The organism is Micromonospora sp. WMMD754, assembly GCF_049315235.1.
Taxonomy (GTDB): domain Bacteria; phylum Actinomycetota; class Actinomycetes; order Mycobacteriales; family Micromonosporaceae; genus Micromonospora; species Micromonospora sediminicola.
In genome coordinates, this window is record NZ_CP186058.1 from 4,704,115 (window position 1) to 4,758,792 (window position 54,678).

Genomic DNA, 54,678 nt, shown 5'->3' on the forward strand with positions numbered 1-54,678 from the left:
CGTGCTCGCCGGCGACCTGCACCTCGGCGACTGGGTCGGCGTGTTCGGGCAGGGCGTGATCGGGCTGCTCGGCACCCGGCTCGCCATGCTGTCCGGCGCGCGGGTGGTCGCCGTCGACCGGGTGCCCGGACGGCTCGCCCACGCCACCCGGCTCGGCGCCCGCCGGGTCGTCGACGCCGGCGCCGACTCGGCCGCCGCCGCGCTGCGCGCGGAGACCGACGGCCGGGGCGCCGACGTCTGCCTGGAACTGTCCGGCTCCTACCCGGCGCTGCACGAGGCGATCCGGGCCACCGCGCACGCCGGCCGCGTCGTCGCCGCCGGCTTCTACCAGGGGTACGCCCACGGGCTGGAACTCGGCGAGGAGTTCCACCACAACCGGATCCAGCTGGTGGCCGCCCAGGTCTCCGGGCCGGACCCGGCACCCGGCACGGCCGGCCGGTGGTCCGGAACCCGGATCGCGCACACGTTCATGGACCTGGTGGCGGAGGGCAGCGTCGACCCGCTGCCGCTGGTGAGCCACGTCGTCGACGCGGGCGCGGTGGCCGACGCCCTGGCGTTGCTCGACCGCGGTGACGGTGACGTCCTCCAAGTGGTGCTGAGGTTCTGAATGGACATCCCCCTGGCCTGCCAGGAGCAGCTGCTCCCCGGCGCCGACCTGACCGAGAAGTACGCCCTCGCCGTGTCCCTCGGCTACCAGGGCATCGAACTGCGCGGGCGGGGTGACCTCGCCCTGGCCCGGCGGCTGCCGGAGCTGCGGCGGGCCCGCGCCGCCGGCGTCGTCACCCCGACCGTCTGCGTCGAGATGGACCACTTCATCGGCGACTTCGACCCGGCACGCTCCCGGGACGCGGTGCGCAACCTGCGCTCCCAGCTCTCCGTCATCGCCGAGCTGGGCGGTATCGGCGCGATGACCCCGGCCGCCTGGGGCATGTTCTCCCGCCGGCTGCCCCCGTTCGAGCCGCCCCGGTCGCCCGAGCGCGACCGGCAGGTCCTCGTCGACGCCCTGGGCGAGCTTGCCGAGCACGCCCGGGCCGAGGGCGTCACCCTGTTCCTCGAACCGCTCAACCGGTACGAGGACCACATGGTCAACCGCCTCGACCAGGCGGTCGAGCTGTGCCGCGCGGTCGGGTCGCCCGGCGTGCGGGTGGTGGCGGACACCTACCACATGAACATCGAGGAGGACGATCCCCTCGTGGCGCTGCGCGCCGCCGCGCCCTACCTGGGGCACGTGCAGGTCAGCGACTCCAACCGGCACCAGCCCGGCGCCGGGCACCTGGACTGGGACGCGCTGCTGGCCACGCTCGACGACCTCGGCTATCCCGGTTGGCTGGCGCTGGAGTGTCGGCTGCGCGGGGAGCCGGTCGCCGCGCTGCGCCAGGCCGCGACCGTGCTGCGTCCGGCCCGTCCCCGGCGGGCCGCCGCATGACCGGCAGCCTCGCGGCCGGGGTACGCGCCGGCGCGGAACGCGACGCCCGGCTGCGCCGCCTCGCGCTGGCCACCCTCGACGCCAACTGGGAACACGACCACACGGTGCCCTCGCGCACGCTCTACCCGCACCAGTGGAGCTGGGACTCGGCGTTCATCGCGATCGGGCTGGCCCACGTACGCCCGGACCGGGCCTGGCGGGAGCTGCGGACGCTGTTCGCCGCGCAGTGGGTCGACGGGCGGGTGCCGCACATCGTGTTCAACCCCGCGCTGCGCGTCGGCGCGTACTTCCCCGGGCCGGAGTTCTGGGACTCGGCCCGCGCCGACGGCGCCCCGGCGGCGGCCACCTCCGGCATCGTCCAGCCACCGGTGCACGCCCCGGCCGCCTGGCTGGTGCACCGCCGCGCCCCGTCCGAGGCGTCGGTGGCCGCGCTGCGCCGGCTCTATCCCCGACTGGTCGCGCAGCAGCGCTACCTGACCGGGCGGCGCGACGTCGGCGGCGGCGGGCTGGCCGCCATCGTGCACCCGTGGGAGTCCGGCCTGGACAACAGTCCCGCCTGGGACGCCCCGCTGGCCGCGGTGCCCGCCGACGAGGCGGTGATGCGCGCGTACCGCCGGCACGACACCGCGCACGCCGCCGCGACGCAACGCCCTACGGACCTGGACTACGCGCGCTACGTCGCGCTCGTCGACTCCTACCGGGCCGGCCGCTACCGCGACGAGGGACTGCTCGGCCGACACCCGTTCCTGGTGGAGTGCCCGCTGGTCAACGCCGCGCTCGGCGTCTCCGAGTACGCGCTGGCCCGGATCGCGACGGTCGTCGGCGCCGACCCCGGACCGCACCGGGACCGGGCCGCCCGGATCACCGAGGCCCTGGTCGCCCGGCTCTGGGACCCGCTCACCGGCACGTTCCGCCCGCGCGACGTGCGCACCGACCGGCTCGTGGCGGCCCGCACCGTGCTCGGGCTGATGCCGCTGGCCCTGCCCGACCTGCCGGAACCGCAGGTACGCGCGGTGCTCGCCGAGGCGTGCTCGCCCCGGTTCGGGCTGGCCGCCCGGATGGACCGGCCGCTGCCCACCTACGACCGCACCGCGCCCGACTTCGAACCGTTGCGCTACTGGCGCGGCCCGAGCTGGGTGAACACCGGCTGGCTGCTCTGGCAGGCGCTGCGCACGCACCGCCGGGCCGACCTGGCCGCCGGGCTGCGCGAGTCCCTGCTCGACCTGGTCGACACCGCCGGCTGTCACGAGTACTTCCACCCGGACACCGGCGCCGGTCTCGGCTCGCCCGCGTTCAGCTGGACCGCCGCGCTGGTGCTGGACGCCCTGGCCGACGGCTGAACGGCCGTTTTGCGGCGGCACCCCGGCCGGGTGCCGCCGCCGGTCGGGCCGGGCCCGGGGCGATGCCGGCCGGGGTGTCGACGGGCAGGCCGGGTCGGGCTCAGGCGATGCCGGCCGGGGTGCCGCCACCGAGCCGCAGCGCCGACATCGGCGCGTCGTCGATCGCGAAGTCGAGCGCGTCGACCACCTCGACCACGCCGCTGACCTGCCGGGCCAGTCGCAGCGCCAGGTGCACCGTGGACCAGCGCTCCAGCTGGCCGGTGAGCGTCACCACGCCGCCGTGCACGCTCACGTCCACCACGCCGTCGCGGACGCCGAGCGTGCGCCGCAGCACCTCCTCGACCACGTCCCGTCGGATGTCCGCGTCCGGGCGCAGGTGCACCTTGAGCAGGTCGCCGCGGGTCACGATGCCGACCAGCCGGCCCAGGTCGTCGACCACCGGCAGCCGCTTCACGTCACGGGCGTCCATCACCCGGGCCGCCTCGACCAGCGTGGCGTCCGGCGCCACGGTGACCGGGGGAGCGGTCATCAGGTCCGCCGCCAGCGTGGCCTCCGCCTTCGCCCGGGCCTCCCGGCGGTGCCGGTCGGGCAGGATGCGCCGCTCGCGCGGCTGCCCCAGCAGCTCCACCTTGTACATCAGGTCCGCCTCGGAGACCACCCCGAGCACCCGGCGGGCGCCGTCCACCACCGGGACCGCCGTCACGTGCCGCCCGGTCAGCACGTCGACGATCTCCCGGTAGGCCGTGCCCTCCCGTACCGACGCCACGTCGGTGGTCATCACGTCCTGCACCTGCCACGTACGCATGGCGACCTCCCTGTGTCCACCGCCGACGCTACGGGCGCGCGGGACGGGGGAGCAGGGGCGCACGGACCCCGACGACCGGGCCGGAAGTCCCGGCTCAACCGGCCGACGCCGGCTCGGCGGCCCGATCGACGGCTGCCTCGGCGGGCGGCTCGGTGGCCTGGTCGGCGGGTGACTCGGTGGTCAGCAGGTCGGCCGGCACCGGCTCGACCTCGACCCGGCAGTCGTGGAACGTCGGCGCCTCGCCCAGGTCGGTGTCGCGGACCGCGGTGACCGCGTTGACCGTGGCCCGGCCCGGGCTCAGCCGCGCCCAGTACGCCTTGTAGGTGAACGCCACCCCCGGCCGGGTCGCCTCGTCCACGGCGACCGCCGCGAGGAACGCGCCCCGGTCGTTGCGCACCCGCACCGCGTCGCCGTCGGTCAGCCCGCGCGCCGCCGCGTCGCTCGGGTGCAGGTGCACCTTCGGCGGCCCGGTCCGGCGCGCGTGCCAGGGCAGTGAGGCGAACGTCGAGTTCATCAGGTACCGGCCGGCGGGGGCGAGCAGCACCAGCGGGAACCTACGGGCCAGCTCGACGTCGGCGGCCTCGGCCGGCGGCGTGAAGCCGGGCAGCGGGTCCACGCCGAGCCGGGCCAGCGCCGGGTCGTGCAACCGGGCTCGCCCGTCCGGGGTGGGGAAACCGCCGTCGGCGAACGGCGCGGAGCCGACCGGCACGCCGGTGAGCCGGGCGTACGTGCGCTCGCGCAACTCCTCGAACCCGATCGGGGTGTCGGCCAGCAGCTGTCGGGCCAGGTCCTCGTCGGTGTCCCGGAACGCCGGGTGGTCGATGCCCAGCGCCGCGGCGATCCGCCGGAAGATCTCGGTGTTCGGCAGCGCCTCCCCGGGCGCGCGGGTGACCGGCAGGTTCAGCGTCGTGTAGTGGTGCCCGTAGGAGGTGTGCAGGTCCAGGTGCTCCGGCTGCATGGTGGCCGGCAGCACCACGTCGGCGTGGTCGCAGGTGTCGGTCCACCGCTGCTCCAGCACCACGGTGAACAGGTCGGCGCGGCGCAGGCCGGCGAGCAGCCGGGTCTGGTCCGGCGCGGTGGCCGCCGGGTTGGCGTCGAACACCACCAGCGAGGTCACCGGCGGGTCGGCCTCCCCGGTCAGCACGGCCGCCAGCCGGCTCATGTTCAGCGACCGGGCCGGTGGCGCCGGCATGCCGGCGGGCCGGATCACCCGCTCGTCGTCGATCGGGTGGTGCCCGCTGGTGGTCACCAGGGAACCGCCGCCGGGGTGGCGGAAGTCACCGGTGACCAGCGGCAGCGCGCAGATCGCCCGGATCGCCTGCCCGGCGCCGTGGTGCCGCTGCAGGCCGAGCCCGACGCGCACGGCGGTGGGGCGGCTGGTGGCGACGCGGTCACCGAGGCGGCGTACCACCTCGACCGGCAGGCCGCACTCGGCGGCGGCGCGGTCCACCGGCCACTCGTCGAGCCGGGCGGACAGCTCGGGCCAGCCGACGGTGTGCGCGGCCAGCCACGCCTCGTCGGCCGCGCCGACGTCCCGGACGTGCCGCATCAGCCCGAGCGCGAGCGCCGCGTCGGTGCCCGGCAGCGGCGCCACGTGCTCGTCGCTGCGCGCCGCCGTGTCGGTCCGCAGCGGGTCGATCGTCACCACGTACGCGCCGCGCTCGCGGGCCTGCTGCACGAACGGCCACTGGTGCAGGTTGGTGGCGAGCGGGTTGGCGCCCCAGAGCAGGATCAGCTTCGCCTCGACGATCGTCTCCGGCTCGAAACCCACCGAGCCGCCGTGCAGCGAGCGCAGCGCCGCCCGCGCCGCGGCAGTGCAGATGGTGGTGTCCAACCGGGACGCGCCCAGGTACGCGAACAGCCGCGGCCCCATGCTCCAGCCCTGCACCAGACCCATAGTGCCGGCGAAGTAGTAGGGCAGCACCGACTCCGGGCCGTGGCGTTCGATGCTCGCCCGCAGGCCGGCGGCCACCCGCTGGAGCGCCTCGTCCCAGCTCGCCGGCCGGTACGCCACCCGCCCGACCCCCTTCGGTCCGGTGCGGACCCACGGAGTGGTGAGCCGGTCCGGGCCGTTGACCGCGTCGAGGTAGCGGTTGACCTTGCCGCAGAGCGCGCCCCGGGTGAACGGGTGCTCGCGGTCGCCGCGCAGCGCGACCGCCCGGCCTTCGGACACCGTGAGCTGCCAGACGCAGGTGTCGGGACAGTCCAGGGGGCAGGCGCCGGGGTGGGTGACGGGAGCCATGGCGCGGATGCTACCCACCGGCGCGGGGCGGCACGACCGGGTTCCGGCGGGGCGGCGGTGTGGGCACGACTCGGGCAGGATGGGGCGGTGAACGGACCTGGGGAGGGCGCGATGACGGTCACGGCCGACGACCTCGACCGTGCCTCGGCCGCCGTGGCGGCGACGCTCGGGTCGGTGACCGGCGCGGACTGGTCCCGCCCGGCCGGCGGGCTGGAGTGGACCTGCCGGCAGGCCGTCGAGCACCTGGCCGACACGTTGCTGTCGTACGCGGCCCAGGTGGTCTCCCGCCCCGTCGACCGCTACGTGCGCCTCGCCGCCGTGGTGGAGGCCGACGCCGGGCCGGACGAGCTGGTCGAGTGCGTCACCTGCGCGGCCGGGCTGCTCGCGTTCGCCGTGCGGGGGACACCGGCCGGCGTGCGCGCGTTCCACCCCAGCGGGCAGGCCGATCCGGCCGGTTTCGCCGCGATGGGCGTGGCCGAGGTGCTCCTGCACGGCGAGGATGTGGCGGCCGGACTCGGCGTCGCGCTCGACCCGCCGCGCCCGGTCTGCGCGCGGGTGGTCGCGCGGCTCTTCCCGGAGGTGGCGCCCGGCCTGGCCGACACCGACCCGTGGACCGCGCTGCGCTGGTGCACGGGCCGCCAGGAGCTGCCCACCCGCCCCCGCCGCCACGCCTGGCAGTGGCGCGGCGCCCCCATCGGCGGCTGACCCCCGCCCCCGCTTCGGCGATCTTGCACTTGGTGCCCGCGAGACGCGGTATCGGTCCCGTTTGTCGGGGCACACAGTGCAAGATCGCGGGGCGGGGCGGGGTCGTTTGGTGGGGTGGGTGCCGGGTAGTCGGCGGGGCCGGCGGGGCGGCACGGGGTCGTGGCGGCGGCGCGAGGGGGGAGGGTGGCGTGCGGTTTCCCCTGTTCGTCGAAGCGGTGGCGCGTCGGGCCGAGTTGTCCACGGACCAGGCCGCGACGATCTCCCGGGCGGTGCTGCAGACCCTCGGCGAGCGGATCACCGCCGACGAGGCCGGTGACCTGGCCGCGCAGCTGCCGGACGACGTCGGCGGCTATCTCGCGGCGCCCGAGGGGACCGACGCGACCGGCGCGGCGGTGGAGTTCCTGTACCGGGTCGCCGAGCGGTCGGCGGTGGACCCGGCGGTTGCCGAGGTGGGCACGCGCGCGGTGCTCGCGACGCTGCGGGAGACGGTCACGGTGGGCGAGTTCCAGGACCTCGTCGCGCAGCTGCCCCGGGGCTTCGACGCGATGGTGGACCCCATTCCGCGCCCGCCGTACGATGTATGAGCAGGCTCCCCGCGACCCGGGTCGAGCCACTGCACGAAGGCCGTGAGGCGAAGATTCCACGGCCACAGAGTATTTTCACCGGAAAATTACTCGCGAGTAGGCGCTTACGCCGTCAATGGTCCGGTCGCTAGACGGACGATCGGACGAACTCCTCCGCCCCCGGTCCACCGGCCCTCGCCCCTTCGGCTCGACCCGGATCGATGCTCTTTCCGTCGAGAAATCGAGTCCTATTCTGCTTCCCAGGTGACGTCCCGGGCGCCGGTCCAACCCCGCGAGGTGTGGTCCGGCCCGGGTTCTCCGTCGCGGCCGGTTCGCCGACCACCCGCGCCGCCCGCGGGTCCGGACCCGGTGTGCGCCGCCGGTCGCGGGACCGTCGGCGGCGCGCACCGGCTCCACCCGACCAGCCCTCCGGCCCCGCCCCGGGTTGACCGGCCCCGCGCCGGTGATCAAGGAGTTCGCGTCGGTCCCGGACCGTCCCGGTGACGCGACCTCCTTGGTCACCGGGGGTCGGGCCGGGCGGGGTCGGGGAGGGTGAAGGCGGCGGCCAGTGCCGTCGCGATCAGGTCGGGTAGGTCGGCGCGGCCGTCCTCCTCCGCCCACCGCACCAGCGCGGTGTGCATGACGGCCAGGCAGGCGCTCGCCGCGGCGGCGGCGCGGAACGCCGAGTCCGGGTCGGCGGCCTCCTCGCCGAGCCCGTCCACGATGGCCTGTTGCAGCACGTAGTGGTTGTCCAGGTGCCGGGCGCGCAGAGCCGGCGTCGCGATCATCAGGCGTAGGCGGGCGAGGAGGAAGCGGTCGTCGCCGTCGGTCAGCGACCGGGCCGACTCCACCAGGGCGTTGCCGATGCGGCGGACGAGGGGCTGCCCGGCCGGCGTCGCGGCGATCCGCTCGGCGACCAGCGGGCCGTTGCGGTCGGCCAGGACGAGGTCCTCCTTGGTGGGGAAGTGCCGGTACACCGTCATCGCGGACACGCCGGCGGCCTCGGCGACGTCGTTCACGGTCGTGTCGTCGTACCCGCGCGCGGCGAACAGTCGCACCGCGTGTGCCTGGATCAGGCGCTGCGTCTCGGCCCGTCGCTGCTCCCGGAGGGTGGTCCGCCGCCCAGTCATGTGATAGACACTAACAGCCTGTTAGTCACTAACATTTAGGGAGCGACTCACGTCATGAGCGATCTGACCGGCAGGACAGCCCTGGTGACCGGCGCGTCGCGCGGGATCGGGCAGGCGATCGCCGTCCGACTGGCCGCGCGGGGAGCGGTGGTCGTCGCGCACTTCGGCACCGACGAGGCCGGCGCGGCCGCGACGGTCGAGCGGATCGTGCGGGCCGGTGGCACCGCGTACGCCGTCGGCGCGGAACTGGGCGTGGACGGAGACGTCGAGACGCTGTTCGCCGGCGTCGGCGCCCGCTTGGCCGGTCGACCGCTCGACATCCTCGTCAACAACGCGGCGGCGCCACCCGCCGGCCCGCTCGGCGCCACCACCCGGGCGGCCTTCGACCATCTCTTCGCGGTCAACGTCCGGGCGCCCTACTTCATCGTCGAACGGGCGTTGCCCCTCCTGAGCGACGGCGGCCGGATCATCACGATCTCGTCCGCGGCGACCCGGATGGCGAACGCCACCCAGACGTCGTTCGCCATGACCAAGGGCGCGATCGAGACGATGACCCTGACCCTGGCCAACCAGCTCGGCGCCCGGGGCATCACGGTGAACGCGGTCGCGCCCGGCGCCACCCGGACCGCGACCAACGGCCCGGTCTTCGAGACGCCGGGCCTCACCGAGCTGATCACCGGAATGACCGCGCTCGACCGGCTGGGCGAGCCCGACGACGTCGCCGACGTGGTCGCGTTCCTCGCCTCCGCCGCCGCGCGGTGGGTGACCGGTCAGGTCATCGACGCCACCGGCGGCCTGTTCCTGGGCCCGCGCACCTAGCACCCGGACCCGCTAGTCCGCCTCGTCGGCGGGCAGGTCGTCCGGGTCGGTGACCCAGGCGGAGTAGACCGGGAGGGCGTGCCACGGCCCGCCGGCCTCGTCGGTGGCGACCGCGACCACCGCGTACGGATGGGCGAAACGCAGGTCGGCCACCCGGGCGACACCCTCCGGCGGCAGCCCGGTCGCCATCCCGAACGCGGTCACCGCGGCCGCCTCGAAGCCGTAGCGGCCGAACCGGGCCACCGTCGACTGTGCCGCCTCGAACGGCGGCTCGGCCAACCCGAGCAGCCCACCCAGCGCCCGCGCCGCCGCGTCGAACCCGAAACCGGCCGGCGTGAGGTCGTGCCGGCTGCGCGCCGACCAGCAGGGCAGCACGGCGGTGGCGCGCTCCTCCCGGCCGTCCGGGGCGAACGTCCGGGTCGGCTCCTCGCGCAGGCGCCACAGCGGGGTCTCGCCCAGCGGCAGGTCGAACAGCGACCGGCGCCCCGGCACCGGACCGTCCGGCACGGTGGCGGCGGCCACGGCCAGCTCCCGGGCGGCGGCGAGCACGTCGGCGGCCGGCACCTGCGGCGCGGCGGCCACGGACACCACCAGCATCCCGGCGCCGTCGTCGCCGGCGCGTGCCGGGGCCACGTGCACCGCCACGTCGCCGGCCCGTGCGGTGGTCGAGACCCAGCAGCGGTGCCCGAACGGCGGCGTGCGCAGCACCTGCCGCAGCCGGCCCGCCCAGGCGCTGCCCGCGCCCAGCTCCGCCGCCGGCGCCACCTCGAACGGGTCGGCCCAGGACACCCGGGTGGCCAGCGCGTTGGCCAGGATCAGCACGGTCTCCGGGGTGACGTCGACCGGGAAGCGCTCGACCAGCCCGCCGGTGCGCTCCCGGGCCCAGGCGTCCAACGCGGCCTGGTCGGGCAGCGCGCCGCGCTCGGTGTGGTCGGGCAGGCCGGCGCGCCACTCGGCCAACTCGTCGACGGGCGTGCGTTCCCAGAGCGCGGTGGCCGCGGCGACCATCGGGTGCGGCGCGGCGAGCAGCGCCCGGGCCGACGCGGCGGCGTCGTCCGGGTCGACGCCGAGCGCGTCGGCCAGCACCGCCCGGGCCTCGCCGGTGGCGGCCGGGCCGGTCAGCGCCAGCAGCAGCCAGGCGCCCAGCGGGGAGGCGACGTGGTGGGTGTCACCGGCGGCGCCGTGCAGCCGCTCGGCGTAGCGGGCCAGGGGTGCGTCGAGAGGGTTCACCCGCCCCACTCTGCCCGCTGACCGGCCCACCGGCACGTCCGCTCAGGACCAGAGTTCGAACGGCTCGTCGATCTCCTCGCCGGCGAGGAACGGCGCCAGCAGCTCGGGCAGCCGGCCCGGATAACAGCGCGGCCGGTCGGCGAGCACCTCGGCCACCGGCCACCACCGGAACCCGAAGTAGTCCTCCACCTCGTAGTCCATCCGCTGCGCCCCGTCCACGTCCGGCCCGGGCCCGGGCAGCCGCACCGGCACCACCACCTCGTCCTGCAGGTGCCGCCGCTGCCGGTGCCGGAAACTGGCCCGCCGCCGCCAGGTGGGCGCGCCGATCTCGCCCGGCGCGACCACGATGCCGGTCTCCTCGCGCAGCTCGCGCACCGCCGCCTCCCGGTACGTCTCGCCCGGGTCCAGCCCGCCGCCGGGCAGCTCCCACCAGACCCCCAGATCGGGGTGCTCCGGGTCGCGGGTGTGGAACAGCAGCAGCCGGTCGGCGGCGTCGAGCACCACCAGCCGCACCGCCGTCCGCTCGAACAGTGGCAGATCGCGAGGCAACTCCACGCCCCCAGCCTAGGCAGGGTCCCGCCGCTCGCCTCAGCCGACGGTCGGCGCCAGCCGCTCCGTGCCGCAGCGGGGGCAGCGCACCCGGACGCCGGCCGGGGTGCCCGGCGCGCGCAGCCGCTGGCCGCACCGACAGGCGAACACCACCGACCGCACCATCCGCAGATACTCCGCCCGGTCCCGGCGGGGCCACCGCCCGTGACAGCGCCGGCACAGCCGGGGCGGGAAGCTGTGGTACCAGGCCATCCCGGCGGCGCCGGCGACCGTCACCGCGCCCGACCCCACCAGGCCCAGCGGCGCGAGCAGGCCGGGCAGCGCCGCCACCAGGTCCCCGTGCCACGCGGTACGCACCCCGACCGCCGCGACGAGGACGACCACCGGCAGGCCCAGCACCGTCGCGGTGAACCCCCACGCGAAGGTGAGCACGGAGAGCACGAACACCGTCGTCGCCCACCGGGGCGCCCACCGGGCCACGCCGTACCCGCCGCAGCGCGGGCAGTCCGGCGGGGCCAGGTGCGGCACCGATCGCAGCACCTTCGGGGCCAGCCACTCGACGAGCAGCTTCAGCAACTCCTCGGCCAGCTTCGTGAGCAGCATCTGCGCGAACACGACCGCCCTCCTTCCGCCGTCCCCATCGTCGCGGTCGGAGGAGGCGCGGAGCACGTACGCCGCGTGACGGTCATCCGACACGCCGGCCGACCGGTCAGCCGGCGTCGATCACCCCGGCGACCTCGGGCGGCAACGGGTACGGCAGTTCCACCGGCAACAGCGTCGCCGCCCCGGGCTCGTCACCCTCGGTGAGCCGCTCGTGGACGGACCGGGCCAGCGCGGTGACGTCGGTCAGCCCGACGAGCCACTCGTCGACGTACCGGTGCACCGCCTCGCCGGAGAGGCCCACCTGCACCGACCGGTACGGCAGCGGGGCCAGCCGCAGCGAGCGTTCCGGGTCCCACTGCACCCGCACCGGGCTGGTGCGCAGCTGCCGCCGCCAGGCGTCGGAGTCCGGATGCAGCCGTGGGTCGTGGGCGCTCAGGCAGGCGTGCCCGAGCGCCCACTCGAAGCCGGCCCGGCTGATCTCCACCGCGAGCACCCGCTCCTGCCCGGGCTTGAGCGCCCAGCCGCAGCGGTACATCATCCAGCGGAACGACGGCTTGATCCAGGTCATCCGCTCCCGCTTGAACGGCGGCACGAACCGCCCGGCGGCCAGCGCCGCGTCGGCGATCTCCGGCGGGTACGCCTGGTAGACGGTCACGGTGTCGGCGGTGAAGGCCGCCCGGATCTGGTGGCGGGGAACGGTCACCGGGGCATGGTGGCGAACCCGGTGGCCCGGCCGCCACCGGATTCCCTCCCGGCGGCGACGGGATAGGCTGCCCGCCGTGGCAGGTCTGTTGAGGAACGTGGCGTCCCGGCTCGGCCGGATCACCGGGGGCGCCGCCGCGCCCACCCGCCCGGGCGGGCACGTCCCGGCCCAGGTCGCGCGCCGCCGCCAGGTCAGCGCGTTGCAGCGCCGCGAGCTGTCGTACGCGCCGGAGCCGGACGGACAGGCGGACCCGGGGGAGATCGTCTGGACCTGGGTGCCCTACGAGGACGACCCGCGCCAGGGCAAGGACCGCCCGGTGCTGGTGGTGGGCCGGCACAGCCGCACGCTCTTCGGGCTGATGCTGTCCAGCCAGGGCGACCGGGACGGGCAGCGGCACTGGCTGTCGCTCGGCCCGGGGGAGTGGGACCGGGACCGGCGACCCAGCTGGGTCCGGCTGGACCGGGTGCTCACCATGCGCGAGGACAGCATCCGCCGGGAGGGCGCGGTGCTGGACCGGCCGCGGTTCGACCGGATCGGCCAGGCGCTGCGCGCGGGCTACGGCTGGCGCTGAGCGAACCCGCGCCGGGCCCGGCACGCGGTCAGCACTCGGCGACGAGCTGACGGGTGGGGCGGCCGGCGCCGAGCGTCTTCGCCTCGTACATGGCCGCGTCGGCGCGGCAGAGCGCGTCGGTGAGCTGGGCGGGGCCGTGCACCGGGGCGAGCCCGACCGAGGCGGTGACCCGGATGCTGCGCCCGCCCAGCGGGATCGGCGCGGCGAGCGCCTCGCAGAGCCGGCGGGTCGCGTGCTCGATCCAGCGCCGGTCGTGCGCCGGGCTGACCAGCAGGCCGGCGAACTCGTCGCCGCCGAGCCGGGCCACCAGGTTGTTGCCGGCGAACGCGGCCAGCCGCTGCGCCACGCTGACCAGGACCTGGTCGCCGGCGGCGTGCCCGTAGCGGTCGTTGACCTGCTTGAAGTCGTCGAGGTCGAGCACCACCGCGACCAGTGGCTGGCCGCTGGGGTCGGTGAGCAGGGTGGCGGCCAACCGGAAGAACGCGCGGCGGTTGGGCAGGCCGGTCAGCGGGTCATGGCTGGCGGCGTGCCGCTCGGCGGCCAGCTCGGCCTGGAGCAGCTGGATCTCGGCCTCGGCGCGGACCGCCCGGCGGCGTAGCTGCCACGCGGACACCAGCGCGCCCGCGGCGGAGATGCCGGAGGCGACGGTCATCGGATCCGGCACGCACCCTCCTCACCGCAGTCCCCGGCCGCGCGGGCGGCATCCGGGGGCCGGGTTCGGGTCACCGAACGTGAGCGACCCGGCACACCGTACGTTCGGCTATCATGCTCGCTGTCCATTGCAGATGCAATAGCAGATGCACGTGCATCTCACTCCTCAGTCGACAGACGCTCCTCCCCGCGGCCTCGGCTGGCGCTTCCCGAAGGACGCCCATGCAACAACCGCCGAACGGCGTGCCCGTGACCGAACTGCCCCCCGTGAGCTGGTTGAAGAGCCGCCGCAGCAACCCCAGCGGCAACTGCGTCGAGTTGGCCGAGCTGCCCGGCGGCACCGGCATCGCGGTGCGCAACTCCCGCCACCCGGAGGGGCCGGCGCTCATCTACACGGTGGACGAGATCGCGGCGTTCGTGCTGGGCGCTCGGGACGGCGACTTCGACCACCTGATCCGCCCGTCCCGTCCACGGGACTAACTCGTCCGTCCGGAGGAGTTCACCTCACTGTCGGTTCATGGCATGCTTACTCGTCGGCCGGGAGGGCGCCCGGTCGGGCAGTCGGGATGCGAGGGCGGTCAGGTGGCGACGGTGCCCGTCGAGGGTGGTCCGACCAGCGGTCCGACCGTGCTGCGCATGCTGCTCGGGGCGCAGTTGCGCCGGCTGCGGGAAGGCGCCGGGGTCAGCCGGGAGAGCGCCGGCTGGGAGATCCGCTCCTCCGAGTCGAAGATCAGCCGGATGGAGCTGGGCCGGGTCGGCTTCAAGGAGCGCGACGTCGCCGACCTGCTCACGCTCTACGGGGTCACCGCTCCCGACGAGCGCGCCGCGCTGCTCAAGCTGGCCCGCGACGCGAACAGTCCGGGCTGGTGGCACCGCTACGGCGACGTGCTGCCCGCCTGGTTCCAGTCCTATCTCGGGCTGGAGGCGGCGGCGGCGATGATCCGCACGTACGAGGTGCAGTTCGTGCCCGGCCTGTTGCAGACCGCCGCGTACGCCCGGGAGGTGATCCTGCTCGGGCACCGCGGCGCGTCGCCGGCGGAGCTGGACCGCCGCGTCGACCTGCGGATGGAGCGTCAGGAGCTGCTGCGGCGCAGCGACCCGCCGCAGCTGTGGGCGGTGCTCGACGAGGCCGCGCTGCGACGCCCGATCGGCGGCGCCGCGGTGATGCGCGAACAGCTGGACGCGTTGATCGCGGCCACCGCCTCGCCGCACGTGCGGCTGCAGATCGTCCCGTTCTCGGCCGGCGGCCACGCCGCGGCCAGCGGCGCGTTCAGCATCCTGCGCTTCGGCGACCAGGACCTGCCCGACATCGTCTACATCGAGCAGTTGACCAGCGCGATCTACCTGGACAAGCGCGACGACCTCGACTTCTACGCCGAGGCGATGGAGCGGCTGTGCGTCGAGGCCGCGCCGCCGGAGCGCACCGCCGAGCTGCTCACCCGCCTGCGCGACGAGCTGTACCGGGCCTGACCGTCGCGGCGCCGGGCGCTAGCATGACCCGGGTACCGACGATTGTGGACGGACGTCGTCCGGCGGCGGTGGCGCGCGAATCGTGGAGGCGGCCTTGACCAGCGAAGCATCCGGGACGGCGACCGAACCGGGCCACCCGGGCGACCGGATCGACACCTCCGTGGCGCACCCGGCCCGGCGCTACAACTACTGGCTGGGCGGCAAGGACAACTTCCAGGCCGACCGCGAGTCCGGTGACGCGATGGCCGCCCGCTTCCCGACCATCCGGCTCAGCGCGGTGGAGAACCGCCGGTTCCTGCGGCGTGCCGTGCGCCACCTGGCCGGCGAGGCGGGGATCCGCCAGTTCCTCGACATCGGCACCGGCATCCCCACCGCCGACAACACCCACGAGGTGGCGCAGTCGATCGACCCGCGCGCCCGGGTGGTCTACGTCGACAACGACCCGATCGTGCTGGCCCACGCCCGCGCGCTGCTCACCAGCTCGACCGAGGGCGCGACCGCCTACCTCGACGCGGACCTGCGCGACCCGGAGCGGATCCTCGCCCACCCCGACCTGCGCCGCACCCTCGACCTGTCCCAGCCGGTGGCGTTGATGCTGGTGGCGGTGCTGCACTTCGTGCCCGACGGGGACGACCCCTACACCACCGTCACCCGGCTGCTGGACGCGCTGCCGGCCGGCAGCTATCTGGCCGCCTCCCACGCCACCCACGACTACCTGCCGCCGGCGGTGGCCGAGGAGGCGAAGGCGGCGGCCCGTGGCGGCGGCCCGCACGGCGTGATCAACCTGCGCGCCCGGGACGAGGTCGTCCGGTTCTTCGACGGGCTGGAGCTGATCGAGCCGGGTGTCTGCTCGGTGGCCGAGTGGCGTGCCGACGACGAGCCCGAGCCGCGCCCCTCGGTGGCCGACGTGAGCATGTACGGCGGGGTGGCCCGCAAACCCTGACCACGGCCGGTTGGCGCACACGCGGGCCGGGCAGGCAGACTGGGACATCATGTCGCCGTTCACGCCCAGCCTGCGGCTGCACGACCGGTACGTCCTGCGCGAGCGCATCGGCCTCGGCGGGATGTCCGAGGTGTGGCGCGCCGACGACGAGGTCCTGCACCGCCCCGTCGCGGTCAAGGCCCTCGCCGGCCGGCTCGCCGCCGACCCGCAGTGGCGCGCCACCATCCAACGCGAGGCCCGCGCTGCGGCGCGGCTCACCCACCCGCACGTGACCCAGGTGTACGACTACGGCGAGGCGGCCCTGCCCGACGGCGCCGTGGTGCCGTACCTGGTCATGGAACTGGTGGACGGGCGGACCCTGGCCGACCGGCTGGCCGGCGGGCCGCTGGCCTGGCCGGACGCGGTCCGGATGGCCGGGCAGGTCGCCGCCGCGCTGGCCGCCGCCCACCGGATCGGCGTGGTGCACCGCGACATCAAGCCGGCGAACGTGATGCTCACCGAGACCGGCGCGAAGGTGCTCGACTTCGGCATCGCCGCGCCGGCCGGCCCGCAGGCGGTCGGGCAGACCGGTGAGCTGTTGATGGGCACCCCTGCCTACTTCGCCCCGGAACGGCTCGACCCGGGCCCGGCGAACCCGGCCGGTGACGTCTACGCGCTCGGCGCGTTGCTCTACCGCGCGCTCACCGGCCGGGCCCCGCTGCCGGTGCAGACCTGGGACGACGTCGTCGACCTGCGCGCCAACCGGCCGCCGGTGCCCCCGCTACGCGTGCCCGGCCTGCCCGCCGACCTCGCCGACCTGGTCCTGGCCTGCCTGTCCGTGGACCCGGCCCGGCGGCCCGGCGCGGCGCTGCTCGCCGACCGGCTCGGCGCGGGCCGCCCGGTCGACCCGCCGACCGCGATCCTGCCCACGCTGACCCCGGCGTCGCATCCGCCGACGCTCGTCGAGCGGCGCCCGACGCCGGCCCGCGCGGTCCCGCCGGTGCCCGCCGCCGCGCCGGGCCGGCCCGCGCTCTCGTCGAACCGGCTCCTCGCGGTGCTGGTCGCGGGCGCGGTGGTGCTGCTGCTCGCGCTGGTCGGCACGCTGCTGGCCGACGGCGGTGCCGGCACCCCGCCCGCCGCCGCGCCGGCCGCACCCACCACCGGCGCGGCCAGTTCCCCGCCGAGACCGACACCGTCGCGCGCCGCGCCGTCCACCGTGGCGCCCGAACCGGTCACGCTGCGTCAGGTCGCCGACCGGTTCGTCCAGTTGGTCGACCGGGCCGAGGCGGCCCGGCTGATCGCCCCCAAGACCGCCGACGAGCTGCGCAAGAAGGTCGCGGAGCTGGACCGGGGCAAGCCCAGGGACCGGGCCAGGCGGGTCGACGACCTGCGCGACAAGATCGAGGATGCGGCCGACGACGACAAGCTCGACGGCACCACCGCCGCCGCGTTACGCAAGCTGCTCGACGGCTACGAGCGGCTGCGCGGCGGCGGCGCCGTCGAGGGCTGAGGCGCCCGGAGCATCGTCGCTGCGACGACCTCGCCGACGTCGGCGCCGGCCCGGGCCACCGCGACGCCCGCCGGCGACCAGATGCCCGAACCGCCCGCCGCCCGCGGGTAGCCACCGCCGGTCGAGCCGGCGAAGCTGGCCGTCGCCACCCACACCCCGTGCGCGGCGGCGACGCCCACGGCGCGCTCCTCGGGGACCGCCGTGTCGTCGGCCGACTCCAGCACCCCGGCCAGGTAGGCGTCCGCGCCGGCGGCCACGGTCGCCGCCGCGTGCTCCGGCACCCCGGTGTCCTTGCAGACCGCCAGGCCCAGCCGCCAGCCGTCGACGTCGAGCAACGCCGGCCGGCGGCCCGGCCGGAACCGCTGCGGCTCCGCGCCACCCAGCCACATCTTCCGGTACGCCACCCGCACGCCGTCGCCGTCGACCGCGAGCACCCCGATGTGCGGCCCGGCCACCGGCGCGCCGGCCAGCGCCAGCGTCCCGGTCGCCGCGCAGGCCGCGCGCAGCGGAGCGAGACGGGGGTCGGCGGGGTCCACCGGCGCGGCCGCCAGTTCGTACCCGGTCAGGGACAGCTCGGGGAAGACCACCACCCGCGCCCCGGCGGACCGGACCACGGCGGCGTGCCGTTCGGCGTTGCCCGCGACGTCGTGCGACCGGGTGAGCGGTTGGGCGACGGCGACCCGCAGCGGCCTGGGCATGGGCACACCGTAACCGGCGCCGCTTTGCGTGGTCGACGGCCGCGTCGCCCCGTAACGTGGTCTGATGATCGGAAACGCACAGCTCCTCGCCGGCCCCCGGGTGAGTGCCGCGCGGGCCGCGGAGCCGGCCGGCGAAGGACCCGTCGGCTGGGTCACCGGCCTGGTGGAACGGCTCGGAGGCCCCGGGGCCGGGCTCGCGGTGGCCCTGGAGAACCTGTTCCCGCCCATCCCCAGCGAGGTCATCCTGCCGCTGGCCGGCTTCACCGCCAGCCAGGGCCGGATGAGCCTGCTCGGCGCGATCGCGTGGACCACGCTCGGGTCGGTGCTGGGCGCGCTGGCGCTCTACTACGTCGGTGCGGCGCTCGGGCGGGACCGGATGCGCGCGCTGGCCGCGCGGCTTCCGCTGATCAAACTCGACGACGTGGACCGCACCGAGGCGTGGTTCCTGCGCCACGGCGTCAAGGCCGTGTTCTTCGGCCGGATGATTCCGATCTTCCGCAGTCTGATCTCCGTACCGGCCGGTGTGGAACGGATGCCGGTGCCGGTCTTCCTCCTCTTCACCGCGCTGGGCAGCCTGATCTGGAACACTGCGTTCGTGCTCGCCGGCTACCTGCTCGGCGAGAACTGGCACGTGGTCGAGGCGTACGTCGGCACGTTGCAGAACGTGGTCATCCTCGCCGTGGTGGCCGGCGTCGGCTGGTTCGTGGTCAGCCGGGTGCGCCGGTCCCGTCGGGCCGCGGCCGAGGCGGACGCGCCGCCCCGGCCGGGCACCGTCTACCGGGGCGGCTGGTACGCGCCGGAGGAGGACTAGGGGCACGCCGGGTAGAGGCGGCGGGTGCCGGCGCCGGCGGCCCAGGCGGCCGGGTCGCTGAACCGGCAGCCGAAGTCCGGCGCCGCCACCGCCCGGGGGTCGGTGACCGCGTCGCCGGCCGGGCGCTTGCCGGTGCGTACCCAGCGGGTCAGGTCGTCCCAGGCGGCGCCGGCCTCGGCGGGGCTGAACTCGCAGTGCTGCGCGGCCCGGACCGCCCGCTGCACCAGCAGCCGGGACCGGCCGTGCCACGCCACGTCCCGGGCGTACGCCTGCTCCATGCTGAACGGCACGAACAGGTCACCCAGGTCGTGCAGGCTCAGCACCGGCACGGTGGGCCGGCCGGCGATCCGGGGCACCTCGGTCAGGCCGGGGGAGAGCCGCTGGCGCAGGTTCTCCGGGGCGACCCGCTGCACGGTGGCGTTGAGGTTCACCGGCTGGTTCGGCGTGTAGCGGGTGAACAGGTTCGTGGCGAGCTGTCCGGGCCGCTGCGCGGGGGAGTCGCCGCCGTCGGTGGTGGCGATGCCGAAGAGGAAGTCCTTCCACACCGCGAACGCGGCGTCGGCACCCGGCCTCGGCCCGCCGGAGCGGGCCACGGTGACCGCGCGCAGCTGCTTGCCGAGCGCGTTGGTGGTGTCCGGGCCGGTGGGGGTCAGGCCGGCCAGCCCGAGCGCCACCTGGATCCGGGGCACCGCGTTGGTCAGGTAGTCGGCCGGGGTCGGGTAGGCCCGCACCCCGGCCAGCGCCTGCGCGACCAGGTTGTAGTCGAGGAAGTAGTCGAACAGCTCCTGGTCGCCGAGCACCCCGCACATCGGCAGCGCGCCGGCGTAGTAGCCGGGGTACTGCTCCAGGGACCGGCCGATGATGTGCCCGCCCATGCTGACCCCGGCGATGAGCACCCGGTGCGGCCGGCGCACGGTGCGGGCGAACAGGTCCGCGAGGGCCCGGGTGCCGCGCACCCCGGAGCGGATGTCGTAGCCGTTGCGGTCGTAGGACGACGACGCCCACGCGTATCCCTGGGACAGCAGGCGCTGCCGCAGGTCGAACGCGGGCGGCTCGGGGGAGAGTTCGGTGCCCTGGCCGCGGTAGCCGTGCGCCCACATCACCAGGTCGCCGTTCCACCGCGCCGGGACCTCCACGATGTAGCCGGCGTGGGCGTGCACGCCCTGCCGGACGGTGGTGGCGGCCCCGTCGACGACCAGTGGCGGCAGCGGCGGGTTGACGATGGTGTAACCGGGCAGCGGGCCGGTGCCGTCGTCGCGGCCGGTGGCGGCGGCGGGAGCCGCGCCGGCCAGGCCGAGGGCGAGCACGACGGCGGCGCCGACGGCGAGCAGCCGGCGGCGCAGGCGGGTGGGTGAGGTCTGCATCGCTGCTCCCCGGGGGACGGGTGCCGCCCCGGTACGCGGGACGGCGGGCGGGACGGATGCCTACCGGCCGGTAGCGACCTGAACCTAGGCCGGGGGGTCGAGGACTGTCAATCGCTGACTGACCGGGCGGTCAGCACCCACCGCCCGGTCGGTCCACCGTGGCCGGTCAGACCACGCCGTGCGCCAGCATCGCCTCGGCCACCCGCCGGAACCCGTTGATGTTCGCGCCGGCCACGTAGTCGCCCGGCAGCCCGTACTCCTCCGCGGTCGCCCAGCACCGCTCGTGCACGTCCCGCATGATCTCTCGCAACCGCTGCTCCGACCGGTCGAACGTCCACGCGTCCCGGCTGGCGTTCTGCTGCATCTCCAACGCGCTCACCGCCACCCCGCCCGCGTTCGCCGCCTTCCCCGGGGCGAACCGCACCCCGGCCCGGCCGAGGATCCGCACCGCCTCCGGCGTGGTCGGCATGTTCGCGCCCTCCACCACGGCGACGCAACCGCCGGCCACCAGCGCCGCCGCCTCCGCGCCGCCGATCTCGTTCTGGGTGGCGCACGGCAACGCCAGGTCGCACGGCACCTCCCAGACGCTGCGGCCGGCGACCGCCACCGCGTGCGGCACCTGCCGCACGTAGTCGTCCAGCCGGGTCCGGCGCTCCTCCTTCACCTCGCGCAGCAGCGCCAGGTCGATGCCCTTCTCGTCCAACACGTAGCCGTCGGAGTCCGAACAGGCCACCACCGTGCCGCCCAGCTGGTGGACCTTCTCGATCGCGTAGATGGCCACGTTGCCGGACCCGGACACCACCACCCGCTTGCCGTCCAGGCTGTCCCCGGTCTGCCGGAGCATCTCCTCGGCGAAGAAGACCGCCCCGTAGCCGGTGGCCTCGCGCCGCACCTGCGCGCCCCCGTACGTCAGGCCCTTGCCGGTGAGCACGCCGGCCTCGTACCGGTTGGTGATCCGCTTGTACTGCCCGAACAGGTAGCCGATCTCCCGTCCGCCCACCCCGATGTCCCCGGCCGGCACGTCGGTCTGCGGGCCGATGTGCCGGTACAGCTCCGTCATGAAGCTCTGGCAGAACCGCATCACCTCCCGGTCGGAGCGGCCCTTCGGGTCGAAGTCGGCACCACCCTTGCCGCCACCGATCGGTAGGCCGGTCAGCGCGTTCTTGAAGATCTGCTCGAAGCCGAGGAACTTCACGATCCCCAGGTAGACCGACGGGTGGAAGCGCAGCCCGCCCTTGAACGGGCCCAGCGCGCTGTTGAACTCCACCCGGAAGCCACGGTTCACCCGGACCCGGCCGTGGTCGTCCTCCCACGGCACCCGGAAGATGACCTGCCGCTCCGGCTCGCAGATGCGCTCGACCAGCTCGGCGTACGCGGGGTGCCGGGCCAGGGCCGGTCCGATGCTCTCCAGTACCTCCCGCACCGCCTGGTGGAACTCGGGCTCGCCCGGGTTCCGCGCGACCACCTTGGCGAACACCGTCTCGACGGTCTCCGGCATCACGGACACGTCCTTCCGCCTCCCGGTGCCGGCACCGTTGCCCGCACCGCCCCCGGATACGGATCGTCACCGTCGTCCGGTTCACTGGGCCGGGTGGACGACATGATCTGGACCTCGGCGCGGGACGCCCGCGCCTGGCTGGACGCCGCCAACGGCACCGGCGACACGGAACTGACCTGCCGCATCCTGAAGATCGGCGAGGAGGCCGGCGAGGTGGCCGCGGCCTGGATCGGGGTCCTCGGCCAGAACCCGCGCAAGGGCGTGACGCACACCCGCGAGGAGGTCGCCGCGGAACTGGCCGACGTGGCGTTCACCGCCCTGGTGGCCATCGAGAGCCTGGGGTTGGACGCGCACGCGGCGCTGGCCGCGTGTGTCGCCAAGGTGCACGCCCGCCTCGGCGAGGCGGCTCCGGCGGCACCGGCGGGAATGAACCGGAGCGGAAACGGAGACGTATGAGCCAGTGGGGACCGGCGAGAGGGGACGACCATGACGGCATCCGGGGACGACCCTGACCTGAGCGGGCCCCGCTGGTCGCGCACCGCCCGGGCCCTGGTGGCCGCCGCCGTGCTGGTCGTGGTGCTCGGCGTGGCGGCGATCGCGGTCACCCTCGCCAACCCGGCCCGGCTCGGCACGGTCTTCTCCGGCGGGCCCACGTCGCCGGTCACGGACGCCGGTGGCTCCGGCGGGGTGGGCGGCGCCGAGGTCGCCGCCGCCGAGACGCTCACCGCGCCGCGCGGGGACCGCCGGCAGGCGGACTTCGAGCTGGTCGACGGCCTGACCAGCTTCACCCTGCGGGCCGCCGACCTCGGCGACGACCTCTACCGGATCGGCGCGCCGGACGACGCCGGGGTGACCCCGCGCCCGCAGCTGACCGGTGACCGGGTCCGGCTGCGGATCGAGGAGAACGGCCGGTCCGGTCCCTCCGCCGTCGAGGTGGTGCTCAACTCCCGGGTGACCTGGCGGCTGCGGCTCGTCGGTGGCGTCAGCGAGCAGCGGCTCGACCTGGGCGCGGCCCGGCTGGCCGGGATCGAGCTGATCGGCGGCGCCGCGCGTACCCGGCTGTCGTTGCCGCCGCTCGACGGCGCGCTCACCGTCCGGATGACCGGCGGCGTCAGCGAGCTGACCGTCGCCGTGCCCGGCGGGCCGCCGGCCCGGGTGCGGGTCGCCGCCGGCGCCGGTTCGCTGGCGCTGTACGACGAGCGTCGCGCCGGCATCGCCGCCGGTGAGCTGATCAGCTCGCCCGGCTGGGACCGGGCGGCCGACCGGCTCTACCTCGACCTGGTCGCCGGCGCGAACGCGGTGAGCGTGACCGCGGACCGAGCGTAGAGTCGGGCGGTGGACCGTACCGAATCCCTGCCGGCGCAGACGCTCCCCCCGGGCGTCGGCGCCACCGACCCGGGCAGCGTGCTGCTGCCCGGGCACGACGTCCCGCTCGGCCGCTACACCACCGTGCGCCGGCTGCTGCCGCAGCGGCAGCGGCGGATGGTCGGCGCGTGGTGCTTCGTCGACCACTTCGGCCCGGACGACGTGGCCGAGCGGCCCGGCATGGAGGTGCCGCCGCACCCGCACACCGGCCTGCAGACCGTCACCTGGCTGCTCGACGGGGAGATCCTGCATCGGGACAGCCTCGGCAACGTGCAGCCGATCCGCCCGGGGCAGCTCAACGTGATGACCTCCGGGCGCGGCATCGCCCACTCGGAACGCTCCCCGCTGGTCCACCCGCCGCTGATGCACGGCGTGCAGCTGTGGGTAGCGCTGCCCGACCCGGCCCGGGCCGGCGACCCGGACTTCGACCACCACGCCGAGCTGCCCCGGTGGCGCGACGGCGACCTCGACCTCACCCTGCTGATCGGGGAGTTCGGCGGGGAACGCTCGCCGGCGGTGACGTACACCCCGCTGGTCGGCACGCAGATCGAGGTCCGGGGCGCGGCGCCGGCCACGCTGCCGCTGCGCCCCGACTTCGAGTACGGGCTGCTGGCCATGTCCGGCTCCGCCGAGTCCGACGGCGTGACCGTCGCCCCCGGCGCGCTGCTCTACCTCGGCGCCGGCCGGACGTCGCTGTCGCTGACCGGGGTCCCGGGCAGCCGGCTGCTGCTGCTCGGCGGCGCCCCGTTCGACGAACCGCTGGTGATGTGGTGGAACTTCGTCGGCCGGTCGCACGAGGAGGTGGCCGCCGCCCGCGAGGACTGGATGGCCGGTCGCCGGTTCGGCACGGTCGCCGACGACCCCGCGCCGCCGCTGCCCGCCCCGGCGCTGCCCACCACTCGGCTCAAGGCCCGCGACCGCAGCGGCGGCCTGCACGGCTGAATGGCGCGTCCGCGCCGGGGTAGTCCGCGGCATGCCGACAACCACTGCCACCCGCAGCGTCGAGGAGAAGAAGCGACTGGCCCGCCGGCTCGCCAGGGACGGACGCGGCTTCGCCGAACGGTACGGGTTCCGGGTGACGAACAACCCGTCCCAGCTGTTCCAGGTGCTCTACCTGGCCGTGCTGCTCGCCCGCCGGGGCGACTTCCACCGGGCGGTCGACGCGGCGACGGCGTTGCGCGACGCCGGCTGGGACAGCGCCGCGCGGATGGCCCGCTCCCGGCACGCCGACCGGGTCCGCGTGCTGCGCGAGGCCGGGCTGCGCGGCGACCTGTCCGCGCTCGCCGACACCCTCGGCGACCTGGCCCGCACCCTGGTCGAGACGTACCGGGGCGACCTGCGCCGGCTGCGGACCACCGCCCACCAGGACCCGGCCGGGGAGCGACGCCTGCTGACCGCGCTGCCCGGCGTGGACGACGAGGTGGCCGACCTGTTCCTGCGCGAGGCGCAGGCGCTGTGGCGGGAGGCGGCCCCGGTCGCCGACCGTCGGGCCCTCGCCGCGGCCCGGCGGCTGGGGCTGGGCCGCTCCGCCGCCGACCTCGCCGGGCTGGCCGGCGGCGGCGAGTCGGAACGGCTGTCCTGGCTGGTCGGGGCGCTGGCCCGGGTGGATCTGGAACGGCGCTACGCGGAGGTCACCGGCTGAGCGCGCACGTGCGCCCGGACACACTTCCGCGATTCTCACCCGTTCGGCTGATGTCGCATCGTATGATGATCGTGGCAGCGATGCCCGCCCGGTTCGGGCGAACATCCACCGCCTGGTGGTCGCGACCCGGTTCGGGCGTGAACCGCCAGGGACAGGTGTTGCGAGGCGCCCCAGGTCGCGGTTCGTGGCCCGGGGCGCCCGCCTGTCGACGGGCGCCCTATCGGGCCAGAGTTGCCAACAGGTTCACCGTCGCGGCGACGATGACCGCGCCGAACAGGTACGACAGCAACGTCTGGCGCAGCACGGTCCGGCGGACGTCGCGGTCGCTCACGTCCGTGTCGGACACCTGGAACGTCGTCCCCACCGTGAACGCCACGTAGGCGAAGTCGGTGAAGTCGGGCGGCTCGTCCTGGTGGAAGTCGATCCCGCCCGGCTTGCCGCCGTAGTAGAGCCGCGCGTACCGGGTGGTGAAGACGGTGTGCACGACGAACCAGGAGAGCACCACACTGAGCACGCCGAGGCCGGCGTACACGGCCCGGGCCAGCCCGGGCGGCACCTGGCCGGCCGTGGTGAACACCATGCCCATCGCGAGCAGGCTGCCCAGGCACGCGGCCAGCAGCAGCGCGTCGCGCATCGCCCGGCCGGGGTCCTCCAGCTTGGCCAGCCGTGCGGTCCGGGCGGCGTCCAACCGGGACAGCCGGGTCCACTCCAACGCCAGCCAGGCCAGGGCGGCGGCGTCCCAGCCCACGAGTGGCGCCAGCACCGGCCGGACGAGCACCCCGGCGGCGGTGCCGGAGGCGACGCCGACCAGCCCCATCACGGCGAGCTGGAGCGCGGCCGGCACGTGCCCCCGGGCCCGGGCCGCCGGGTGGCGCGGCACCGCAGCGGTCAGATGCCGCGCAGGTGCTGCGAGACCCGCGGGTGGCGGTCCCGGGCCTGCGCCGCGCGCTGCGACGGGCTCACCTCGGGAGCGGCGTCGATGCCGGCCGAGCGGGCCACCTCGGTGCCGTTGGCGTAGTCCACCGGGGGCAGCGCGCGCAGCGCCCGCAACACGTCCGGCGGCGCGCCCTCCCGTTCCGCCTCGCGGATGACGTCGTCCTTCCCGGCCGGGTAGTCCAGCGCGGACAGGTACTCCAGGACATCCGTGTAACTCGCCATCAGTCGGGCTCCTCGCGCCAGTAGTTGGGGTCACGACCGGGCGGCGGATACCCGCCGCGCGCCGGGTCACGCCCCCGACGACGCCTGTTTCCGCCGGGCCGGGACGGGTAGCCGCGGGGGCGCACCGAAGGGGGTACCACCGATGCACTACCTGACCTTCGTGGGCCGGGTCGCCCGGCTCACCGGCACCGCCGAGGACCGGGCGGCGACGTTGACCCGGGCCACCCTGGAGACGTTGGCCGAGCGGTTGACCGGCGGCGAGGTGCTGGACCTGGCCGCGCAGCTGCCCAAGCCGCTGTGGGGGCTGCTCAGCCCGCACCCGCGTACCGAGGCGGCCGAGCGGTTCGGCGCGGCCGAGTTCGTCGCCCGGGTGGCCCGCCGGGCCGACTGCGACGAGAACACCGCGCGCACCGCGGTGGGGGCCGTGTTCGCCACGCTGCGCGAGGCGATCAGCAGCGGCGAGTTCCAGGACGTGGTGGTGCAGCTGCCCCGGGACTACCGGGACATGGTGGAGCCGGCCCTCGCGCCCGCCGCCACCCGTCGCCGCTGAGCCGGCGTCGGCCCCGGACGCGTCAGCCGACCGTGCCGGCGGCGCGCAGCGCCGCGATCCGGTCGGCGTCCAGGCCCGCCTCGGCGAGCACCTCGTCGGTGTGCTCGCCCGGCGCGGGCGGGGGCCGGCGGACCGACGTGGGCGTGCCCGAGAAACGCGGCGCGGGGGCCGGCTGGGTGACCCCGTCCGGCGCGACGAACACCTCGCGGGCCGCCAGGTGCGGGTGCCGCGGGGCCTCCGCCCAGTCGAGCACCGGCGCCACGCAGGCGTCCGTGCCGTCCAGCAGCGCCGCCCACTCGTCCCGGGTACGCGTGAGGAACAGCCGCGCCCACGCCGCGCGCAGCGCCGGCCAGGTCGCCGGGTCGTCGCGGTCGGGAGCGTCGTCGCCGTCGAGCGGGAACCCGGTGAGCCGCACCAGTTCGGCGTAGAACTGCGGTTCCAGCGCGCCCACCGCCACGTACCGGCCGTCGGCGCACTCGTAGGTGTCGTAGAAGGGCGCGCCGCCGTCGAGCAGGTTCACCCCGCGCCGGTCCTGCCAGAGGCCGAGCCCGCGCAGCGCGTGGATCTGGGTGGCGAGCACCGACACGCCGTCCACGATGGCCGCGTCGACCACCTGGCCGGGCGCGCCGCCGCGGACGGCGTACAGCGCCGCGACCATGCCGAGGGCCAGCATCATGCCGCCGCCGCCGAAGTCGCCGAGCAGGTTCATCGGCGGCACCGGCGGCTCCCCGGCCCGGCCCACGCCGTGCAGCGCGCCGGTCAACGCCAGGTAGTCGATGTCGTGGCCGGCGGTGGAGGCGAGCGGACCGTCCTGCCCCCAGCCGGTCATCCGTCCGTAGACCAGGCGCGGGTTGGCGGCGAGGCAGTCCGCCGGGCCGAGGCCGAGGCGTTCGGTCACCCCCGGCCGGAAACCCTCGACCAGCGCGTCCGCCCCGGCGACCAGGCCGCGCACCAGCTCCCGTCCGGCCGGCTGCTTCAGGTCCACCGCCACCGAGCGGCGGTTGCGGTTGAGCAGGTCACCGGGGAAGGCCCCGAAGCCGCCCCCACCGACCCGGTCGACGCGCACCACGTCCGCGCCGAGGTCGGCGAGCATCATGGCGGCGAACGGGCCCGGGCCGATCCCGGCCAGCTCGATCACCCGTACGCCGGTCAGCGGTCCCTGGTTGGTCACCCGCGTCACCCTAGGGGGCCGGGACCCGCGACGCCACGGCCCGGCCGCCCGCACAGCGGTTGACCAGGGCAATCATCCGTGGCGTGACTTGGCGTCCGGCCCCGGGTTGGCCTAGCCTTGTCCCCACGAGGGGAGTACTTCCCACGAACCATTCCGGTCAGTACGGCGAACCCCCCGAGGGCGAGCCTCGGGTGGTTGCCCACGAAACCGTGGGTGAAGGAGACCTCGAACATGCCACGGTGTTCGAGGAGGCCCCATGTCCGAACTGTCATACCTGTCCGCCGCCGAGCTGTCGTCGGTCGGCACGCCCACGCTGTGGGCGGTGACGATCGCCGGCGTGCTCGCCCTGCTGGTGCTGGACTTCCTCGTCACCCGCAAGCCGCACGAGGTCTCCATCCGCGAGGCGCTCGGCTGGTCGGCCTTCTACATCGCCCTGCCGCTGGCCTTCGGCGCGTGGATCTGGTCGCGCTACGGCGGCCAGCAGGGCATCGAGTACCTCACCGGTTACCTGGTCGAGAAGTCGCTCTCGGTCGACAACCTCTTCGTCTTCATGCTGCTGCTGGCCGCGTTCGCGGTGCCGGCCGTGCTCGCCCAGCGGGTGCTGCTCTACGGCATCGCCGGCGCGCTCGTGCTGCGCGCCGTCTTCATCGCGCTGGGCGCCGCCGCCCTGCAGACGCTCGACTTCGCCTTCCTGCTCTTCGCGCTCATCCTGATCGCCACCGCGGTCAAGCTGCTGCGCGACGCCCTCTCCGGGCACGAGCAGGAGGTCGACATCAACAAGATGCGGTCGGTGAAGCTGCTGCGCAAGGTGATGCCCGTCGTCGACGACTACCACGGCACCCGGATGACGATCCGGCAGGGCGGCCGGCGGGCGCTCACCCCGTTCGCGCTGGTCGTGGTCGCGGTGCTCGCCACCGACGTGGTCTTCGCGGTCGACTCGGTGCCCGCCGTCTACGGCATCACCGAGGACCCGTACCTGGTCTTCGCGACCAACGCCTTCGCGCTGCTGGGCCTGCGGGCGCTCTACTTCGTGCTGCACGCCGCGCTGAGCCGGCTGGTGCACCTCAGCTACGGCCTGGCGGTCATCCTCGCCTTCATCGGGCTCAAGCTCGGCCTGCACTGGGCCCACGGCATCTGGAAGGGCGTCCCGGAGATCCCGACGCTCGCCTCGCTCGGCGTCATCATCGGTGTCCTGGTGGTCGTCACCATCACCAGCCTGCGGGCCACCCGGGACAGCGGCGACGGCGACCGCACCGTCGTGCACGAGGTGCAGGGCGGCGGCCCCGGCGGGCACTCCCGCTGAAGCACTGCCCCGGCACGGTCGGGAGTGGTACGACTGACGGGTGGGAATCGTCTCGCCGGGCTTCCAGGGCCGGCCCCGTTCGTCCGCGCCCGACCTGCCGCCGGGGCAGTACCTCACCGAGGACTTCCCGGTGCTCTCCGCCGGCCCGACGCCCCGGGTGCCGCTGGACACCTGGGAGTTCGTGCTGACCACCGAGACCGGTGCGGAGTACCGCTGGTCGTGGGACGAGCTGATGGGCCTGCCGCAGGACACCCCGACGGTGGACCTGCACTGCGTGACCCGCTGGTCCAAGCTCGGCACCACCTGGCAGGGCGTCTCACTCGACACGCTGCTCGACGGCGTCGACACCGGCGCCCGGTACGCCCTGGTCCACTCCTACGGCGGCTACACCACGAACCTGCCGCTGGACGACCTGCGCGGCGGGCGGGCCTGGGTGGTGCACACGTACGACGGCGGTCCGCTGCCGGCCGAGCACGGCGGCCCGGCCCGGCTGCTCGTCCCGCACCTCTACCTGTGGAAGTCCGCCAAGTGGGTGCACGGGCTCCGGCTGCTCGTCGACGACCGGCCGGGTTTCTGGGAGACCGCCGGCTACCACGACTACGGCGACCCGTGGCGCGAGCAGCGCTACCAGGGCGACTGAGGTGGCGGCCCCGGCCACCGGCCGTCGGGTCGCGCCGCTGATGTGGCGGGTGGCCCGACTGGTCGAGCGGCGGATCGAGACGCCGACCGCGCAGACGCTGGTGCTGGACGTGCCCGGCTGGCCGGGGCACCTGCCCGGCCAGCACGTCGACCTGCGCCTGACCGCTCCCGACGGCTACCAGGCGGCCCGGTCCTACTCGCTGGCCGGTCCGGCCGAGGGGGAGCGGATCGAGGTGACCGTGCAGCGGGTGCCCGACGGCGAGGTGTCGCCGTACCTGGTCGACACCTACGCCGAGGGCGACCCGGTGGAGGTGCGCGGACCGGTCGGCGGCTGGTTCGTCTGGCGCACCGACGAGACCGCGCCGGTGCTGCTGGTGGGCGGTGGTTCCGGGGTGGTGCCGCTGATGGCCATGGTCCGCGCGCGCCGGGCCGCGGGCAGCCGGGTCCCGTTCCGGTTGATCTACTCGGTGCGCACCCCGGACGACGTGATCTACGCCGACGAGCTGCGCCGCCGGGCCCGCGACGACCAGGGCCTGGACGTCGCGTACGTCTACACCCGGCAGGCGCCCGACGGCTGGCGGGGCGAACCGCACCGGATCGGCCTGGCCGACGTGAACAGCCACGGCTGGCCGCCCGACCTGGAGCCGCTCTGCTACGTCTGCGGTCCCACCGGCTTCGTGGAGACCGTGGCCGACCTGCTGGTGGGGCTGGGCCACCCGACCCGGCGGGTCCGGACCGAGCGCTTCGGCCCGACCGGCTGACGATCCGAGGAGAGCGCATGACGGACATGTCCTACCTGGACGGCAACATGCTCGACGGGCCGCTGCGCGAACTCTTCGCGGTCGACCTGAGCAGCACCACCGGGCGGTGCGACACCTGTGGGACGACCGGCCCGATGGCCGGCCTGCACGTCTACTCGCACGCGCCGGGCCTGATCGGCCGGTGCCCGGCCTGCGCCGGCGTGATGGTGCGGCTGGTCCGCGCGCCGGAGCGGGCCTGGCTGGACCTGCGCGGCAGCACCTATCTCCAGGTCCCGATGCCGCTCGACCAGGGCTTCCGACCCGCCCACTGAGCCCGCCCGGCTCAGGAGGTGACGGTCACCCGGCCGACCTGCGCCGGCCCCGGCTCGGCGTGGTTGCCGCTGCGCTCGACCGCCGCGCCGGCGCGGGGCGCGGCCCGCACCGTCGTGCGGGCCGGCGTCGCCGGGCCGGTCGGGCGCCGCTGCCACCGCCGACGCAGCCGCCCGACCAGCTGACCCACGGTCACCGGCACCACCGACAGGACGAGCTGGCCGCTGCGCGGGTCGACGGTCGCGGCCACCCCGTACAGTCGGGCGCCGTGGCGCAGCACCCGGGGACGGCCGGCGGCGAGCCGGGGCGCGCGTACCGGCGCGGACCCGCGGCCGTGACCGCCGTCCACCTCGGTCCGCACCGGGTGGCGCTGGCCGCTGGCCGCGCCGACCGCGAGGAGCCGGTCGACCGGGAAGTCGGTGCGCACGGTCCGACCGCTCGGGTCGGTCGCGTCCAGCCGGGTGGCGCCGGCGACCGGCCCGGCGGCCAGGCGGACCGGCCCGGCCGCCGTCGCGAAACCGGGGTACGGGCTGCGCGCGGTCACCGTCAGGGTGTGCCCGTCGACCCAGCTCACCTCGACCGTGTCCAGCCGGGCCAGCCAGTCCGCGCGCACGTCGGTGACGTCGGTCCAGGCCGCCGGCGCGCCCGGGTAGCCGGCGTGCCAGCGGCCCCCGGCCACCACCGTCTCCGGTACGCCCCGGGTGGCGTCCTGCTCGATGACGGCCAGCAGGTCGTCCACCCCGCCGGCGGTGACCGCCCCCAGGCGCAGCCGCGCCTCGATGTCCAGCCGGGCCCGCACTCCGTCGGTGACGTGCTGCTCGACCAGCCGGCGGACGCTCGCGTGCACCCGCTCCTGGGCGGCCCGGTCCAGCCGGCGGAAGTCGTCGCCGACCAGGTTGGCCAGCTCCAGCCCGGCGTGGCGGCGCAGCACCGCGTCCCGGCGCGGGCCGGCGGGGATCAGGTCGGCGACGAACGCGAACAGCCGCTCGACGCTGACCAGGCGCTGCTCCACCCGGCTGTGGTAGGTGATGTTGCGGGCGTCCAGCCGGCGCACCGCGTGGTAGTAGTCGTAGTCGGCCAGCACCGAGATCCGTCGGGCGTGGTAGCAGGCGGCCAACGTGAACGGCTGGTCGCTGAGGACCGGCATGTCCTCCGGGAAGCGGAGCCCGAGCCGGTCGACGAGGTCGCGGCGGAACAGCTTGGTGTTCGCCAGCGACCACGGCAGCTCCGAGTCGAACAGGCTCACGTCGACCGCGTTGCCGTCGGCGAACACGTCGGAGAAGACGTGCCGCCCGTTGACCCCGACCACCTTGCCGAGCACCACGTCGGAGCCGTACCGGTCGGCGGCGGCGACCAGCCGTTCCAGCGCCTCCGGTCCGAGCCGGTCGTCGGAGCCGAGAAAGAAGACGTACCGGCCGGTGGCCAGGTCCAGGCCGCGGTTGCAGGGGGCGGCCGGACCACCGGAGTTGGCCTGGTGGACCACCCGCACGACGCCGGGGTGCCGCGCGGCGAACCGGTCCAGCAGCCGCCGGCTGCCGTCGGTGGACCCGTCGTCCACCGCCACGATCTCCATCCGCTCCGGCCCGATGGTCTGCCGCAGCAGCGAGTCGAGGCAGGCACGCAGGTAGCGCAGGGTGTTGTAGACCGGCACGACGACGCTCACGTCGGGGCGGGTCGTCGGTGTGCGGTCGGTCGCCGACTCGGCTGCCACTGCTGCTCCTTCGCGGGGTCGGCCGGGTGGTGCGGCGCGACCCAGCGTGGTGGAGCGACCCGTCCGGGTGACGACACCGACATGACGGCGAGGTGACCGACAGGCAGCCGTTGGATACGCGAAAGGGCCCGGCCCCGTGGTGGGGTCGGGCCCTTTGCTGTGTTGGTGGGTCAGCTGGTGCTGTAGCCGCGGGTGGCGATCCAGTCGGCGAGGTTGTCGATGCTCATCCGGTAGGTGGCGGTGTTGGGGTTGGCGCTGTCGGCGATGGTGACGGTGGTGCCGTTGTCGCGGTAGCCGATGACGCTGATGTAGTGGCCGCCTTCGAAGGAGTGGGTGGTGCCGTCGGTGTCGGTGGCGGTGCCGGCGATGTTGGCGACGATGGCGCGGCCGTCGTCGATGGTGCGCACGATGTCGGTGCGCAGGGTGTCGGTCTGCTTGTCGTCGGCCTTACGGTCCTTGATTTCGACGGAGCGGTAGGGCTTGCCGGTTTCCTTGTTCAGGACGGGGGTGATGTCGTTGATGCTGTTGGTGCCGGCTTCGGTGGTGCCCATTTCGCGGGCCATGGCGTCGACGTCGATGTTCTTGCCCAGGACGCTGATGGCGTTGCGGGCGGCGGCGGGGCCGCAGTAGTAGAAGTTGGGCTGGGCTTCGTAGCGCACGTCGAGTTCCCGCTCACCGTGTCCGCTCTTGGCGGCCATGGTGGTGGTCTTCTCGGCCGGGCTGGCGTGGGCGGCGATCGCGGGGCCGGCGATGCCACCGGCGGTCGCGGCGATACCGGCAGCGGTCAGGACGGTCTTGCGCAGCAGGGTGGTAGCCATGATGGTGCCTCCCAAGGGGGGGTTGGGGGGACACGGCACGGGGGTGCCGTGCGAAGAGGGGAAAGTCTGAAGGGGGGCCTGCGCGGCGGCCGGGGGCGGCCTGCACGGGCGGCTCAGGGGTATGTAACCACCGGCCGGGGGCCGGTCATTCCGACCGGGCCTGGCCTGCCGACGCGATGGTCGGGGGCGGCACGCGGTCTACCCGGTACAACGCCCGGCCCCCGGCACCGATTCCACGCTGACGGTGGCGCCGACCACCACCGAACCGGACAACCAGGCCGAGCCTTCGCGGCCCGCCCCCGCAGCGCCGCTGGGTAACCGGACATCACGCACCGAACCTCCGCCCCCTTTGTCAAACCGGGTGACCGCGGAGGCTGCGGCGTGTCGAGGGTTCTCGAGATCTTGGTAGGAAACGGCCCCTATGGGGGCGCTTTCGTACCAAGATCTCAACCGCGTCCCGGAGGGCGGAACGGTGATCCTGGGTTGCGGGAGGGGGTGGCATCGGGGGGGGGGGGGGGGGGCGGCCGGTGACCCCGGGCGACCGGTGGGGGAGGCGGTGGCCGAGAGTGGGCACCGTGAGATACCTGCGCAGCGACGGGCGCGTCGCGATCCGCCGTCCCCGCCCCGGTGACGAGACGGAGTTCGTCGCCGCCGCCCGGCGCAGCCGGGACCTGCACCACCCGTGGTTGTCGGCGCCGGACGACGCCGAGCGGTACGCGGCGTACCTGCGCAAGATCAGGGGGCGGGGCAGCGACGGGTTCCTGTTCTGCGACCGGGCCACCGGGGAGATCGCCGGGTACGCGACCATCAGCGGCATCGTGCTCGGCGCGCTGCGCGGGGGCTACCTCGGCTACGCCGCCTTCCGCCCGTACGCGGGCACCGGCCACGCCACGGCCGGGGTGCGGCTGGTGATCGCCCACGCGTTCGGCCCGCTCGGACTGCACCGGCTGGAGGCCAACATCCAGCCCGGCAACGAGCCGTCGAAGCGGCTGGCCCGCCGGCTGGGCTTCCGGCTGGAGGGCTTCTCCCCGGACTACCTGTTCATCGACGGCGCCTGGCGGGACCACGAACGCTGGGCGATCACCGCCCCGGCGCCGGGCTGAGCCACCCGGCGCCGGCGGCGGCGCGGGGTCAGCTGCCCGGCTTCGGGAACGCCACCGGGCTGCGGTGGCCGGCCCGGTCGACCGCCCGCACACCGAAGAACACGTTGTCCTTGGACAGGTCCACCGTCATCTCGGTGACGTCGCCGACCGGCAGCACCCTCTGCCACTCGGCGGCGGTGGTCTCCCGCCACACCACCTCGTAGCCGGCCAGGTCCGGCTCCGGTCCGCGCTGCCAGCGCAGCGTGGTGTCGTTGGTCAGGTTCGTGGTCACCACGACCACGCCCTTCGGTGTGCCCGGCGCCTGGGCCAGCGACCACAGCGTCGCGGCGTTCACCCGGGCCACCCGGGTGATGTAGTCGAAGTCGCAGAACTCGGGCAGGTCGCCGTACTGCACCCCGTCGACCACCCGGACGTCCTGGTGCTGGTGGGCGAAGTCCTCGGCGGGCTCGGTGAACCGGCCGGCGGGCCAACCCTCGCGCAGGAACGAGATGTGGTCGCTGCCGCGTAGGTAGCGGTCCCGCCGGTAGACCACCCGGATCCCCATCCCGGTGGCGGCGTTGTCCGCCACGTCGCTGACGAACCGGGCCAACTGCCGCGACGGGGAGTCGTTCTCGCCGCCGACGGACTGCCGCACACTCGCCTCGGCCGGGGTCTCGGCGGTCGGCACACCCTCGGCGAAGAGCCGCACGGTACGCGGGTCGCGGGTGCCGTCGTCGGCGGTGCTGCTGCCCACGATGTCGTTGCTGAACATGCCCTGCACGTCCACGCCCGCCGCCTTCAGCCGGCCGGCCAGGTACGCCGAGCCGTACAGCCCCTGCTCCTCGCCGGCCACGGCGGCGAGCACGACGGTGGCCTCGCTGCGCCGGGTGGCCAGCACCCGGGCCAGCTCCATGACCACGGCGACGCCGGACGCGTCGTCGTCGGCGCCCGGCGCGTCGCTGACCGCGTCCATCACGTCCGTGGCCCGGGAGTCGTAGTGACCCGTGATCACGTACACCCGCTCCGGCGTGACGTCGCCGCGCAGCGTCGCCACCACGTTGGTGATCGTGGTCGCGGTCGGGATCCGGGACGCCGGTTCCTGCACGTAGGACTGGAGTTCGACGGTCATCCGGCCGCCGGAGGCGGCGGCGTACCCGGACAGTTGGGCGTGGATCCAGTCGCGGGCGGCGCCGATGCCGCGTACCGGATCGGTCTGGCTGGAGAGGGTGTGCCGGGTGCCGAACGCGGCGAGCCGGCGGACGGTGGCCTCGATCCGGTGCCTGTCGATCTCGCGCAGCAGCGCGGTCAGCTCGCGGTCCGGGCGCTGCGGCCGGGTCGGACGGCCCGGGCCGGGCGGCGCTCCGGCGGCGGCCGCCGGAGCGGCGGTGAGCGGGGTGGCGACGGCGGCGGCGGTGGCCGCGGCGGAGGCGGTGAGGAAGGTACGCCGGCTCGACCTCGTGGGTCGACCCCCGGCGGTCTGGTGGTTTCCCATCAGGGCATCCTCGCGCCGATCACGACAATTGTCCATATCGTTGTTCGTGGATGGATCGTCGCCACGTTTGTCGCAGGTCTGCCCGGGAACGGCAGCAGACATGACGAAACCACGTGTGGTGATCGTGGGGGCCGGGTTCGCCGGGTACCACGCGGCCAAGACGTTGCGCCGACTGGCCCGCGACCGGGCCGAGATCGTCCTGCTGAACACGACCGACTACTTCCTCTACCTGCCGCTGCTGCCCGAGGTCGCGGCCGGCGTGGTCGAGCCGACCCGGATCTCCGTGCCGCTGGCCGGCACGCTCGACGGCGTCCGGGTGGTGGTCGGCGAGGCCGACCGGGTGGACCTGCAGAACCGCTGGGTCGGCTACCGCTCCGCCGAGGGCGACCACGGCCAGCTCGCGTACGACCGGCTGATCCTCTCCGTGGGCAGCGTCAACAAGCTGCTGCCCATCCCCGGGGTCACCGAGTACGCGCACGGCTTCCGCGGCCTGCCCGAGGCGCTCTACCTGCACGACCACGTGGTCCGGCAGGTCGAGCTGGCCGAGCTGACCGACGACCCGGCCGAGCAGCGCGCCCGCACCACGTTCGTCGTGGTCGGCGCCGGCTACACCGGCACCGAGGTCGCCGCGCACGGACAGCTGTTCACCGACCGGCTGCTGGCCCAGCGCCCGCACCTGAAGGTCCGCCCGCGCTGGATGCTGCTGGACGTCGCACCTCGCGTGCTGCCCGAGCTGGACCGGCGGATGTCCGTCACCGCCGACCGGGTGCTGCGCAAGCGCGGCGTGGACGTGCGGATGGGCACCTCGGTCGCCGAGGCCACCCCGGACGGGGTGATGCTCACCGACGGCGAGTACGTCCCGACCTGCAGCCTCATCTGGTGCGTCGGCGTACGCCCCGACCCGTTCGTGGCCGAGCTGGGCCTGCGTACCGAGAAGGGCCGGTTGGTGGTGGACGAGTACCTCAACGTCCCCGGCTACCCGGAGGTGTTCGCCTGCGGCGACGCCGCCGCCGTACCCGACCCGACCCGGCCCGGGCAGGTGTGCGCGATGACCGCGCAGCACGCCCAGCGGCAGGGCAAGCTGGCCGCGCACAACATCGCCGCCTCGTACGGGCAGGGCGCCCGCAAGTCCTACAAGCACCACGACCTGGGCTGGGTGGTGGACCTGGGCGGCAGGGACGCGGCCGCGAACCCGCTGCACGTGCCGCTGTCCGGGCTGCCGGCCAAGGCGGTCACCCGCGGGTACCACCTGCTGGCGATGCCGGGCAACCGTCCCCGGGTCGCCGCGGACTGGGCGCTCGACGCGACGCTGCCCCGGCCCGCCGTGCAGCTCGGCCTGGTGCCGGCCAACGCGGTGCCGCTGGAGAGCGAGTCGCCCGAACTGGTCCGGCGGCGCTGACCGCCCCGCCTCACCCACCGGCCGGCGGCCGGTCCCGCGTACCGGGACCCGGTGCGCCGGCCGGTCCGCCCCCGGCGGCCGGCACGGGCAGGGCCTGCCGTCCGGCCGGGACGAACTCCCGCAGCAGCACCTGGACGACACCGGCCGCCGGGATCGCCAGCAGCGCCCCGACCAGACCGGCCAGCTCGGCGGCGAGCAGGAGGCTGACCAGCACGGTCAACGGGTTCAGCCGGACCGCGCGGGCCATGATGACCGGTTGCAGCAGGTGGTTCTCCACCTGCTGGTAGACCACGAAGAACACCAGCACGACCACGCCGGCGGTGGGGGAGTGCAGGAACCCCGCGCCGGCCGCGACGATCGCGCCCAGCGTCGCCCCGACCAGCGGGATCAGGTCGACCACGGCGACCACCAGGGCGATCACCGCGGCGAACGGCACGCCGAGGAGGAAGAGCACGACGAAGGTCAGACCCCCGCAGATCACGCTGATCAGCAGGTTGCCGCTCAGGTAGCCGGTGACGATCCGGGACGAGTCGCGGCCGATGCGCCGCAACCGCTCCGCCGCTCCGTCGCCGACCAGGCGCAGCGTCGCCGCCACGATCTTCGGGGCCTCCAGCACCATCAGGTACGCCAGCACCACGACCGTGACCACGGCGGCGACGGCCTGGGCCACGCCCCGGACCAGGCCGACCGTCGGCTCGCCGAGCCGGTCGCCGTAGCGGCGCAGCTGCTCCGGTTCGGCGTACCGGAGCAGGTGGAGACGCTCCAGCAGCCGGCCGACCGGCCCCCGCCCGGCCTGGGCCTCGCGCACCAGGTCCGGCGCCCGGTCGGCGAACCGGCCCACCTCGTCCACCAGCGGCACCACGATCAGCGTGCCCAGCGCGGCGAGCAGCACGAACGTGGCCAGGAACACGAGCAGCGTGGCCACGGCCCGGCGGCGTACCCGGCGCTGGAGTCGATCCACCAGCGGCTTGAGCGCGACCGCGAGGAACGCCGCGACCAGACCCCAGACGAGCACCCGACGGGTGGCCCAGACCAGTCCCAGCCCGACCACGGTGGCGAGCACCAGGCCGATCACGATCAGCGTCCGGCGGGCGGTGGAGCGGTCGTCGGCGGCGCTCATCCGGCGCGGCTACCCGCCGTGCCGGTGGGAAAACCCCCGCTCAGCGCGGGTGGGCGTCGGTGACCGGCAGCGCGCCGTCGGCGAACGCGTCCAGCGTCGCCCCGTGCAGCATCGTGCCCGGCACCGGGTCGCCGGCGACCCGGGCGGCGAGGCGGCGCACCGGCAGCCGGTCCGGGCGCAGCGCGCCGGCCAGCACCACGTTGCCGTAGCGGCGGCCCCGCAGCATCCGCCGGTCGGTGAGCAGGCACACGTCGGCGAAGACCGCGCGCAGCGTGGCCACCTGCGCCCGGGTGTGCGCCAGCGGCGGCAGGTCGGTCAGGTTCACCAGATAGAGGCCGTCCGGGCGGAGCACCCGGGCCACCTCGGCGACGAACTCGACGGCCGCCACGTGCGGCGGCATGACCGCGGCCCGGTAGACGTCGGCCACCACCACGTCGTACGCCCCGGCGGGCGCGTCACCGACCGCGTCCCGGGCGTCGCCGAGCGCGACGACCACTTCCGGCGGCACCCGGGGCAGCTTCCGGCGGACCAGGTCGACCACGCCGGGATCGCGCTCGACCACCCGCTGCGGCGAGCCCGGGCGGGTGGCGGCCAGCCAGCGCGGCAGCGTGAGCGCGCCGCCGCCCAGGTGCAGGACTCGAAGCGGCCGACCGGACGGTGCGGCCAGGTCGATCACGGCGGCGATCCGCCGCACGTACTCGAAATGCAGGTGCCGCGCGTCCGCCACGTCCACGTAGGACTGCTCGACCCCGTCGGCGAGCAGCGTACGGCCGGTGGGCCGGGCCGGGTCCACGACGATCTCCAGGGTCTCGGCGTCGCGTTCCACGGCGGGACACGGTACCGGGCGGCGGCCCGGCCCGGGCGGACGGGTGCCCAGCGGGGCCCCCGCCGCCACCGCTGGTGGCGGGGGCCCCTCCTCGCACCTCAGCCGGCGGCCATCCCGGCGCCGGCCTCGTCGACCGCGTCGTCGACCCGGTGGGCCAGGTCCACGTCCGCGGCCGTCACGCCGTCGACCTGCTGGGTCCGGACCGTGAGCACGGCGCTGTCCGGGTCGGGCCGGCCGATCTGCGGACCACGCCCGACCTCGACCTTGAGCTGGTCCAGCCGGTCGAGGACCCGGTCCAGGTTGCCACCGGGCAACTCGATCGTGCGGACCAGGGACCGCTGGTCGCTGGACCAGTAGGGCAGCGAGGCGAGCGCGTCCCGCAGCTCCGGCTCGGTCAGCGGGGCGGTGGCGGACGACGCCCCCACCAGACCGCCGCCGTAGTCAGCCGGCGCGAGCAGGTCACGCAACCCGTCCGGTACGCGCAGCGACTCGACCAGCTCGGCATCGGCGTCGGAGATCGCCGCCAGGGTCGCCTCCGCCTGGTACCGCGCCTGCTCCGGGGTGAGCCGGCTGCGCCGTCCCACCTCGGCCAGGAAGCCCGGCAGGTCCTGGCGCCGCTCGATGCCGTCCACCGGCACCACGTCGTGCAGCTTCACCGGCACCGCCGCGAGCAACCGCTCCCGTTCGGCCTCGCCGAGCGCCCACGCCAGCGCGAGCACGGTGGCCTCGGCGGCGATCTTCGCCTCGGCGAAGTCCACCCCGGCCCGGCGGCTCACGTCGTCGACGAGATCCCGGTACCCGAGCGACGGCGCTCGTGGCGGCTGCGGGTCCGGCAGCGGGCGGGGACGTTCCGCCACCCCGACCGGCGGGGGCGCGGGTCCGCCGCGCGTGCTGTCCGGCTTGTGCCGGCCGGCCGGCGGTGGGCCGGACCGGTCGTGCTGGTCCAGCGAGGTGACCTGCTTGGACGCGCTCAGGCTGGCGCCGGTCTGGCTCGCGCTGCGGCCCTGTTCCCGGGCCTGCCGGGCCAGGGCCCGACGGCGCTGGTTGTCGCCCTCCATCTGCTTGCGCATCGTCGCACCTCGTTCCTGGTCGGTTGCGCTTGCGCCGGTGGCCTTCCCGGCGCTGCCGGGAAGCTAACGGGCGCCGACCGCCGGGCCGCTTCACTCGCTGCGGGTGAGGAGCACTCACCCGGTGCTGCCGCACGATCGCTGTGGACCGGACAACTTCCGACGCACGCGGAAGGGCAGGTCGTCATGAAGCGGATCGTGGAGATCGTCCCCGCTCGTCCCGGCTGGTACGCCCGCTGGCGGATCGGCCCGGACCTGACCCGGTGCTACCCGGTGACCCTCTGGGCCCTGCTGGAGAGCAACGACGGCAGCGGCCGCGAGGTGGTCGGCGTCGACTGCGTCGGGCAGTGGCCCGGCGCGGACGACGACGAGGCCGGGGACTTCGTCCGTTACCTGTTCCAGACGCCCGATTCCGGTGCGCCGGAGGACGTCGAGCCTCCGGTCATGGGGGAGTCACGCGAGAGCGGGCCGCGCCTGCAGGCCACGCCCGCCGCCTGAGCCATCCTCCCGGCCCCCGGCCCCTGGTCCCAGGGTCGGGGGCCACCCCTCCCCGCCGGACCGGTCGCGCTCAGCCCGCCTCGCGGGCGTCGCGGACCGACGCGCGGGGCGGAGCGGCCAGCAGCTCGGCCAGGCCGGTGCGGTCCAGCAGCTGCCGGACCTGCGGGTTCACGTGGAGCAGGCGAACCGCGCCGGTGCCGGCTCGGTGGATCACCACCAGCGCGCTCAGGCCGGAGGAGTCGCACAGCACCACGCCGGCGAAGTCGAGCTCCAGCTCCTGGTGGCCGTCGCGGCGCAGCTCGGCGGCGGCCTCGACGAGCTCGGGCGCGGTGTCGAAGTCCAGCTCGCCGGCGAGCCGCAGCCGGGCGGTCCCGGCGTCGAGCCGGTCCACCTCGATGGTCAACAGCTGAGCGGGCACGGCTCCATGTTCCCAGTTCGGGGTGGGCGGGAAACCCGCGGGGTCACGCCGAGGCGGTCGAGCCGGACGCCGGCTGCCCCGGACGGCCGTCGGCCGGCGGGCGTTGCAGCAGGCCGGTGACCCCGGTCATGTCGAGGATCGTCGCCAGGAAGCGGGGGACCGCGCGCAGTTCGATGGCGGTGCCCGCGTGCTGCCCCTCGCGCCAGGCGTGCACGATCACGGAGAGGCCGGTGCTGTCCAGGAAGAGCAGGTCGCCGAAGTCCAGCACGAGGGCCCGGGGACGCTCGGCGAGCAGCCGGTCGACCTCGGCCCGCAGCGGCGCCGCAGTGGCGTACGCCAGGTCACCGCCGACGCGGACGACCGGGACGGACGGGTCGGAACGGTCCACGGAGATGCTCAGCGGTGTCGCCTCGGGCTTTCTCCGGTGAGGAACCACATCACGCCTTTCCGCAGGCTGCCGGTCGGGCAGAAACATTCGGATCGTAACAACCCCGCAACCGGCCCGCTCGGCGCCGCGTCCGCCCGGCCGGGCCACGGCGTCAGGTGGCGGTTCCGGCATGCCGGCGTAGGGTGGGGCGAGGAGATTTGACCACAGGGACCCGTTTCCGTGTCCCGCGGGTGTCGACGAGGAGAGTGGGGCTCAGCTGGTGACTGCTGCCGACGTCAGGGGTTCCGACCCGGGCGACGGACGGATCTCCACGTCGAGTGCCGCACGGCCCCCGGCGTGGTCCGCCGCCGCTCCGGACACGGCCGCCCTGCCGCCGCTGTCGCCCGACCGTGGCCTCACCGTCCCGGACTGGTCCGAGGTGGTGGAACACTTCCGCGAGGGCCTCGTCGTCTGTGCCGCCGACGGGGTGGTCCGGCACGTCAGCCCGGTCGCGGAGCGCCTCGTCCCCGAGGCCGTGCCCGGCGAGGTGCTGGCCGCCACCGGCGTGGCGGCGCTGGGCGGCGACGTCCCCGCCGAGATCACCCACCACGGGCGTCGGCTGCGACTGCGTCCCGTCGCGCTCTCCCACGCCCGGCGCTGCTGGTACGTCGAGGACGTCACCGAGAGTGTCAGCCGGGCCGACGCGTTGCTCGCCGAGCGGGCCCGTTCGTCGTTCCTCGCCGTGGTCGGCGAGAAGCTCGGCAACCCGCTGCACCCCGACCGCGCCGCGGCCGCCGTGGTGCGGCTGGCCGTGCCGACGCTGGCCGACGCGGCGGTGCTGGTGCTGGCGCCTCGGTCCGGTCGGGCCCGCTGGTGGCGAGCGGTGCGCGTCGACGAGGAAGCCACCCCCGCGGTGGACAGCGGCGTGCTGCCGGCGCCGGCCCTGCCCGCGGCGATCGAGGCCGGTCTCGCCGGCACCGAGCCGCACGCGCTGGACTGGCTGGTCGAGCAGGCCGCCGAGGCGGGTTGGCTGCCCGGCCTCGACGTGCCCGGCGCCAGTGCGCGGGTGGTGCCCCTGCCGGGTCGGGAGGCTCCGGCCGGTGTCCTGCTGGTGGCCCGCCGGGCCAGCCGCTGGTACGACGACGCCGACGTCGACCTGGTGCGCGCGTTCGCGGCCCGGGCCGGCGCGGCGCTGACCACGGCCATGCTCTACCGCGACCAGGCCGAGGTCGCCGACACGTTGCAGGCCAGCCTGCTGCCGGTCGAGCCGGCGGCGGCCGCCGGCGTGCAGTGGGGCACCGCCTACCGGCCGGCGCAGGCCGGTCTGCGCATCGGCGGGGACTTCTACGGCTCGCACCGGCTGGCCGACGGCGGCTCGGTCTTCTTCCTCGGCGACGTGTCCGGCAAGGGCGTGGAGGCGGCGGTGTTCACCGGCCAGCTCCGCCAGTGCCTGCAGGCGTTGCACCGGGTCGAGACGCAGCCGGGTCGGTTGCTGAAGCTGCTCAACGACGCGTTGTTGGAGACCACCCAGGCGCACGGGCAGGGCCGTTTCGCCACCATGGTGCTCGGTGTGGCCCGCCCGCACCGCGACGGCGGCCTGACCCTGACGTTGGCCGGCGGCGGGCACCTGCCGCCGCTGGTGCTGCGGGAGTCCGGCGAGGTCGAGGTGGTGCCGTTGAGCGGCATGCTGATCGGCGTGGTGCCGGACCCGCGGATCGGCGAGGTCACCGTGCACCTGGCGCCCGGCGAGACCTGCCTGCTCTACAGCGACGGGGTGACCGAGGCGCGGGGCGGGCGACGCGGCGACGACCAGTTCGGCGCCGAGCGGCTGGTCCACGCGGTGACCGGATGCCACCGGATGCCCGCGCCGGCGCTGGCCGAGCGGGTCGAGCAGGTGACCTGCGACTGGCTGGCCCACGGCGACCACGACGACATCGCGGTGCTCGCGCTGCGGGCGACCGGTCCGACCGGCCGCGCGTCCCGCCACCTGCACTCGGTGCCGGGTCCGACCGAAGCCGACCGAGCGAGGGAGCCCTCCGCGTGACCGCGACGACCGCCGCCGACCCGGCACAGGCCTTTCCCGGCTATCTGGAGTGCCTGGCCGAGGCCGAGGAGCAGGCCGCCGTGGCGGTGGCCCGGGGCCTGCTCGAGGCGGGTGTGCCGGCCGAGCGGGTGCTGCTCGATCTGGTGGCCCCGGCCCAGGCCGAGGTGGGGGAGCGCTGGGCGCGCAACGAGTGGAGCGTCGCCCAGGAGCACGCCGCCACCCACATCAGCGAGCGGGTGGTGGCCGCGGTGGCCACGTACGCCGATCCCCGCCCGACCCGCGGCCGGATCGTGATGGCCTGCATGGACGGTGAGTGGCACGCGCTGCCGGCCCGGTTGGTGGCCGAGGTGCTGCGGTTGCGCGGCTGGCAGGTGGTGTTCCTCGGGGCCAGCGTGCCGGCCGCACATCTGGTCTCCTACCTGCACCGCTACGACGCCGAGGCGGTGGCTCTGGCCTGCGCGCTGCCGATGCGGCTGCCGCACGCCCACCGGATGATCGAGGCGTGCCGTCGCGCCGACGTGCCGGTGGTGGTGGGCGGTCGCGGCTTCGGCGCGGACGGTCGCTGGGCCCGGTCGCTCGGCGTGGCCTGGGCGCCGGACGCCCCGGCCGCCGCCGACCTGGTCGCCGACGACCGGGCGCTGCGGGCGGTGCCGGCCGCACGGCTGGACCACCTCGCCGACGACGAGTACGCCAGCCTGGTCAAGCGGCGCGGTGAGCTGATCGACAGCGCCCTGGCCGACCTGCGGGAGCGGGTGCCGGCGGTGGCCGACTACACGCCGGCGCAGCTCGACTCCACCGTCGGGGACCTCGGTTACATCGTCGACTTCCTGGCCGCCGCGCTCTACGTCGACGACGGCACCCTGTTCGGCGAGTTCGTCGAGTGGCTGGTGACGATCCTGGTCAGCCGGGGTGTGCCCGCCGCCGCCGTGGGTCTCACCCTGGACCACTATGGACACGAGCTGCGCGACTTCCCCCGGGCGGCCGGCTTCCTGGAGCGGGGGCGTGCCCTGGTCGGCGGGCTCTCGACCACGGGCGCGGGGCGCTGATCGGCGCGCGGCCGCATCACCCGTATACTTGCTGCACTGCAAGGGTTCGCCTGCGGTAGGAGCGAGAGGGGCCACGGTGACGTTCACCGTCACGTACGCCCAGCGGGACGAGGGCGGCGCTCGCCTCCGGCTCGCCGGTGAGCTCGACCTGAGCACGGCCCCGGAGCTGAACACCGCGATCGACCGGCTGGTCGCCGAGGGCCGTCGTGAACTGCTGGTGGACCTCAGCGAGCTGACGTTCTGCGACTCGACCGGCATCGCGGCCTTCGTCCGGGGGGACAACCTCGTCGCCGCCGACGGCGGCTGGCTGCGCCTCACCGGGGCCTCCGGCCGGGTGGCCCGGGTGCTCCAGGTGACCGGCGTGGCCGAGGTGCTGCGCCACGACCTCGAGCCCGCCGACCCGACGGCGTCGGCCGGCTCCTGATCGGATAGATTTCCCCGCCAGCGGCCGGCCCCGCGGTCGGCCCCCTCCCCGAGACGAAGCAGGTAGCGCCATGGGTCAGCCCCGCCCGAATCCCGTCCGCATCCTGGTGGTCGACGACGACCCGGGCGACGTCCTGATGATTGAGGAGGCGCTGGAGGAGTCCGACGTCGAGAAGGTCATCGACGTGGTCGCGGACGGTCAGGAGGCGATGGAGTTCCTCCGGTGCGAGGGCCGCCACGTCGAGGCGCAGCGGCCGGACGTCATCCTGCTCGACCTGAACATGCCCCGGATGGACGGGCGGCAGGTGCTCGGCGAGGTCAAGCGGGACGAGAACCTGCGCACCATCCCGATCGTGGTGCTGACCACCTCCAACGCCGACACCGACGTGGTCAGCAGCTACACCCTCCAGGCCAACGCGTACGTGACGAAGCCGATCGACCTGGACGACTTCAACGACGTGGTGCGCCGGATCGACGAGTTCTTCGGCCGGGTGGTCGTGCTCCCCAAGCACCAGTAGCGGCCGCGAAGTCCGGGCGTCCGGATGCTGAACATTTTCCGCGAACCGCCTCCGGGCTCGCCCGCGGCGCAGGATCGTGCAGGTGGGACGCACGGCGGCTGCCCGGGGGGCGACAGATGAGGTTCTCGGTGGTGGAGAGCGGCTACGACCGACGCCAGGTGGACGCCTGCCTGGACGAGCTGGCCCTGCGGCTGGGGCGACTGGCGGCCCGCACGGAGGGTGTCGCCGGGGTCGGCCGGGAGTGGGACCAGATCCGGCTGGACGCGCTGCACCTCGGTGAGTTCCTCCGGCGGCGGACCGTGCCCGACGGCGCGGCGACGCCCGGCCCGACCGCCGTCGAGCGGGAGGCCGCCGATCTGCTGGCCCGCGCCCGCGCCGAGCTGGAGGACGCTCGCCAGGAGGCCCGCCGGGTGCGGGAGGAGGCGTACGCCGAGGCCGTGCGGGCGCGCCGCGAGTTCGAGGCCGCGTTGCTGGCCCGCCGCCGCCGTGCGGCGCGGATCGAGGAGATCCTCACCGGTGACCGGGTCCCCGCCGACACCCCCACCGCCGCCGCCGGCGTGCCCGGGCGGTCCCCCGCCTGACGCCGGGTGTCGACGCTCAGACCAGCGCCGCCACCACCGTGGCGGCCCGCTGCTCGTGCTTGGCGTACGCGTCGGGGAAGGCGGAGACCTGCACGGCCTGGGCCGCGGCGGTCACGCTCATCTCCTCCCAGCCGGGGACCTCGGCCAGGGCGGTGAAGAAGGCCCGGGCGGCGTACGCGGGTCGCATGATCTCGGCGACGGTGCCCCAGCCACTGCTCGGCCGCTGCTGGAACAGCCCGATCGAGTCGTGGTCGGAGCCGCTGCCCTGGTGGGGGTGGTCGAAGGATTCGGGCAGCACGTCGCTGGCCAGGTTGTAGAGGTCGCTCTCCTGCATCGCGGTGGCCACCGCCACCACCAGCGCGCGGCGGGGCAGCCTCATCTCCCGCCCGACGTCCACGATCGCCTTCGCGTTGTCCATCTGTCGCTGGTCCAGCCCGGCGACCGGGCGGGGGTGCTTGGGGCGGACCACCTTCTTCGGGGCCTTCTTCCGCGTCGGCGTCGGGCTGGGCGAGGCGGAGGGCGCCGGCGGCACGGGTGCGGCGACCGGCGGTACGGCGCGGGTGAAGTCACGGGAGGCCCGCTGCTCGGTGGCGGCCCGGTCGGCGAGCGCCTCGCGTACCTCCACGTGGGGCCGGCCGGTCTCGCCGACTCCGGCCACGCCGATCAGCCCGAGGCAGCAGGTCACGCCGGTGGCCACCGCGATCCGGCCGGGCACGGACCGGGTCGGGGCGCGCCGGGCCGGCTCGGGGGCGCGGTGCCGCCCCACCCGCCGTTCGGCTGATGCCGGGTCGATCGTTCGGCGAACCGGGCGCGGCGCGGGCAGCTGCTGATGATCGGGGTGGTCGGGGTGCACCCGCCGAGGCTAGAAAGCTTCTGGTCCCTTGCCATCGGGCCGGTTGGTGGCATGCGCCACAATTTGCCATGATCCGCCCCGGCATTGCCGTCGAGCGATTATGAAAGGTCCAGACCTCGTGTCTCCGAAAGATCGCTCATGTCGGTTTCGCGGGGAAGAATCGGGCGCACGGCCCTCCGCCCCACCCCAGCCGCGGCCGTCCACCGTTCGGCCCACGGCGGGCCGGTCGCCCGGCGCCGGCCGGACGCCGATCCACCGAGGCCGGACCGCGCCGACGAGTACCGCGATCGGCCGCCCCGCCCACGCGGGCGCTCGATACGATCCGGACGGTGACGGAGCAGATGGTCGACGCGCGGGCCGCGGGCGAGCCCGCCGGCAGTCGGGGCCGGCGAGGGCTCGTCCTCGTGGCCTGCGCCGTGCTGCTCGCGCTGCTCCTCGTGGGGCACCGCGCCGTGCCCAACGTCAACGGGCTGGGCAGCCTGGTCGACAGCGCCACCCCGCTGCTCGGACTCGGCGTACCCCTGCTCGCGCTCGCGGCGCTGCTGCGCCGCTCCCGCCGGGCGCTGATCGCGGTCCTGCTGCCGGCGGTGGTCTGGGCCGGGCTCTACGGGCGGGCGTGGCTGCCCCCGACGGCCGAGGCCGACGGTGCGGCGGTGCGGGTGGCCAGCCAGAACCTGCGCGCCGGCAACCCCGACCCGGCGGCCACCGCCGGCGCGCTGGCCGGTGCGGCGCCGGACCTGATCGGCCTGCAGGAGGTCGCCGACGGCGAGCGGGTGGCCTCGGCCCTGGCCGAGCGGTACCCGCACCGGGCGGCTGTGTCCACGGTCGCGTTGTGGAGCCGCTGGCCGATCCGGGAGGCCCACGGCGTGGACACCGGGCTGGGCTGGGACCGGGCGTTGCGCGCCGTGGTGGCCGCCCCGCAGGGGGACCTCGTGGTGTACGTCGTGCACCTGGGCTCGGCCCGGGCCGGGCACACCGCCACCCGCGACGAGACGGTGGCCGCGCTGGCCGCCACCGTCCGCGCCGACCCGGCCGACCGGCTGGTCGTGCTCGGCGACCTGAATACCGCCACCACCGACCGGGTCTTCGACCCGCTGACCCGGTTGCTCGGCGACGCGCAGGCCGAGGCCGGGCAGGGTTTCGGTTTCACCTGGCCGGCGGAGCTGCCGGTGACCCGCCCGGACCACGTCCTCTACCGCGGGCTCACCCCGACCACGGCCGGGGTGGTACGCACCCCGGACAGCGACCACCGCGCGGTGACCGCCGGCTTCCGCTGGTGACCGGTCAGTGCCGGCCGTTCTCCGCCGGCGTGACCGTGAGCCGGTGCCGGCTCGGGTCGCCACTGGAGAACGGCCAGAGCCGATCGGCGTGCGCGACCAGGTCGGCCAGCTGCTCCCGGGTCAGCCCCGCCGAGGAGATCTCGGCGTGCACGTCGGCCCGGTAGCGCCCGTCGTCGTCCCGGCCCAGCTTCGCCTCGGCGGTCACCTGCACGGTGTGCGCCTCGTCGGTGATCTCACCGGCCGCCTCCACCGCGGCGTGGTGCAGGCAGGAGGCGAACGCGGCGGCCAGGAGCTGCTCCGGCGTCAGGCCGGTGCAGTGCGGCGCCAGCGGGGACGCCAGGGCGGAGGAGAGACCGCCGTCGTCGGTGCGTACGTGACCGCCCGCCGCGGTCGCCGTGGCCGTCTCGGCCAGCCAGGAACTCGGATCCGGCATCGCGTTCCTCCCGTCACTCATCGGCCCGGGTTCCCGGCCCCCGACCGGCGAAACCGGGCCCGCGCCGGCAGTACGCTCAGCCCACCCGACCACTCGTGGCCGCGTCGACGGCCATCGCCTCGGTCGCCTCGGCGGCCGCCCGGCTGTTCCACGGCGACACCTGCGCGGCACGCTGCCTCGGCAGCGTCACGGTCATCGGCACGTAGACCCGGGCGTCCACCGCCTCGGCCAGCAACAGCGCGGCCATCGCGCTGGTCGGCCGGGCGGCCGGGTCCGCGTCGAGGCAGCTGCGGCACAGCTCCGCCACCTCCGGCGGCAGGCCCGGGATCTCCGGCAGCGGCTGCGGTGGCCGCCGTCGCCGCCGCGAGCCGAGCAGCTGCGTGGTGCTTCCGGCGTCGTAGGGCAGCCGACCGGTCAGGCAGTAGTAGAGCAGCACGCCGAGCGCGTACATGTCGGCGGCCGGGGTGGCCGGCTGCCGGTCGAGCTGCTCCGGGGCCAGGTACGCCGGGGTGCCCACGACGACCCCCTCCGGGGTGTGGTCGGGCGCTCCGGCCGGGGTGGCGATGCCGAAGTCGAGCACCTTCACCCCGTACGGGGTGAGGATCACGTTCGCCGGCTTCACGTCGCGGTGCACGATGCCGTGCCCGTGCGCGGCGGCGAGCGCTGCGCTCACCTCGGCGCAGACCCGCACCGCGATCCGCCAGTCCAACGGGCCGTTGCGCAGGTGGGCGGCGAGCGTCTCGCCCTCGGCCAGCTCCATCACGATGTACGGCACCGGCCGCCCGTCCGGCAGCTCGGCGGTGCCGAAGTCGTGCACGCTGGCGACGTTCGGGTGCACCAGCCGCGCCGCCGAGCGGGCCTCGGACCGGATCCGCTGCACCGCGCCGACGTCCCCGTCCAGGCTGGGCGAGATCAGCTTCACCGCGACGGTCCGGTCGAGCACACGGTCGTGGGCCCGCCAGACCTCCGACATGCCTCCCAGGCCGGCCCGCTGTTCGAGCTCGTACCGCCCGCCCAGCGTCCTCATCGACCACTCCCTGTCTCGTCCGGTCCCCTCCGGTCCCGCTACCCGGGCCCCGACCTGTGCAAACCGCCGGGGGTTCCGGTCCGGCCGGGGTAGCTTCGCGGCGAGGGTGTCGACAGCGGAACGGAGAGTGACGGTGGCTTCGGTGCGCGTACGGTTCGTCGGCGGCCCGGCCGACGACCTGGTCCGGGACCTGCCCGCGGAGCCGGACGGCACGCCGCCGCCCCGGTGGATCCTGCGCCACCCGGACCGACCGGCCGACGGCGTGGCCGACCATCTCTACGAGCGCGGCAACCGGGCCGGCCCGGAGGGCTGGACGATGCGCTACGTGCGCACCGACCCGTTCGGCGCGACCGAGTGACGCTCAGACCGGGCGGACGCCGGTCGTGTCGAGGATGACCGAGGTGACCAGGTCCGGGTCGTCGTGCATCGGCACGTGCCCGCAGCCGGGCAGGTCCAGGTGCCGGGCGGCGGGCAGCCGGGTGCGGGCCAGCGCCGCCTGGCGGTAGGGCAGGATCCGGTCCCGGGTGCCCCAGGCCACCGTCACCGGCACGGTGGGGGCGCCGGCGAACGCGTACCCCCGGCCCGCGCGGGCCACCGCGCGGAACGCCCGCGCCTGCCGCAGCGCGCGGGCGTCGGCCAGCGCCACGTCCAATGCCATCCGGTTCGGCCGGGCCAGGATCATGCCCATCGCCAGCGCGCGCAGCGCCGGCGCGGCGAACAGGTGGCGCAGCACCGGTTCGGGCAGCCGCGCCGCGTTGCGGTGCAGGGTGAGCACGGTGAGGGCCCACCGCAGCTCGCGCGGGGTGCAGAAGCCGGCCGGCGACAGCGCGGTGGCCGACGAGACCGCGCCGGCGGCGGCCAGTTCCAGGGCGAGCGCCCCGCCGAGGCTGTTGCCGGCCACGTGCGGTCGCTCCAGGCCGAGCGCGGCGAACAGCTCGACCATCCCGGCGACCAGCCCGGGCATGTCGGCGGGCAGGCCGGTGGTCGGCACCGGGGAGCGACCGAAGCCGGGCAGGTCGACGGCGATCACGTCGTGCGTCTCGGCGAGACGGTCCAGCACCGGCAGCCAGGCGCCCCAGTGGTGACCGATGCCGTGCAGCAGCACCAGCGCCGGCCCGGCGCCGCGCCGCTCGAACACCACCTCCACCGGCGCGCTCACCGGCCGGCCTCCGGCGTGCTCGCGCCGAAACCCCGGCCCAGAGCCCGGGTCTGCTCCTCGATCAGCGGGACGGTGACCCGTGCGGTCCGCCCGACCAGTCGGTCGGCCAGCGGGCTGACCAGCAGCGACCGCACCGCCTGCACGGCGCCCACGGCGCGTGGCACGTACACCCGGCGGCGGCGTCGTTCGATCGCCCGGACGAACGCCTCGGCGCACTCGGCGACCGTGGTGGTCCGCCGCATCGGCCAGGGCAGTTTCGCCAGCGCGCTCTCGAACGCCGGCAGGTCCGCCCGTGCCTCCCGGACCAGGTCGGTGTCCACCCAGGACGGGTGTGCCGTGCCGACCGCCACGCCGCGGTGCGCCAGCTCCAGCCGGATCGCGGTGCCGAAGTGCTCGACGCCGGCCTTGGAGGCGCAGTAGGCGGCCATGCCGGGAAGCGCGGCGAACGCCGCGGCCGAGGAGACGATCAGCAGGTAGCCGCCGCGGTCGATCAGCGCCGGCACGGTCGCCGCCGCCGTCCGCATGACACCGACCAGGTTCACCTCGACGGTACGCACCAGCGCCTCGACGTCGCCGACCGCGATCGTGCCCCGGTTGGCGACGCCCGCGTTGGCCACCACCGCGTCGATCCCGCCGAGCGCGGCCACCGTGCCGTCGACCGCCTCGGTGAGCGCCGCCTGGTCGGTGACGTCGGCGGCGAACCAGACGTGTCCGGGCCCCAGCTCGGCGGCGAGCGCGGCCAGCCGCTCTGGCTCCAGCCCGACCAGGGACAGTCGGGCGCCCCGGGCGGCGGCGAGCCGGGCGGTGTGCTCGCCGATGCCCCGGGCCGCGCCGGTCACCAGCACCACCTTGCCGGCCAGCGGGCCGGCGGGACGACCGTCGATGGACATGCCGGCAAGTTACCACCGGGTAGCCTGCCGGGGAAGGCCGACCGTTCCGCCCGGTTCCCCCCGCGCGCCCCGCACAGCTGGTACACAGGATCGGGACAGCCCCGGTACAGCGGGTGCGCCCACGATGGGGAGCATGGTCATGAACGGGCAGGCCGCCGAGGGTCGGATCGAGCTGCGCCGACCGGACGGCGAGCCGGTGCGGGTGCTGGTGGTCGACGACGAGCCCACCCTCACCGACCTGCTCTCCATGGCCCTGCGCTACGAGGGCTGGCAGGTCACCACCGCCGGCAGCGGGATGGCGGCGGTCACCGCGGCCCGGCAGTTCCGGCCGGACGCCGTGGTGCTCGACGTGATGCTGCCCGACCTCGACGGCTTCCAGGTGCTACGCCGGCTGCGCGAGCAGTCGCCCAGCGTGCCGGTGCTCTTCCTGACCGCCCGCGACGCGGTGGAGGAGCGGATCGCCGGGCTCACCGTCGGCGGCGACGACTACGTGACCAAGCCGTTCAGCCTGGAGGAGGTGATCGCCCGGCTGCGCGCCCTGCTGCGCCGCTCCGGGTTCGCGGTCGCCGCCCGGGAGGAGGCGGTGCTCACCGTCGGCGACCTCAGCCTCGACGAGGACAGCCACGAGGTGCGCCGGGGCGACGACCTGATCACGCTCACCGCGACCGAGTTCGAGCTGCTGCGCTACCTGATGCGTAACCCGCGCCGGGTGCTCAGCAAGGCGCAGATCCTCGACCGGGTCTGGAACTACGACTTCGGCGGCCAGGCCAACGTGGTCGAGCTGTACATCTCGTACCTGCGCAAGAAGATCGACGCCGGCCGGGCGCCCATGATCCACACGTTGCGCGGGGCCGGCTATGTCCTCAGACCCGCGGAGTGACCGGGGCGGACGGCTGCGCCGGCGGCTGGCCGGCTGGTCGCTGCGCCGGCGGCTGGTGCTCTCGGTGGTGGCGCTGCTGGCCCTGGTCAGCGTCGGCATCGGCGGCCTGACCACGGTCGCCCTGCGGCACTTCCTGGTCGGCCAGATCGACAACCAGCTCACCTTCGGCGACCGCCGGCCGGACGACCTGGAACGCTGGGTCGGCCGCCCCGACCCGTACCGGTCGGACCCGTCCGGACGCCGGCTGCCGTTCGGCCCGGAGGGGGCGCCGCCGCCGCCGGGTGGCTTCCCGCCGGGCTCGATCGCGGTGCGGGTGCCGGCGTCCGGCGACCCCGCCGGGCAGGTCCGGCTCGAGAGCGGCGGCGCCGAGGCGGTGTCCGCCGCCGACCTGGCCGCGCTCGCCCCGCTGCGCCCCGCCGCCCGTCCCCGCACCGTCGACGTCGGCGAGCGGGGAGACTACCGGGCGATCGCGGTGAACTCCCCGCGCGGCGACGGCGACGTGCTGGTCCTGGCCATCCCGCTGGCCCCGGTCCGGGACACCGTCATGTGGATGGTGGTGGCGCAGGCCGGGGTGATCGGCGCCGGGCTGGTCATCGCCGGCGGCCTCGGCGCGCTCATCGTCCGGGGCACGCTGCGCCCGCTGAACCGGGTCGCCGCCACCGCCGCCCGGGTCACCGAGCTGCCGCTGGACCGGGGCGAGGTGGCCCTGTCGGTGCGGGTGCCGGCCGCCGACACCGACCCCCGCACCGAGGTCGGGCAGGTGGGCGGCGCGCTCAACCGGATGCTCGGCCACGTCGCCGCCGCGCTCGCCGCCCGGCAGGCCAGCGAGACGCGGGTACGCCAGTTCGTCGCCGACGCCAGCCACGAGCTGCGCACGCCGCTCGCCGCCATCCGGGGCTACGCCGAGGTGGCCCGACGCGGACGGCAGGAGGTGCCGCCCGACGTGGCGCACGCGTTGCGCCGGGTCGAGTCGGAGAGCACCCGGATGACCAGCCTCGTCGACGACCTGCTGCTGCTCGCCCGGCTGGACTCGGGCCGTCCGCTCGGCGCCGAGCCGGTCGACCTCACCGCCATGGCGGTGAACGCGGTCAGCGACGCGCACGTGGCCGGCCCGGAGCACCGGTGGCAGCTCGACCTGCCCGACGAGCCGTTGACCGTCACCGGCGACGCCCACCGGCTGCACCAGGTGCTGGCGAACCTGCTCGCCAACGCCCGGGTGCACACCCCGCCCGGCACCACCGTCACCACCCGCCTCGCCCCGGTCCCGGACGGGGTGGAGCTGCGCGTGGTCGACGACGGGCCGGGCATCCCGCAGGAGCTGCAACCGGAGGTCTTCGAGCGGTTCGCCCGCGGCGACGGCTCCCGCTCGCGGGCCCACGGCAGCACCGGGCTGGGCCTGGCCATCGTCGCCGCCGTGGTGGAGGCCCACCACGGGCGGGTCGAGGTGGACAGCCACCCCGGCCGCACCGCCTTCACCGTCCGGCTGCCGGGATCCACAGCCGACGCATAGGCCGCTCACGGGGGCGGGTCAGCGCGCTCTCCGAGGCTTGCCGGCATGGACAGATCCGAGAGCCTGCTGACCGCGCAGACCGCCGGCCCGCCCGCGACCGAGACCGCCGGCCCGCCCGCGACCGGGCCGGCCGCCGCGCCCGTACCCCAGTCGAGCCCGACCCCGGCGGACCCGCCGGCCGGTCCGCCCGGTCGCGACCCGCGCTGGGCCCGCCCGGCACTGCTCGGCCTGCTGGCCGCGACCGGGCTGCTCTACCTGTGGGGCCTGGGCGCGTCCGGCTGGGGCAACGCGTTCTACTCGGCCGCGGTGCAGGCCGGCTCGCAGAGCTGGGAGGCGTTCTTCTACGGCTCCTCGGACGCGGCCAACTCGATCACCGTGGACAAGACCCCGGCGTCACTGTGGCTGATGGCGCTCTCCGTGCGGCTGTTCGGGCTGAGCAGCTGGTCGATCCTGGTGCCGCAGGCGCTGCTCGGCGTCGCCTCGGTCGGCGTGCTGTACGCCACCGTCCGCCGCTGGTACGGCCCGGCGGCCGGTCTGCTCGCCGGCGCGGTGCTCGCGCTCACCCCGGTGGCCACGCTGATGTTCCGGTTCAACAACCCGGACGCGCTGCTGGTGTTCCTGCTGGTCGCCGCCGCGTACGCGACGGTGCGGGCGGTGGAGACGGCGAGCGCCCGGTGGCTCGCGCTGACCGGGACGCTCGTCGGTCTCGGCTTCCTGACCAAGATGCT

61 protein-coding genes (2 of these 61 cut by a window edge) are annotated in these 54,678 nt (G+C 75.2%); 34 read left to right on the top strand and 27 right to left on the bottom strand.

Translation table 11 applies throughout. The annotated features are described in order from the left end of the window. The 3 genes in view from ACN27B_RS22695 to ACN27B_RS22705 are tightly spaced (each overlapping or abutting the next) and all read left to right on the top strand, a layout consistent with a single transcriptional unit that may run on beyond the window. Positions 1–607 carry the 3' portion of a zinc-binding dehydrogenase gene (locus tag ACN27B_RS22695; protein ID WP_422741481.1) on the top strand. 431 nt of this gene lie to the left of the window's left edge, so only the last 607 of its 1,038 coding nucleotides appear in the window; the start codon falls outside the window, past its left edge; the stop codon is at positions 605–607. After that, complete coding sequence (locus ACN27B_RS22700; RefSeq protein WP_099161338.1) at positions 608–1,426, top strand: sugar phosphate isomerase/epimerase family protein; 819 nt, start codon at positions 608–610, stop codon at positions 1,424–1,426. It abuts the gene before it with no gap. Further along, positions 1,423–2,766, top strand: coding sequence for an MGH1-like glycoside hydrolase domain-containing protein (locus ACN27B_RS22705; protein ID WP_099161337.1), 1,344 nt, complete (start codon positions 1,423–1,425; stop codon positions 2,764–2,766). Before ACN27B_RS22700 ends, ACN27B_RS22705 begins: the two co-directional genes overlap by 4 nt. 100 nt (positions 2,767–2,866) lie before the next feature. On the opposite strand, the gene ACN27B_RS22710 is transcribed toward ACN27B_RS22705, so the two are convergent. Beyond that, complete coding sequence (locus ACN27B_RS22710; RefSeq protein ID WP_422741482.1) at positions 2,867–3,571, bottom strand: CBS domain-containing protein; 705 nt, start codon at positions 3,569–3,571, stop codon at positions 2,867–2,869. Positions 3,572–3,665: 94 nt separating this feature from the next. Further along, positions 3,666–5,813, bottom strand: a complete 2,148-nt coding sequence (locus tag ACN27B_RS22715; RefSeq protein ID WP_422741483.1) for a molybdopterin-containing oxidoreductase family protein — start codon at positions 5,811–5,813, stop codon at positions 3,666–3,668. Between the two features lie 111 nt (positions 5,814–5,924). Here ACN27B_RS22715 and ACN27B_RS22720 point away from each other — a divergent pair, with 111 nt between their 5' ends. Together ACN27B_RS22720 and ACN27B_RS22725 are read left to right on the top strand one after the other, a co-directional pair. Then, positions 5,925–6,518: a maleylpyruvate isomerase N-terminal domain-containing protein gene (locus tag ACN27B_RS22720; RefSeq protein ID WP_422741484.1), complete on the top strand. Its 594-nt coding sequence runs from the start codon at positions 5,925–5,927 to the stop codon at positions 6,516–6,518. A 188-nt stretch (positions 6,519–6,706) separates the two neighbouring features. Next, positions 6,707–7,102, top strand: coding sequence for a DUF2267 domain-containing protein (locus tag ACN27B_RS22725; RefSeq protein WP_422741485.1), 396 nt, complete (start codon positions 6,707–6,709; stop codon positions 7,100–7,102). A gap of 497 nt (positions 7,103–7,599) precedes the next feature. Here the strand turns inward: ACN27B_RS22725 and ACN27B_RS22730 are convergent, their stop codons facing one another. Further along, positions 7,600–8,211 carry a TetR/AcrR family transcriptional regulator gene (locus ACN27B_RS22730; protein ID WP_422741486.1) on the bottom strand — a complete coding sequence of 204 codons (612 nt, stop codon included), beginning with the start codon at positions 8,209–8,211 and terminating at the stop codon, positions 7,600–7,602. A gap of 54 nt (positions 8,212–8,265) precedes the next feature. Here ACN27B_RS22730 and ACN27B_RS22735 point away from each other — a divergent pair, with 54 nt between their 5' ends. After that, positions 8,266–9,030 (top strand): SDR family NAD(P)-dependent oxidoreductase, encoded by a 765-nt coding sequence (locus ACN27B_RS22735; RefSeq protein ID WP_099161332.1) that lies wholly within the window; start codon positions 8,266–8,268, stop codon positions 9,028–9,030. Positions 9,031–9,042: 12 nt separating this feature from the next. Here ACN27B_RS22735 and ACN27B_RS22740 read toward each other — a convergent pair whose 3' ends face one another. The 4 genes from ACN27B_RS22740 to ACN27B_RS22755 form a co-directional block, all read right to left on the bottom strand. Continuing rightward, positions 9,043–10,260: a hypothetical protein gene (locus ACN27B_RS22740; protein WP_422741487.1), complete on the bottom strand. Its 1,218-nt coding sequence runs from the start codon at positions 10,258–10,260 to the stop codon at positions 9,043–9,045. A 42-nt stretch (positions 10,261–10,302) separates the two neighbouring features. Continuing rightward, complete coding sequence (locus ACN27B_RS22745) at positions 10,303–10,815, bottom strand: NUDIX hydrolase (protein ID WP_099161330.1); 513 nt, start codon at positions 10,813–10,815, stop codon at positions 10,303–10,305. Between the two features lie 33 nt (positions 10,816–10,848). Beyond that, complete coding sequence (locus ACN27B_RS22750) at positions 10,849–11,424, bottom strand: hypothetical protein (protein ID WP_099161329.1); 576 nt, start codon at positions 11,422–11,424, stop codon at positions 10,849–10,851. 94 nt (positions 11,425–11,518) lie between these two features. After that, a complete protein-coding gene (locus tag ACN27B_RS22755; protein WP_099161328.1) occupies positions 11,519–12,115 on the bottom strand; it encodes a DUF4291 domain-containing protein in 597 nt (198 codons plus the stop codon). Positions 12,116–12,191: 76 nt separating this feature from the next. On the opposite strand from ACN27B_RS22755, the gene ACN27B_RS22760 reads away from it, so the two are divergent. Continuing rightward, positions 12,192–12,686 carry a type II toxin-antitoxin system PemK/MazF family toxin gene (locus tag ACN27B_RS22760; RefSeq protein ID WP_422741488.1) on the top strand — a complete coding sequence of 165 codons (495 nt, stop codon included), beginning with the start codon at positions 12,192–12,194 and terminating at the stop codon, positions 12,684–12,686. A 28-nt stretch (positions 12,687–12,714) separates the two neighbouring features. On the opposite strand, the gene ACN27B_RS22765 is transcribed toward ACN27B_RS22760, so the two are convergent. Next, positions 12,715–13,350 carry a GGDEF domain-containing protein gene (locus tag ACN27B_RS22765; RefSeq protein WP_422741489.1) on the bottom strand — a complete coding sequence of 212 codons (636 nt, stop codon included), beginning with the start codon at positions 13,348–13,350 and terminating at the stop codon, positions 12,715–12,717. Positions 13,351–13,559: 209 nt separating this feature from the next. Between ACN27B_RS22765 and ACN27B_RS22770 the strand changes: the two genes are divergently transcribed. From ACN27B_RS22770 to ACN27B_RS22785, 4 genes are all read left to right on the top strand, one after another. Continuing rightward, the gene (locus ACN27B_RS22770; RefSeq protein ID WP_091576329.1) at positions 13,560–13,817 is read left to right on the top strand and encodes a DUF397 domain-containing protein; all 258 of its coding nucleotides are present in this window, start codon (positions 13,560–13,562) and stop codon (positions 13,815–13,817) included. Between the two features lie 102 nt (positions 13,818–13,919). Continuing rightward, positions 13,920–14,807, top strand: a complete 888-nt coding sequence (locus tag ACN27B_RS22775; RefSeq protein ID WP_099161326.1) for a helix-turn-helix domain-containing protein — start codon at positions 13,920–13,922, stop codon at positions 14,805–14,807. A gap of 94 nt (positions 14,808–14,901) precedes the next feature. Continuing rightward, positions 14,902–15,750, top strand: coding sequence for an SAM-dependent methyltransferase (locus ACN27B_RS22780; protein WP_098746300.1), 849 nt, complete (start codon positions 14,902–14,904; stop codon positions 15,748–15,750). Positions 15,751–15,799: 49 nt separating this feature from the next. Continuing rightward, positions 15,800–17,239, top strand: coding sequence for a serine/threonine-protein kinase (locus tag ACN27B_RS22785; RefSeq protein WP_099161325.1), 1,440 nt, complete (start codon positions 15,800–15,802; stop codon positions 17,237–17,239). Here the strand turns inward: ACN27B_RS22785 and ACN27B_RS22790 are convergent. Then, positions 17,200–17,937, bottom strand: a complete 738-nt coding sequence (locus ACN27B_RS22790) for a carbon-nitrogen hydrolase family protein (RefSeq protein ID WP_099161324.1) — start codon at positions 17,935–17,937, stop codon at positions 17,200–17,202. The genes ACN27B_RS22785 and ACN27B_RS22790 overlap by 40 nt on opposite strands. A gap of 64 nt (positions 17,938–18,001) precedes the next feature. Here ACN27B_RS22790 and ACN27B_RS22795 point away from each other — a divergent pair, with 64 nt between their 5' ends. Further along, positions 18,002–18,748, top strand: coding sequence for a DedA family protein (locus ACN27B_RS22795; protein WP_099161323.1), 747 nt, complete (start codon positions 18,002–18,004; stop codon positions 18,746–18,748). Here ACN27B_RS22795 and ACN27B_RS22800 read toward each other — a convergent pair. Both ACN27B_RS22800 and gdhA read right to left on the bottom strand, forming a co-directional pair. Continuing rightward, positions 18,745–20,112, bottom strand: a complete 1,368-nt coding sequence (locus tag ACN27B_RS22800; RefSeq protein ID WP_099161322.1) for an alpha/beta hydrolase family protein — start codon at positions 20,110–20,112, stop codon at positions 18,745–18,747. The genes ACN27B_RS22795 and ACN27B_RS22800 overlap by 4 nt on opposite strands. A 166-nt stretch (positions 20,113–20,278) precedes the next feature. Continuing rightward, complete coding sequence (gene gdhA / locus ACN27B_RS22805; protein ID WP_098745112.1) at positions 20,279–21,610, bottom strand: NADP-specific glutamate dehydrogenase; 1,332 nt, start codon at positions 21,608–21,610, stop codon at positions 20,279–20,281. 102 nt (positions 21,611–21,712) lie between these two features. Here gdhA and ACN27B_RS22810 point away from each other — a divergent pair, with 102 nt between their 5' ends. From ACN27B_RS22810 to ACN27B_RS22825, 4 genes are read left to right on the top strand one after another with little or no spacing between them, the layout of a single operon-like run. Beyond that, positions 21,713–22,066, top strand: a complete 354-nt coding sequence (locus tag ACN27B_RS22810) for a MazG-like family protein (RefSeq protein ID WP_245666650.1) — start codon at positions 21,713–21,715, stop codon at positions 22,064–22,066. A gap of 30 nt (positions 22,067–22,096) precedes the next feature. Continuing rightward, positions 22,097–22,936 carry a hypothetical protein gene (locus tag ACN27B_RS22815; protein WP_099161321.1) on the top strand — a complete coding sequence of 280 codons (840 nt, stop codon included), beginning with the start codon at positions 22,097–22,099 and terminating at the stop codon, positions 22,934–22,936. 9 nt (positions 22,937–22,945) lie between these two features. Beyond that, on the top strand, positions 22,946–23,917 hold the full coding sequence (locus tag ACN27B_RS22820; RefSeq protein WP_422741490.1) for a pirin family protein: 972 nt from the start codon (positions 22,946–22,948) through the stop codon (positions 23,915–23,917). A 31-nt stretch (positions 23,918–23,948) separates the two neighbouring features. Next, entirely contained in the window at positions 23,949–24,617 is a 669-nt protein-coding gene (locus ACN27B_RS22825; RefSeq protein WP_422741491.1) for a hypothetical protein, read from the top strand. 217 nt (positions 24,618–24,834) lie between these two features. On the opposite strand, the gene ACN27B_RS22830 is transcribed toward ACN27B_RS22825, so the two are convergent. Beyond that, positions 24,835–25,497 carry a DUF1345 domain-containing protein gene (locus ACN27B_RS22830; protein ID WP_422741492.1) on the bottom strand — a complete coding sequence of 221 codons (663 nt, stop codon included), beginning with the start codon at positions 25,495–25,497 and terminating at the stop codon, positions 24,835–24,837. A gap of 8 nt (positions 25,498–25,505) precedes the next feature. Continuing rightward, entirely contained in the window at positions 25,506–25,775 is a 270-nt protein-coding gene (locus ACN27B_RS22835; protein WP_091575486.1) for a DUF2795 domain-containing protein, read from the bottom strand. A gap of 142 nt (positions 25,776–25,917) precedes the next feature. Between ACN27B_RS22835 and ACN27B_RS22840 the strand changes: the two genes are divergently transcribed. After that, on the top strand, positions 25,918–26,325 hold the full coding sequence (locus tag ACN27B_RS22840) for a DUF2267 domain-containing protein (protein ID WP_091575483.1): 408 nt from the start codon (positions 25,918–25,920) through the stop codon (positions 26,323–26,325). A 22-nt stretch (positions 26,326–26,347) separates the two neighbouring features. On the opposite strand, the gene ACN27B_RS22845 is transcribed toward ACN27B_RS22840, so the two are convergent. Continuing rightward, entirely contained in the window at positions 26,348–27,505 is a 1,158-nt protein-coding gene (locus tag ACN27B_RS22845) for a CaiB/BaiF CoA transferase family protein (protein WP_422741493.1), read from the bottom strand. A gap of 247 nt (positions 27,506–27,752) precedes the next feature. On the opposite strand from ACN27B_RS22845, the gene ACN27B_RS22850 reads away from it, so the two are divergent. Genes ACN27B_RS22850 through ACN27B_RS22865 form a run of 4 tightly spaced genes read left to right on the top strand, consistent with a single transcriptional unit; the run spans position 27,753 to position 30,510 of the window. After that, positions 27,753–28,799, top strand: coding sequence for a TerC/Alx family metal homeostasis membrane protein (locus tag ACN27B_RS22850; protein ID WP_091575478.1), 1,047 nt, complete (start codon positions 27,753–27,755; stop codon positions 28,797–28,799). Positions 28,800–28,839: 40 nt separating this feature from the next. After that, complete coding sequence (locus tag ACN27B_RS22855; RefSeq protein ID WP_422741494.1) at positions 28,840–29,439, top strand: sulfite oxidase-like oxidoreductase; 600 nt, start codon at positions 28,840–28,842, stop codon at positions 29,437–29,439. A gap of 1 nt (position 29,440) precedes the next feature. Beyond that, positions 29,441–30,199 (top strand): ferredoxin reductase, encoded by a 759-nt coding sequence (locus tag ACN27B_RS22860; RefSeq protein WP_099161315.1) that lies wholly within the window; start codon positions 29,441–29,443, stop codon positions 30,197–30,199. Between the two features lie 17 nt (positions 30,200–30,216). Further along, a complete protein-coding gene (locus tag ACN27B_RS22865; protein WP_099161314.1) occupies positions 30,217–30,510 on the top strand; it encodes a DUF6510 family protein in 294 nt (97 codons plus the stop codon). 11 nt (positions 30,511–30,521) lie between these two features. Here ACN27B_RS22865 and ACN27B_RS22870 read toward each other — a convergent pair whose 3' ends face one another. Then, on the bottom strand, positions 30,522–32,219 hold the full coding sequence (locus tag ACN27B_RS22870; RefSeq protein ID WP_422741495.1) for a glycosyltransferase: 1,698 nt from the start codon (positions 32,217–32,219) through the stop codon (positions 30,522–30,524). A gap of 170 nt (positions 32,220–32,389) precedes the next feature. After that, on the bottom strand, positions 32,390–33,037 hold the full coding sequence (locus ACN27B_RS22875) for a C39 family peptidase (protein ID WP_422741496.1): 648 nt from the start codon (positions 33,035–33,037) through the stop codon (positions 32,390–32,392). 566 nt (positions 33,038–33,603) lie between these two features. Between ACN27B_RS22875 and ACN27B_RS22880 the strand changes: the two genes are divergently transcribed. Continuing rightward, entirely contained in the window at positions 33,604–34,140 is a 537-nt protein-coding gene (locus tag ACN27B_RS22880) for a GNAT family N-acetyltransferase (RefSeq protein ID WP_099161311.1), read from the top strand. 28 nt (positions 34,141–34,168) lie between these two features. On the opposite strand, the gene ACN27B_RS22885 is transcribed toward ACN27B_RS22880, so the two are convergent. After that, on the bottom strand, positions 34,169–35,611 hold the full coding sequence (locus ACN27B_RS22885) for a M20/M25/M40 family metallo-hydrolase (protein ID WP_099161310.1): 1,443 nt from the start codon (positions 35,609–35,611) through the stop codon (positions 34,169–34,171). A 100-nt stretch (positions 35,612–35,711) separates the two neighbouring features. Here ACN27B_RS22885 and ACN27B_RS22890 point away from each other — a divergent pair, with 100 nt between their 5' ends. After that, the gene (locus tag ACN27B_RS22890) at positions 35,712–37,010 is read left to right on the top strand and encodes an NAD(P)/FAD-dependent oxidoreductase (protein ID WP_099161309.1); all 1,299 of its coding nucleotides are present in this window, start codon (positions 35,712–35,714) and stop codon (positions 37,008–37,010) included. 10 nt (positions 37,011–37,020) lie between these two features. On the opposite strand, the gene ACN27B_RS22895 is transcribed toward ACN27B_RS22890, so the two are convergent. The 3 genes from ACN27B_RS22895 to ACN27B_RS22905 all read right to left on the bottom strand — a co-directional run bounded on the left by ACN27B_RS22895 (position 37,021) and on the right by ACN27B_RS22905 (position 40,026). Next, on the bottom strand, positions 37,021–38,130 hold the full coding sequence (locus ACN27B_RS22895) for an AI-2E family transporter (RefSeq protein ID WP_099161308.1): 1,110 nt from the start codon (positions 38,128–38,130) through the stop codon (positions 37,021–37,023). Positions 38,131–38,170: 40 nt separating this feature from the next. Beyond that, positions 38,171–38,956, bottom strand: a complete 786-nt coding sequence (locus tag ACN27B_RS22900) for a spermidine synthase (RefSeq protein WP_172967798.1) — start codon at positions 38,954–38,956, stop codon at positions 38,171–38,173. A gap of 98 nt (positions 38,957–39,054) precedes the next feature. Beyond that, positions 39,055–40,026 carry a DUF2267 domain-containing protein gene (locus tag ACN27B_RS22905; protein WP_099161307.1) on the bottom strand — a complete coding sequence of 324 codons (972 nt, stop codon included), beginning with the start codon at positions 40,024–40,026 and terminating at the stop codon, positions 39,055–39,057. Positions 40,027–40,209: 183 nt separating this feature from the next. Here ACN27B_RS22905 and ACN27B_RS22910 point away from each other — a divergent pair, with 183 nt between their 5' ends. Further along, entirely contained in the window at positions 40,210–40,521 is a 312-nt protein-coding gene (locus tag ACN27B_RS22910) for a hypothetical protein (RefSeq protein ID WP_091575449.1), read from the top strand. A gap of 70 nt (positions 40,522–40,591) precedes the next feature. On the opposite strand, the gene ACN27B_RS22915 is transcribed toward ACN27B_RS22910, so the two are convergent. Then, a complete protein-coding gene (locus tag ACN27B_RS22915; RefSeq protein ID WP_396822145.1) occupies positions 40,592–40,939 on the bottom strand; it encodes an STAS domain-containing protein in 348 nt (115 codons plus the stop codon). Positions 40,940–40,982: 43 nt separating this feature from the next. Beyond that, a complete protein-coding gene (locus tag ACN27B_RS22920) occupies positions 40,983–41,327 on the bottom strand; it encodes an STAS domain-containing protein (protein WP_099161305.1) in 345 nt (114 codons plus the stop codon). A 259-nt stretch (positions 41,328–41,586) separates the two neighbouring features. Here ACN27B_RS22920 and ACN27B_RS22925 point away from each other — a divergent pair, with 259 nt between their 5' ends. The 5 genes from ACN27B_RS22925 to ACN27B_RS22945 all read left to right on the top strand — a co-directional run bounded on the left by ACN27B_RS22925 (position 41,587) and on the right by ACN27B_RS22945 (position 45,918). Next, a complete protein-coding gene (locus tag ACN27B_RS22925) occupies positions 41,587–43,350 on the top strand; it encodes a PP2C family protein-serine/threonine phosphatase (RefSeq protein ID WP_099161304.1) in 1,764 nt (587 codons plus the stop codon). Then, a complete protein-coding gene (locus ACN27B_RS22930) occupies positions 43,347–44,396 on the top strand; it encodes a cobalamin B12-binding domain-containing protein (RefSeq protein WP_422741497.1) in 1,050 nt (349 codons plus the stop codon). Before ACN27B_RS22925 ends, ACN27B_RS22930 begins: the two co-directional genes overlap by 4 nt. Before the next feature lie 76 nt (positions 44,397–44,472). Continuing rightward, entirely contained in the window at positions 44,473–44,820 is a 348-nt protein-coding gene (locus ACN27B_RS22935) for an STAS domain-containing protein (RefSeq protein ID WP_422741498.1), read from the top strand. 70 nt (positions 44,821–44,890) lie between these two features. Next, positions 44,891–45,337 carry a response regulator gene (locus ACN27B_RS22940; protein WP_091575435.1) on the top strand — a complete coding sequence of 149 codons (447 nt, stop codon included), beginning with the start codon at positions 44,891–44,893 and terminating at the stop codon, positions 45,335–45,337. Between the two features lie 116 nt (positions 45,338–45,453). Further along, a complete protein-coding gene (locus ACN27B_RS22945; protein WP_091575433.1) occupies positions 45,454–45,918 on the top strand; it encodes an ATPase in 465 nt (154 codons plus the stop codon). A 16-nt stretch (positions 45,919–45,934) separates the two neighbouring features. Here ACN27B_RS22945 and ACN27B_RS22950 read toward each other — a convergent pair whose 3' ends face one another. Continuing rightward, a complete protein-coding gene (locus ACN27B_RS22950) occupies positions 45,935–46,771 on the bottom strand; it encodes a hypothetical protein (protein WP_422741499.1) in 837 nt (278 codons plus the stop codon). 329 nt (positions 46,772–47,100) lie between these two features. Here ACN27B_RS22950 and ACN27B_RS22955 point away from each other — a divergent pair, with 329 nt between their 5' ends. After that, positions 47,101–48,051, top strand: a complete 951-nt coding sequence (locus ACN27B_RS22955) for an endonuclease/exonuclease/phosphatase family protein (protein WP_396822152.1) — start codon at positions 47,101–47,103, stop codon at positions 48,049–48,051. A 4-nt stretch (positions 48,052–48,055) separates the two neighbouring features. Here ACN27B_RS22955 and ACN27B_RS22960 read toward each other — a convergent pair whose 3' ends face one another. Continuing rightward, a complete protein-coding gene (locus ACN27B_RS22960; RefSeq protein ID WP_098745093.1) occupies positions 48,056–48,484 on the bottom strand; it encodes an OsmC family protein in 429 nt (142 codons plus the stop codon). A gap of 76 nt (positions 48,485–48,560) precedes the next feature. Next, on the bottom strand, positions 48,561–49,511 hold the full coding sequence (locus tag ACN27B_RS22965; protein WP_422741500.1) for a serine/threonine-protein kinase: 951 nt from the start codon (positions 49,509–49,511) through the stop codon (positions 48,561–48,563). A gap of 142 nt (positions 49,512–49,653) precedes the next feature. Here ACN27B_RS22965 and ACN27B_RS22970 point away from each other — a divergent pair, with 142 nt between their 5' ends. Beyond that, the gene (locus ACN27B_RS22970) at positions 49,654–49,869 is read left to right on the top strand and encodes a hypothetical protein (protein ID WP_245666451.1); all 216 of its coding nucleotides are present in this window, start codon (positions 49,654–49,656) and stop codon (positions 49,867–49,869) included. 3 nt (positions 49,870–49,872) lie between these two features. On the opposite strand, the gene ACN27B_RS22975 is transcribed toward ACN27B_RS22970, so the two are convergent. Then, positions 49,873–50,670, bottom strand: coding sequence for an alpha/beta fold hydrolase (locus tag ACN27B_RS22975; protein WP_422741501.1), 798 nt, complete (start codon positions 50,668–50,670; stop codon positions 49,873–49,875). Then, complete coding sequence (locus ACN27B_RS22980) at positions 50,667–51,560, bottom strand: SDR family oxidoreductase (protein WP_422741502.1); 894 nt, start codon at positions 51,558–51,560, stop codon at positions 50,667–50,669. The genes ACN27B_RS22975 and ACN27B_RS22980 overlap by 4 nt, the downstream gene beginning before the upstream one ends. A 139-nt stretch (positions 51,561–51,699) precedes the next feature. On the opposite strand from ACN27B_RS22980, the gene ACN27B_RS22985 reads away from it, so the two are divergent. The 3 genes in view from ACN27B_RS22985 to ACN27B_RS22995 are tightly spaced (at most 45 nt apart) and all read left to right on the top strand, a layout consistent with a single transcriptional unit that may run on beyond the window. Next, the gene (locus tag ACN27B_RS22985) at positions 51,700–52,440 is read left to right on the top strand and encodes a response regulator transcription factor (RefSeq protein WP_422746042.1); all 741 of its coding nucleotides are present in this window, start codon (positions 51,700–51,702) and stop codon (positions 52,438–52,440) included. After that, complete coding sequence (locus ACN27B_RS22990) at positions 52,418–53,950, top strand: HAMP domain-containing sensor histidine kinase (protein WP_422741503.1); 1,533 nt, start codon at positions 52,418–52,420, stop codon at positions 53,948–53,950. Before ACN27B_RS22985 ends, ACN27B_RS22990 begins: the two co-directional genes overlap by 23 nt. A 45-nt stretch (positions 53,951–53,995) precedes the next feature. Continuing rightward, a protein-coding gene (locus ACN27B_RS22995) for an ArnT family glycosyltransferase (protein ID WP_422741504.1) crosses the window boundary here: on the top strand, positions 53,996–54,678 show its 5' portion. 1,822 nt of this gene lie beyond the right edge of the window; only the first 683 of its 2,505 coding nucleotides appear in the window; the start codon lies at positions 53,996–53,998; the stop codon falls past the right edge of the window.

Bases quoted from the DNA above. Each gene is read 5' to 3' on its own strand.
- ACN27B_RS22700 (WP_099161338.1), top strand. From the start codon at position 608: ATGGACATCCCCCTGGCCTGCCAGGAGCAGCTGCTCCCCGGCGCCGAC.
- ACN27B_RS22705 (WP_099161337.1), top strand. From the start codon at position 1,423: ATGACCGGCAGCCTCGCGGCCGGGGTACGCGCCGGCGCGGAACGCGAC.
- ACN27B_RS22710 (WP_422741482.1), bottom strand. From the start codon at position 3,571: ATGCGTACGTGGCAGGTGCAGGACGTGATGACCACCGACGTGGCGTCG.
- ACN27B_RS22715 (WP_422741483.1), bottom strand. From the start codon at position 5,813: ATGGCTCCCGTCACCCACCCCGGCGCCTGCCCCCTGGACTGTCCCGAC.
- ACN27B_RS22720 (WP_422741484.1), top strand. From the start codon at position 5,925: ATGACGGTCACGGCCGACGACCTCGACCGTGCCTCGGCCGCCGTGGCG.
- ACN27B_RS22730 (WP_422741486.1), bottom strand. From the start codon at position 8,211: ATGACTGGGCGGCGGACCACCCTCCGGGAGCAGCGACGGGCCGAGACG.
- ACN27B_RS22735 (WP_099161332.1), top strand. From the start codon at position 8,266: ATGAGCGATCTGACCGGCAGGACAGCCCTGGTGACCGGCGCGTCGCGC.
- ACN27B_RS22770 (WP_091576329.1), top strand. From the start codon at position 13,560: ATGCAACAACCGCCGAACGGCGTGCCCGTGACCGAACTGCCCCCCGTG.
- ACN27B_RS22785 (WP_099161325.1), top strand. From the start codon at position 15,800: ATGTCGCCGTTCACGCCCAGCCTGCGGCTGCACGACCGGTACGTCCTG.
- ACN27B_RS22790 (WP_099161324.1), bottom strand. From the start codon at position 17,937: ATGCCCAGGCCGCTGCGGGTCGCCGTCGCCCAACCGCTCACCCGGTCG.
- ACN27B_RS22795 (WP_099161323.1), top strand. From the start codon at position 18,002: ATGATCGGAAACGCACAGCTCCTCGCCGGCCCCCGGGTGAGTGCCGCG.
- ACN27B_RS22800 (WP_099161322.1), bottom strand. From the start codon at position 20,112: ATGCAGACCTCACCCACCCGCCTGCGCCGCCGGCTGCTCGCCGTCGGC.
- gdhA (WP_098745112.1), bottom strand. From the start codon at position 21,610: ATGCCGGAGACCGTCGAGACGGTGTTCGCCAAGGTGGTCGCGCGGAAC.
- ACN27B_RS22810 (WP_245666650.1), top strand. From the start codon at position 21,713: ATGATCTGGACCTCGGCGCGGGACGCCCGCGCCTGGCTGGACGCCGCC.
- ACN27B_RS22815 (WP_099161321.1), top strand. From the start codon at position 22,097: ATGACGGCATCCGGGGACGACCCTGACCTGAGCGGGCCCCGCTGGTCG.
- ACN27B_RS22825 (WP_422741491.1), top strand. From the start codon at position 23,949: ATGCCGACAACCACTGCCACCCGCAGCGTCGAGGAGAAGAAGCGACTG.
- ACN27B_RS22835 (WP_091575486.1), bottom strand. From the start codon at position 25,775: ATGGCGAGTTACACGGATGTCCTGGAGTACCTGTCCGCGCTGGACTAC.
- ACN27B_RS22840 (WP_091575483.1), top strand. From the start codon at position 25,918: ATGCACTACCTGACCTTCGTGGGCCGGGTCGCCCGGCTCACCGGCACC.
- ACN27B_RS22850 (WP_091575478.1), top strand. From the start codon at position 27,753: ATGTCCGAACTGTCATACCTGTCCGCCGCCGAGCTGTCGTCGGTCGGC.
- ACN27B_RS22865 (WP_099161314.1), top strand. From the start codon at position 30,217: ATGACGGACATGTCCTACCTGGACGGCAACATGCTCGACGGGCCGCTG.
- ACN27B_RS22875 (WP_422741496.1), bottom strand. From the start codon at position 33,037: ATGGCTACCACCCTGCTGCGCAAGACCGTCCTGACCGCTGCCGGTATC.
- ACN27B_RS22885 (WP_099161310.1), bottom strand. From the start codon at position 35,611: ATGGGAAACCACCAGACCGCCGGGGGTCGACCCACGAGGTCGAGCCGG.
- ACN27B_RS22890 (WP_099161309.1), top strand. From the start codon at position 35,712: ATGACGAAACCACGTGTGGTGATCGTGGGGGCCGGGTTCGCCGGGTAC.
- ACN27B_RS22895 (WP_099161308.1), bottom strand. From the start codon at position 38,130: ATGAGCGCCGCCGACGACCGCTCCACCGCCCGCCGGACGCTGATCGTG.
- ACN27B_RS22905 (WP_099161307.1), bottom strand. From the start codon at position 40,026: ATGCGCAAGCAGATGGAGGGCGACAACCAGCGCCGTCGGGCCCTGGCC.
- ACN27B_RS22910 (WP_091575449.1), top strand. From the start codon at position 40,210: ATGAAGCGGATCGTGGAGATCGTCCCCGCTCGTCCCGGCTGGTACGCC.
- ACN27B_RS22940 (WP_091575435.1), top strand. From the start codon at position 44,891: ATGGGTCAGCCCCGCCCGAATCCCGTCCGCATCCTGGTGGTCGACGAC.
- ACN27B_RS22945 (WP_091575433.1), top strand. From the start codon at position 45,454: ATGAGGTTCTCGGTGGTGGAGAGCGGCTACGACCGACGCCAGGTGGAC.
- ACN27B_RS22960 (WP_098745093.1), bottom strand. From the start codon at position 48,484: ATGCCGGATCCGAGTTCCTGGCTGGCCGAGACGGCCACGGCGACCGCG.
- ACN27B_RS22965 (WP_422741500.1), bottom strand. From the start codon at position 49,511: ATGAGGACGCTGGGCGGGCGGTACGAGCTCGAACAGCGGGCCGGCCTG.
- ACN27B_RS22980 (WP_422741502.1), bottom strand. From the start codon at position 51,560: ATGTCCATCGACGGTCGTCCCGCCGGCCCGCTGGCCGGCAAGGTGGTG.
- ACN27B_RS22985 (WP_422746042.1), top strand. From the start codon at position 51,700: ATGAACGGGCAGGCCGCCGAGGGTCGGATCGAGCTGCGCCGACCGGAC.
- ACN27B_RS22990 (WP_422741503.1), top strand. From the start codon at position 52,418: ATGTCCTCAGACCCGCGGAGTGACCGGGGCGGACGGCTGCGCCGGCGG.